The sequence below is a fragment of the Streptomyces sp. WM6372 genome (assembly GCF_001279655.1).
Classification (GTDB): Bacteria; Actinomycetota; Actinomycetes; order Streptomycetales; family Streptomycetaceae; genus Streptomyces.
Genome location: NZ_LGDB01000058.1, coordinates 1 through 55422 on the forward strand (window position 1 = coordinate 1; position 55422 = coordinate 55422).

Genomic DNA, 55422 nt, shown 5'->3' on the forward strand with positions numbered 1-55422 from the left:
CTGCAGGGGGGACCCTGTGGGAGAGTAGGACGCCGCCGAACAATCATTGTAGAAAGCCCCGTACCGGGTATCCGGTACGGGGCTTTTCTGCGTTCTGGGCCGGTGCGGCTTCCTGTAGGGTCAGGAGGCATCGTTCGTACGTTCAACAGTGGAGGCCCCCGGGTGGAGGTCCAGGAGACTCGGGTTCAGACGGACCGAATTTTCACCATTCCGAACATCCTGAGCATGGCTCGCCTCGCCGGCGTGCCCCTGTTCCTCTGGCTGATTCTGGAGAAGCACGACGGCTGGGCACTGGCCGTCCTCATGCTCAGCGGGGTCAGCGACTACCTCGACGGCAAGCTGGCGCGGCGCTGGAATCAGATCAGCAACCTCGGTCGGCTGCTGGATCCGGCCGCAGACCGGCTGTACATCCTCTCCACGCTCTTCGGTCTGACCTATCGAGACATTCTGCCGCTGTGGCTCACCGGGGCGCTGGTGGCCCGTGAGCTGATGCTGCTCGTCATGGTCTGGATCCTGCGCCGTCACGGCTATCCGCCGCCGCAGGTCAACTTCCTCGGCAAGGCCGCGACCTTCAACCTGATGTACGCCTTCCCCCTGCTGTTGCTCAGTGACGGTACGGGTTGGTTGGCCTGGATGGGGGCAGTTTTCGGATGGGCGTTCGCCGGATGGGGTACAACCCTCTACTGGTGGGCAGGAATCCTTTACGTGGTGCAAGTCCGCCGGCTCGTGAAGGCGGACGCCGCGGCCGATTGAGCTCGCTCGGCGTGGTGCTGACGCGGAGGAGTTGCGGAGTCACCGTCCGGGACGGGTGAGGTCGGCGAGAACGTCGTCTCTCTAGGAGGACTCTTCCGACATGAAGGCCGTCGTGATGGCCGGTGGCGAAGGCACTCGCCTTCGCCCCATGACCTCGAGCATGCCCAAGCCGCTCCTGCCGGTGGCCAACCGGCCGATCATGGAGCACGTGCTCAGGCTGCTCAAGCGGCATGGGCTCAGCGAGACCGTTGTTACCGTCCAGTTCTTGGCCTCACTCGTCAAGAACTACTTCGGTGACGGCGAGGAGCTCGGAATGGAGCTCACCTATGCCAACGAGGAGAAGCCACTCGGCACCGCCGGCAGTGTGAAGAACGCCGAGGAGGCCCTGAAGGACGATGCTTTCCTCGTCATTTCCGGCGATGCGCTCACCGACTTCGACCTCACCGACCTCATCCGCTTCCACAAGGAGAAGGGCGCACTCGTCACGGTGTGCCTGACCCGGGTGCCGAACCCGCTGGAATTCGGCATCACCATCGTGGACGAGGAAGGCAAGGTGGAGCGCTTCCTCGAAAAGCCGACATGGGGACAGGTGTTCTCGGACACCGTCAACACCGGTATCTACGTGATGGAGCCCGAGGTCTTCAATTACGTGGACCCGGATGTTCCGGTCGACTGGTCGGGCGATGTCTTCCCGCAGCTGATGAAGGAAGGCCGGCCGATCTTCGGCTATGTGGCCGAGGGCTACTGGGAGGACGTCGGTACGCACGAGAGCTACGTCAAGGCGCAGGCCGACGTACTCGAAGGCAAGGTCCAGGTCGACATGGACGGCTTCGAGATCTCGCCCGGCGTGTGGATCGCCGAAGGTGCCGAGGTCAGCCCGGACGCCGTGCTGCGCGGGCCGCTGTACATCGGGGACTACGCCAAGGTCGAGGCCGGCGTGGAGATCCGCGAGCACACGGTCGTCGGTTCGAACGTCGTCGTGAAGAGCGGGGCCTTCCTGCACAGGGCCGTCATCCACGACAACGTCTACATCGGGCCCCACAGCAATCTGCGCGGCTGCGTCATCGGCAAGAACACCGACATCATGCGGGCCGCCCGGATCGAGGACGGCGCCGTCATCGGCGACGAGTGCCTGGTCGGTGAGGAATCGATCATTCAGGGGAACGTGCGCGTCTACCCCTTCAAGACGATCGAGGCCGGCGCCTTCGTCAACACGTCGGTGATCTGGGAGTCGCGCGGTCAGGCGCATCTGTTCGGCGCCCGTGGAGTCACCGGCATCCTGAACGTGGAGATCACCCCCGAGCTGGTGGTCCGGCTCGCCGGGGCGTACGCGACGACCCTGAAGAAGGGCGCGACGGTCACCACGGCCCGTGACCACTCCCGCGGCGCGAGAGCGCTCAAGCGGGCGGTGATCTCGGCGCTGCAGTGCAGCGCGATCAACGTGCGCGACCTGGAGAACGTACCGCTGCCGGTGGCGCGGCAGCAGACCGCGCGGGGTACCGCGGGCGGGATCGTGGTGCGGACCTCGCCCGGAGTACCGGACTCGGTCGACATCATGTTCCTGGACGAGCGGGGAGCGGACCTCTCGCTCCAGCAGCAGCGCAAGCTGGACCGGGTGTACGCGCGGCAGGAGTACCGGCGGGCGTTCCCGGGCGAGATCGGCGACCTGCAGTTCCCGGGCAGTGTCTTCGACGCCTACACGGGGTCCCTGCTGCGCCGGGTGGACACGACCGGTGTCGCCGATTCCGGGCTCAAGGTGGTCGTGGACGCCTCCAACGGCAGTGCCGGGCTGGTTCTGCCCAGCCTGCTGGGCCGGCTCGAAGTGGACGCGCTGACGATCAACCCGGGGCTCGACGAGTCCCGGCCGACGGAGACCGCGGAGTCCCGGCGGGCCGGGCTGGTGCGGCTCGGGGAGATCGTGGCCTCGGCGCGGGCCGCCTTCGGAGTGCGCTTCGACCCGGTGGGCGAGCGGATCTCCCTGGTGGACGAGCGCGGGCGGATCATCGAGGACGACCGGGCACTGCTGGTGCTGCTCGACCTGGTGGCCGCGGAGAAGCGCAGCGGCAAGGTGGCGCTGCCGGTGACCACGACCCGGATCGCCGAGCAGGTGGCGGCGTACCACGGGACGCAGGTCGAGTGGACGACGACCTCGCCCGACGACCTGACGCGCGTGGGCCGGGCGGAGAACACGATCTTCGGCGGGGACGGCCGGGGCGGCTACATCGTTCCGGAGTTCAGCAGCGTCTTCGACGGGTCGGCGGCGTTCGTCCAGCTGATCGGGCTGGTGGCGCGGACGCAGCTCACGCTGAGCCAGATCGATGCGCGGATACCGCGAGCCCATGTACTCAAGCGGGACGTGCCGACCCCGTGGGCGGTGAAGGGGCTCGTCATGCGGCGGGTCGTGGAGGCGGCGGGGGACCGGCAGGTGGACACCACCGACGGTGTGCGGGTGGTCGAGGCCGACGGGCGGTGGGCGCTGGTCCTGCCGGACCCGGCGGAGGCGGTCACGCACCTGTGGGCCGAGGGTCCCGACGACGCGTCCGCGCAGGCGCTGCTGGACGAGTGGGCGGGCGTGGTGGACGGCGCCGGGCACTGAGCTCCCGTAGCCGACGGAAACGGCGTGGTCCGGTGGGCCGGGTGCGGCGGAAGCCGCTCCCTGTCCACCGGACGGGCGCATTCGGTGTGGGCGGCGCCGACATGCGACGATGAGCGGCATGTCGCAGCCGCCCCACAACCGGAGTTCGGCGCCGGCGCCTCCCGCGCGCCCGGACGCCTCCATGTCGCTGCTGACGCACGTGATGGACCACAGCCTCGACGAGGGCTACGCGCAAGCGTCGGCCCGGCGCGAGGCGGAGGGCACGGCGGGTCTGCCGCGCACCCTGAAGGCCAAGCTGGCGCTCGCCGCCGGGCTCGTGCTCGCCGCCATGGTCGTCACGCTGGGTGCCGCCCAGGCGCGGATAGCCGCGCCGGTGCTGGCCAAGGAACGGCAGGAGCTGATCGACCGGGTGCAGCGGGCCGACGAGCACGCGGACGGCCTGGAGCGGGACATCGAGCGGCTGCGGGAGAACGTCGCGAGCCGCCAGCGAGAGGCGCTCAAGCAGCACGGCGGGGACCAGGGGCAGCTCGTGGCGCTGCTGTCCGGTGCGACGGAAGTCCAGGGGCCCGGTCTCAAGCTGGTCGTGGACGACGCGAAGGGCTCCTCCTCGGGCGGTGGCGGCAAGCCGCGCGAGAACGCCGGGTTCTCGGACACCGGCCGGCTGCGGGACCGGGACATGCAGAAGATCGTCAACGGGCTCTGGCAGTCCGGCGCCGAGGCGGTCTCGATCAACGGGCAGCGGCTGACGGCGTTGTCGGCGATCAGGGCCGCGGGCGACGCGATACTGGTCGACAACAGGCCGCTGGTGCCGCCGTACGAGGTGCTGGCGGTGGGGGACAAGAAGCGGCTCGGGACGGCCTTCCAGGACTCCGCGGACGGCCAGTACCTGCACGCGCTGCAGGAGAACTACGGGATCCGCGCCACCTTGTCCCCGGCGGACGGGCTGCGGCTGCCCGCCGCGTCGAGCCTGACCGTACGTACAGCTACAGCAGAAGAGCCGAAGAAGGGTGCATCGTGATCGCGGTACTGGGCCTGGTGGCCGGAGTGGTGGTCGGACTTCTGGTCCGGCCCGAAGTGCCGGCCGTCGTCGAGCCTTATCTGCCGATCGCCGTGGTGGCGGCGCTGGACGCGGTGTTCGGGGGTCTGCGCGCGATGCTGGACGGCATCTTCGTCGACAAGGTCTTCGTGGTGTCGTTCCTGTCGAACGTGGTCGTCGCGGCGCTGATCGTCTTCCTCGGCGACAAGCTGGGCGTCGGCTCGCAGCTGTCCACCGGTGTGGTCGTGGTCTTCGGCATCCGCATCTTCTCCAACGCCGCGGCCATCCGCCGGCACGTGTTCCGGGCGTGAGGCCGATGGGTACGAACGACAACCCGCCCGAGGAGCCGATGGGCTCCGAGCTGCCGCCGGAAGACGGGCCGGCCCGGCCCGCCGAGCCCGCGGCGGCCGGCGAGGGAGCCCGGGGCGGCCAGGCCGGTCAGCCGGGTCAGCCCGGTGAGCCCGGCCAGGCCGCGAAGCCCGCCGAGGCCGCGCAGAGCGGCCGGCGGCGGCTGGCGGAGGCGGTGTGGCCGCCGCGCGTGAGCCGCGCCCAACTGATCGTCGCGCTGCTCCTGTTCGTCCTCGGGTTGGGCCTGGCCATCCAGGTGCGCTCGAACAGCGACTCCAGCGCGCTGCGCGGTGCCCGTCAGGAGGACCTCGTACGGATCCTCGACGAGCTCGACGGGCGGACCAAGCGCCTGGAGGACGAGAAGCAGCGGCTGGATGACCAGCGCAAGGAACTGGAGAGCAGCTCGAACCAGGCCGAGGAGGCCCGTCGCCAGACGGTCGAGAAGGAACGCCAACTCGGGATCCTGGCCGGTACGGTGGCGGCGCAGGGACCGGGCATCACCTTGAAGATCACCGATCCCAAGGGGCAGGTGCAGTCGGACCAGCTGCTGGACACCCTCCAGGAGCTGCGGGCGGCCGGGGCCGAGGCGATCCAGGTCAACGGGGTGCGCATCGTGGCGAGCTCGTTCTTCTCGGACGAAGGCGGCGGGATCGGGATCGACGGTAAGAAGATCACACAGCCTTATGAGTTCAAGGTGATCGGCAAGCCGCAGGATCTGGAGCCCGCCCTGAACATTCCCGGCGGTGTCGTGCAGACGCTGGAGAAGGAACAGGCCACCGTTGCCGTCACACGGTCGGCGAAGATCGTTGTGGATGCCTTGCGGGCTGCGAAGCAGCCTGACTACGCTCGGTCGTCAACGTCGTGACGCGGGACGGAGCGCGGACGGGCTCACGCGGGCTGATGCCTGCGGGGGGTCGGCGCACTGAAGTCGTGCCGCGTGGTGGAAACTGTCTGGTGGTTACGGACGTTGTGAGAATGTCCGGGTCGGCAGGTGTGTGCATTCGGAGTTCGTCCTGCCCCACGGGCGGGTCTGTTTCGTTCAAGGGGAATCGCCCGTGAAGTTGTTTGAGAAGTTGTTCGGCAAGAAGAACCGCGAGGAAAGCGGTGCGGCCAAGCACCGCGCGGGGCAGGGAGAGGTGGAAGGGCAGGGCGACCGGCCGCTCTTCCGTGACGAGGTCGCCGGCGCGGGGGATGTTTCGGGCGCGCCGGGCGCGTCGTCTGTTGACCCTGCCGGTTCCGGACGCATAGGTTTCGGTGAACCATCAACCTCAAGTTCGGGTGGAGGGTTTGCCCCCGACCCGTATGCCACCAATGCCTCCGCGGGGCAGCCGCGGCGCGAGGAGCCGTCCATGTCGGCCGAGCAGGTTTGCAGCAGGTGCGGACACCGCAGCGATGCGGCCAGCCGGTTCTGCTCCAACTGCGGCGCGCCGCTGCGGGCGGGCCTGACGCCGGAGCGTGCCTCGGAGACCACGTCCACCATCTCGATCTCGGGCCTCGAGGCCTACGAGGCCGAGGTGTCGGGACAACAGCACGTGTCGTCCTCGCTGTCCCCCGAGGCCCAGGCCGCGGTGGAAGCTCTGCCTCCGGGTTCCGCTCTGCTCATCGTGCGGCGCGGACCCAACTCCGGCAGCCGCTTCCTCTTGGACGGTGAGCTGACCACGGCGGGCCGGCACCCGCAGAGCGACATCTTCCTGGACGACGTCACGGTCTCCCGGCGGCATGTCGAGTTCCGCAGGAGCCAGGACGGCGGCTTCACCGTCGCCGACGTGGGCAGCCTCAACGGCACGTACGTGAACCGTGAGCCGATCGACTCGGTCGCCCTGCACAACGGCGACGAAGTACAGATCGGCAAGTACCGGATGGTCTTCTACGCGAGCCTGCGGGGCATCTGACCGCCCCCTGGGCTCCGCCTGGGGGGACACCCACCTCCGGACCCCGTCCGGGGGACACCCCCAGAGGGAAGGTCCCATGCTGCGTATCCCGGCCGGCGGTGCCCCGAAGAGCGGCGCCGCCGGCAGTGCCGGCTCGGCCGGGCGGCTGGTGAGCATCGGCACGGTGCTCACGCTGCTGCGCGACGAGTTCCCCGAAGTCACGATCTCGAAGATCCGCTTCCTGGAGGCGGAGGGGCTCGTCGAGCCCCGGCGCACACCTTCCGGATACCGCAAGTTCAGCACCGAGGACGTCGAGCGGCTGGCCCGGATCCTGCGGTTGCAGCGGGACCACTACCTGCCGTTGAAGGTCATTCGCGAGCAGTTGGACGCGCTCGCCCGCGGCGAGCAGATCCGGATCCCCGCGCCCACGGCGCACGGGGAGTCCGTCGATCCCGCGAGCCCTTCCGCCGTCTACGGCGAGGTAGGCCGGGAGCGGTCCACCGCGGCCCGGGTGGGGCGCGCCGAGCTGCTCTCCGCGGCCGAGGTGGACGAGGCGCAGCTCGCGGAGTGGGAGTCGTACGGGCTGATCGGAGAGGCCCCGGGCGGCGGATTCGACGCCGAGACGGTCACCGTGGCCCGGCTGGTGGCGGATCTGGGCCGGTTCGGGCTGGAGCCGCGGCACCTGCGGGCCATGAAGGCCGCCGCGGACCGCGAGGCGGGTCTGGTGGAGCAGGTCGTGGCACCGCTGCGGCGGCACCGCAACCCGCAGACCCGGGCGCACGCCGAGGCCACTCTGAAGGAGCTCGCGGGGCTGTCCGTACGGCTCCACGAGGCCCTGGTACAGACCGCGCTCGGGGTCCGTCTGCACTGACCTCGGTGATCCCCGAGGGGGGCCCGACTACCCAAACCTGCCGGGCAGGTCCTAGGGTTGCTGTGTGAACGAGCTCGACGTTGTGGGTGTCCGGGTGGAAATGCCCTCCAACCAACCGATCGTGCTCCTGCGTGAAGTGGGAGGCGACCGGTACCTCCCCATCTGGATCGGACCAGGGGAGGCGACCGCCATTGCCTTCGCGCAGCAGGGCATGGCCCCTGCCCGGCCGCTGACGCACGACCTGTTCAAGGACGTGCTGGAGGCGATCGGCGAGGAGCTCACCGAGGTCCGGATCACGGATCTGCGGGAGGGCGTCTTCTACGCGGAGCTTGTCTTCGCCAGCGGGGTCGAGGTGAGTGCGCGGCCTTCCGACGCCATAGCGCTGGCCCTGCGTACCGGGACGCCGATCTACGGGAGCGACGGCGTGCTGGACGACGCCGGAATCGCCATTCCGGACGAGCAGGAGGACGAGGTGGAGAAGTTCCGCGAGTTCCTCGACCAGATCTCCCCGGAGGACTTCGGTACCGGCCCGCAGTGAGCCTTCGGCCGCGCCGTCCGCGCCGCGTGTCCACGGGGTGAATCAGCCCATTCGGTTAGCTTTTCCCCGGCACAGGACACGGGAAACCACTCTCAGGGTGATTATCACTCGGCGTGCCGAGTGTGGCGATCGTTGACGCACCCCTGGTGACTGCCTACCTTCGAGGGGGCAGGTCAAGGACGGAGGGTCGGCGTGAGAGTCACGGGCGACGGTACGACCGGGGGCATCCCCGTGCGGAGTGACGGTGGGCCGTACCCGCTCCACGGCAGTGCGGCCGGTTCCGCGCGCCGCCAGCCGGACAACGCGCCGGTCGCACCGGTGGGCGCGGACGCGGCACCCGAGCAGGTGGGCTACCGGGGACCGACCGCGTGCGCCGCGGCGGGCATCACGTACCGCCAGCTCGACTACTGGGCGCGGACCGGGCTGGTGGAGCCCACGGTGCGCCCCGCGTACGGCTCGGGGACCCAGCGTCTCTACAGCTTCCGGGACGTCGTCGTCCTGAAGATCGTCAAGCGCTTCCTGGACACCGGGGTGGCGCTGCAGAACATCCGGACCGCCGTCCAGCACCTGCGCGACCGCGGGTTCTCGGACCTGGAGCGCATGACGCTGATGAGCGACGGCGCCACCGTGTACGAGTGCACCTCGCCGGACCAGGTCGTGAGCCTGCTCCAGGGCGGGCAGGGCATCTTCGGCATCGCCGTGGGCGTGGTCTGGCGCGACGTGGAGAACGCGCTGTCGCAGCTGCACGGCGAGCGGGTCGACACCGGCGAGACGGTGGTCGGCCACAACGCGACGGACGAGCTGGCGGCGCGGCGCAACCGGGCCGGCTGAGACCCCTTCCCGGCGCGGTCGGAAGACGCCGGGCCCGGCCCCGGCCGAATGTCAGTGGCATGAGGCAGCATCGGGGCTGTGAGAGCCGCGCCGACCATCCTGCACCTGGACATGGACGCCTTCTACGCCTCCGTGGAGCAGGCGTCGAAGCCGAGCCTGCGCGGGAAGGCCGTGATCGTCGGCGGGCTCGGACCGCGCGGGGTGGTCGCCACCGCGTCCTACGAGGCCCGGCGCTTCGGGGTGCATTCGGCGATGCCGATGGGCCAGGCGCGCCGGCTCTGCCCGAACGGCGCGTACCTGATCCCCCGCTTCCGGCTGTACCAGGCGGTCAGCGAGGTGGTCATGGGACTGCTGCGGGAGCTGTCCCCGCTCGTGGAGCCCCTGAGCCTGGACGAGGCCTTCGTGGACCTGGAGGCGGGCGGGACCGCCTTCGACTCGAAGAGCGCCCGGGAGACGGGGGAGCGGCTGCGGGCGGACATCCGGGCCGCGACCGGACTGAGCGGCTCCGTCGGGCTGGCGGGCTCCAAGATGCTGGCCAAGGTGGCGTCCGAGGAGGCCAAGCCGGCCGGGCTGCTGCTGATCGAGCCGGGGACCGAACGGGAGCTGCTCGCCCCGATGACGGTACGGACCCTGCCCGGGGTGGGGCCGGTCACCGGGGAGCACCTGCGGCGGGCCGGCATCAGCACGGTCGGGGAGCTGGCCGAAGCCGGGGAGGACGAGCTGGTCCGGCTGGTGGGGCGCTCGCACGGGGTCGGGCTGTACCGGATGGCGCTGGGGCTGGACGACCGGCCGGTGGTCGCCGAGCGCGACGCGAAGTCCGTGTCGGTGGAGGACACCTTCGACGTGGACCTGCACGACGCGGTGCGGATCCGGACCGAGGTGCAGCGTCTCGCCGACCGGTGCGTGCAGCGGCTGCGGGGCTCGGGGCACTCGGGGCGCACGATCGTGCTGAAGGTGCGGCGCTACGACTTCTCGACCCTGACGCGCTCCGAGACGCTGCGGGGGCCCACCGACGACCCCGCGGTGGTGCGGGAGGCCGCGGCGCGGCTGCTGGAGGCGGTGGACACCATGGGCGGGGTCCGGCTGCTGGGGGTGGGCGTGACGGGCCTCGCGGACTACACGCAGGAGGACCTGTTCGCGCAGTCCAAGGCGGCGGAGGCGGAGGCCGCCGCGGAGGCAGCCGCGGAAGCAGCGGCGGAGGCAGCGGCGCAGGCGGCTGCCGAGGCGGCCGTGGAGGGCGCGGCCGCCGAGCCGGCAGGTGCCCGGGAGGCCGGGGTGCCAGGAGCGCCTGGAGGGCCCGGAGAGGCCCCGCAGGGTGCGCAGACGGCAGCGCCGGCCGGGGAACCGGAGCCCGCCCCGGAGCGGCGCTGGGCGGCCGGGAGTGACGTACTGCACGCCGTGTACGGGCCCGGGTGGGTGCAGGGCAGCGGGGTCGGGAGGGTGACCGTGCGGTTCGAGCAGCCCGGATCGCCGCCGGGCCGGGTGCGGACCTTCCGGGTGGACGACCCCGAGCTGGAACCCTCCGATCCGCTGCCCCTCGTGGGGCAGGCCGGGACGGACGGGATCTAGGGGGTGTCCTCGCCGTTCGCCAGGCGGCCGAAGTCGCGCTGGATGTCCGACGGGAGGGAGACGTCCAGTCCGTAGTGGTGGTAGAGCTGGAGTTCCTGTTCGGGGGAGAGGTGGCGGCCGACGCCGAAGTCGGGGGCGTCCTTGATGAGGGAGCGCTCGAAGGGGACCCGCAGGGTGTCGTCGACGACCTCGCTCGGCTCCAGCGGGACGAACGCGTCCCGGCTGAACAGGCCCGTCCGGACGGCGGCCCATTCGGGCACGCCCGTGGCATCGTCGAGGTAGACCTCGTCAACGGTGCCGATCTTGGTTCCGTTGCGGTCGAACGCCTTGCGGCCGATCAGGCTGCGCGGATCGATGTCGGTCTGCACGGTCCCTCCATATGGTCGCAACTCCTCCGTAATGACTACAGAAGGGCATTTCCGGAGTACGGGCCACTCGAGGCAGGTCCCAGAACCTCGCTGGTAGGCTGGGTGATGGCTGTTGACCCTGTGCGGGAGAGTCCTCCGAGTGAGTACGACGGAGGCGCCGAAGGAGCAAATCCTCCCCGGAATCTCTCAGGCATACGTACCGCACGTGACGAGGCCACTCTGGAAAGCAGGGGCGGGTACCGGGCGCGCAGTGCCGGTTCCCCTCCTCACCGACGGTGAAAGCCGGAATCCGCGGGTCACCCCCGCGACTCCGGTGAAGCTCTCAGGTTGAGATGACAGAGGGGGAGGCCGTCCGGGTGCCCGCGCCGTGGTGCCCCTCGCAGGTCGTACGACCCAGGAGGCCTCCGTACATGACCGCCAACCGCATTCCGCTCTCCCAGCTGGAGCGAGGCATCCCCTTCGAGCAGCGCCACATCGGCCCGGATGCCGAGGCGCAGGCGAAGATGCTCGCCCACGTGGGCTACGGCTCGCTGGACGAACTGACCGCCGCCGCGGTGCCGGATGTGATCAAGAGCGCCGAGGCGCTGAACCTGCCCGAGGCGCGGACCGAGGCCGAGGTGCTGGCCGAGCTCCGCTCCCTCGCCGACCGCAACCAGGTCCTCACCCCGATGATCGGTCTCGGCTACTACGGGACCTTCACGCCGCCGGTGATCCTGCGCAACGTGATGGAGAACCCGGCCTGGTACACGGCGTACACGCCCTACCAGCCCGAGATCTCGCAGGGCCGCCTGGAGGCGCTCCTCAACTTCCAGACCGTCGTCGCCGACCTCACCGGTCTGCCGACCTCCGGCGCCTCCCTGCTCGACGAGGGCACCGCGGCCGCCGAGGCCATGACGCTGGCCCGCCGCGTCGGCAAGTCCAAGGGCAACATCTTCCTCGTCGACGCCGACGCGCTGCCGCAGACGATCGCCGTGATCGAGACCCGCGCCGAGCCGATCGGCATCGAGATCGTCGTCGCCGACCTCTCCGAGGGCATCCCGGCCGAGGTCGCCGAGCGCGGCGTCTACGGTGTGCTCCTGCAGTACCCGGGCGCCTCCGGCGCCGTACGGGACATCAAGCCGGTCATCGACCAGGCGCACGGCCTCGGCGCGATCGTCGCCGTCTCCGCCGACCTGCTCGCGCTGACCCTGCTGACCTCCCCGGGCGCGCTCGGCGCGGACATCGCCGTCGGCACCACCCAGCGCTTCGGCGTCCCGATGGGCTTCGGCGGCCCGCACGCCGGCTACATGGCCGTCCAGGACAAGCACGCCCGCTCGCTGCCGGGCCGCCTCGTCGGCGTCTCCGTGGACGCGGACGGCAACAAGGCGTACCGCCTGGCCCTGCAGACCCGCGAGCAGCACATCCGCCGCGAGAAGGCCACCAGCAACATCTGCACCGCGCAGGTGCTGCTCGCCGTCATGGCCGGCATGTACGCCGTCTACCACGGTCCGGACGGCCTGCGGACGATCGCCCGCCGTACGCACCGCTACGCGGCCCTGCTCGCGGCCGGTCTGACGGCCGGCGGCGTCGAGCTGGTGCACGGCTCGTACTTCGACACCCTCACCGCCCGGGTGCCCGGCAAGGCCGCCGAGGTCGTCGCCGCCGCCCGCGAGGGCGGGGTCAACCTGTTCCAGGTCGACGCCGACCACGTCTCCGTCTCCTGCGACGAGACGACGCTGCGCGCCGGCGTCGAGGCCGTCTGGGCCGCCTTCGGCGTGAGCGCGGACATCGAGGCGCTGGACGAGACCACCGCCGACGCGCTGCCCGAGGCCCTGCTGCGCTCGGACGACTACCTGGCGCACCCGGTCTTCCACCAGCACCGCAGCGAGACCGCGATGCTGCGCTACCTGCGCAAGCTGGCGGACAAGGACTACGCGCTGGACCGCGGCATGATCCCGCTGGGCTCCTGCACCATGAAGCTCAACGCGACCACCGAGATGGAGCCGGTCACCTGGCCCGAATTCGGCCAGCTGCACCCGTTCGCCCCGGTCGAGCAGGCCGAGGGGTACCTCACGCTCATCACCGAGCTGGAGGAACGTCTCTGCGAGGTCACCGGCTACGACAAGGTCTCCATCCAGCCGAACGCCGGCTCCCAGGGTGAGCTCGCCGGTCTGCTGGCCGTCCGCGCCTACCACCGGGCGAACGGTGACGAGCAGCGCACCGTCTGCCTCATCCCGTCCTCCGCGCACGGCACCAACGCCGCCAGCGCCGTGATGGCCGGCATGAAGGTCGTCGTCGTCAAGACCGCCGACGACGGCGAGGTGGACGCGGCCGACCTGCGCGCCAAGATCGAGCAGTACCGCGACGAGCTCGCCGTACTGATGATCACCTACCCCTCGACGCACGGTGTGTTCGAGGAGCACGTCGCCGACATCTGCGCCCAGGTGCACGAGGCCGGCGGCCAGGTCTACGTGGACGGCGCCAACCTCAACGCCCTGGTGGGCCTGGCCAAGCCGGGTCACTTCGGCGGCGACGTCTCGCACCTGAACCTGCACAAGACCTTCTGCATCCCGCACGGCGGCGGCGGCCCGGGCGTCGGCCCGGTCGGCGTCCGGGCGCACCTGGCCCCGTACCTGCCGAACCACCCGCTCCAGCCGACCGCGGGCCCGGAGACGGGCGTCGGCCCGATCTCGGCGGCGCCGTGGGGCTCGGCCGGCATCCTGCCGATCTCCTGGTCGTACGTGCGCCTCATGGGCGGCGAGGGCCTCAAGCGCGCCACCCAGGTGGCCGTACTCGGCGCGAACTACATCGCCAAGCGCCTGGAGCCGCACTACCCGGTGCTCTACACCGGCCCGGGCAACCTGGTCGCGCACGAGTGCATCATCGACATGCGCCCGCTGTCCAAGGCGACGGGCGTCAGCATCGACGACATCGCCAAGCGCCTGATCGACTACGGCTTCCACGCGCCCACCATGTCGTTCCCCGTGGCCGGCACGCTGATGATCGAGCCGACGGAGTCCGAGGACCTCGCCGAGATCGACCGCTTCTGCGACGCGATGATCGCCATCCGCGGCGAGATCGACCGGGTCGCGGGCGGCGAGTGGCCGGTGGACGACAACCCGCTGGCGAACTCCCCGCACACGGCGGCGGCGCTGGGCGGCGAGTGGAACCACCCGTACAGCCGCGACGAGGCCGTCTTCCCCGGTGGGGTCACGGCCGCGGAGAAGTACTGGCCGCCGGTGCGCCGCATCGACGGTGCCTTCGGCGACCGCAACCTGGTCTGCTCCTGCCCGCCGCTGGACGAGTACGACAACTGACACATTCGTATGACGTGACGGCATGACGAAGGGGCCGGTCCGGGAGAATCATTCCGGGCCGGCCCCTCGTCGTTCGTCCCTGCTCCGTTCCCGTTCAGTGCTGTCGCCGACTAGGCCGCCTTCATCACGTGCGCCGCCGCGAGCGGGCGGTGCGGGGCGATGATCTGGCCGTCCGGCAGCAGCTCACCGGTGTCCTCGAAGAGCAGGACGCCGTTGCACAGCAGGCTCCAGCCCTGTTCCGGGTGGTTGGCCAACGGCTTGGCGGCCTCCCGGTCGGCGGAGTCGGCTGACGGGCACGCTGGCTGGTGCTGGCACATGGATGCGTTCTTTCGCTGCGATGTGGTCTGTGTGCTGCGGCTCGAAGCTTTGTTCATGGCCGCCCCCCGTATCAACGTCTTGGTTTGGTCAGGGTCCCAGTGTTGCCCTCCGGAGTTGCGTCCGCAGGGATTTCCCGGCAGCTGTCCTCATAGATTGATGACGCATCACTCGTGCGGGCGGTTCAGGTCAACTCCCCTGTCATTTCGGATGGTTCGGGGATGGCCCGGCCGGGCTAGGCCGAATGGGTCGTACGGACCACCGGCATGGAACGCACCTGCTCAGACCCGCTGCACCGCGGCCCCGGACCCGCTCAGGCGGCCGGCGCGGCCAGCGACGGCGGGACCGGCGGGCTCGGCGGAGTGAGCCGGTGCGTCATCACGGGCAGCAGTTCGGACACCGGATGCGGCCGGTACGGGGCGATACCGGGCGGGGCCGGAGCCAGCGGCACCAGCAGATCCGCGGCGGCGGGCAGCCCGGCGGAGGCGTCGGCGCCGACCGCCCCGTGCAGCCACAGCGTCAGCATGTACAGCTCCGGTACGGAGAGCAACCGCGGCTGGTAGCTCTTGGCGAGCGATTCCGCCTGGCGCAGGGCGCGTTCGGTGGCCGCGACATAGGGGCCCTCGAAGAAATGGGAGAAGACCCAGCCGTCCGGCGTCAGCCGGGTGTCCGCGGCCGCGACGTAGCGGTCGCCGCTGCGGATCAGGAACCGCCAGGCGGTCAGCCGGGTGCGGGGCGGGCGGCCCCCCGCTGCCAGCTGGGAGATGTTCAGCCGGTCCAGGACGTGGACCGGCAGCGGCAGTTCGGCGGTCATCGGGCCCTGCAGCGCGCGCAGGGCCGGAGTGTGCGCCTCGTGGACGGCGGTGGGGGAACCGAGTGCCGCGAGGACGCTGCGCAGGGCGGGCGCGGGAGCCGGAGGGACATGCAGCGGCATGGTGGGTCGCCTCTCACTTGGGAGACCTGTGGAACAGGGCAGGTGCGGACGGCGCTGTCGCATTCTGGGGCCAGAGGGGGGCTGAGGGGCAATGGCCGCGCGCCAACTCTCTGCCTCGTTTGCGGAGTTTATACGACATGTGTTCACGCAGTGTTTCGGCTAGCTGTCCCGCCTATTGACGACAAGGCGCTTACCGGTCCCGCTGACATGGCTTTCATGCCGGTTGCACGCGAACAATACGCGCTGACCTCGGAGGTTACCGGACGGGGGCTCGGCTGGAAAGCGTCCATTATCCGGAACCGGCAAAACCCATGCTGAATTTGCATAAGACGCCTTGCCAAGTGAATGTGCCATAGCGCCCTTCGGCCAAACCGGCGCGCGCTCCCCGCCACGCACGCCCCCCGTGCGTTATGGATCTCGCCTCCGGGGCATCATCGACCGTACACGCGCGCCTGGGTGGCATGGGCCAGGCGCAATCGAGGAGGGACGCTCCGATGGGGGAGAAGGTCGTGGCGGGCGGATTCGACCTGTCCGATCGGCAGAAGTATCGGAGGAAGCTCCACGAGTGCCTGGAGGGGCTGGAGCGGCTTCTGGCGGAGAAGAGGTTCGATCGTCCCAAGAACATGATGGGGCTGGAGATCGAGCTGAATCTGGCGGGTTCCGACGGGTTGCCGAGAATGGTGAATGCGCAGGTTCTGGAGCGGATAGCGAGCCAGGATTTCCAGACCGAACTCGGAATGTTCAATCTGGAGGTGAACGTACTTCCGCACCGCCTCGGCGGCCGGGTATTCGACCAGCTCGCCGAGGAACTGAGCGCGGGGCTCGGCTACGCCCACCGGCAGGCCGCGGAGATCGACGCCGGGGTGGTGATGATCGGCATCCTGCCGACGATCACCCGCTCCGACCTGGTCACCGCCAACCTCTCCGCGGTGGACCGCTACTCGCTGCTGAACGAGCAGATCCTGATGATGCGCGGGGAGGACTTCCTGCTCGACATCGACGGGGTCGAGCGGCTCACCTGGAGCACCGGGTCGATCGTCCCGGAGGCCGCCTGTACCTCGGTGCAGCTGCACCTCCAGGTGACGCCGGGCCGGTTCGCCGACGTGTGGAACGCGGCGCAGGCGGTGACCGCCGTACAGATAGCCGTCGGCGCCAACTCGCCGTTCCTGTTCGGGCGCGAGCTGTGGCGGGAGTCGCGGCCGCCGCTCTTCACCCAGGCCACCGACACCCGGCCGCCCGAGCTGCAGGCCCAGGGGGTGCGGCCGCGGACCTGGTTCGGGGAGCGCTGGGTGGAGTCGGCGTACGAGCTCTTCGCCGAGAACGTCCGGTACTTCCCGGCGCTGCTGCCCATCTGCGACGAGGAGGAGCCGCTGCGCGTGCTCGCCGAGGGCGGGGTGCCGAGCCTCCAGGAGCTGGTCCTGCACAACGGCACGGTCTACCGGTGGAACCGGCCCGTGTACGGGGTCGCCGACGGGATGCCGCACCTGCGGGTGGAGAACCGGGTGCTGCCGGCCGGGCCGACGGTCGCCGACGTGGTGGCGAACGCCGCCTTCTACTACGGGCTCGTGCGGACGCTCGCCGACGAGCAGCGGCCGGTGTGGACGCGGCTGCCGTTCGCCGAGGCGGAGGCCAACTTCGACGCGGCCTGCCGGTACGGCATCGACGCGCGGCTGCGCTGGCCGCGCCGGGGCCGCGGCGGCGGCCTGGCCAGCGTGTCCGCCGTCCGACTGGTCCTGGACGAGCTGCTGCCGATGGCGGCGGCCGGGCTGGACGCGTGGGGCATCGAGCCCGCCGACCGCGACCTGTACCTCGGCATCATCGAGGAGCGCTGCCAGCGGCGGGTCAACGGGGCGACCTGGCAGGTGGACACCTACCACCGGGCGCTCGCGTCCGGGATGGGACGGGACGAGGCCCTGGCCGCCATCACCCGGCGCTACAGCGAGCTGATGCACAAGGGCGACCCCGTGCACACGTGGCCGGTCGGGCTGGCGGACGAGGAGGTGAGCGCCGCGGTGCCGGCGCGGCGCTGATCCGGTGCGGCGCTGATCCGGTGCGGCGCTGAACCGGTGCGGCCGCCGGCCCGCCGAGCCGGCGCCGCCGCCCGCGTTCCGGGTCCGGTGATCCCCTTCCCCCGCCGAAGGGGCAGTATGGGGTGGACGAAGCGGAACGGCGGGACGGGAGTCGGACGTGCGGGCGGATCCGGAGCCGGTGGTCAAGGCGTTGCACGAGGACGGGCAGGGGGTCCTGCGCACCGAGACGCTGCTCGTGCTGGCGCTGTCGCTGGGGGCGAGCGCCTGCTCCTCGCTGATCAGCTTCATCGGCTCGTTGACCAAGCCGGGCGGCCTCAAGGACCAGGCCGCCACGCTCAACGGCTCGTACGCCCCCGGCCGGCCGTGGCTGGACCTGGCCTGGCAGCTGTTCGGCATCGGCACCGCGCTGGTGCCGGTGCTGCTGGTCGCCCACCTGCTGACCCGGGAGGGCGTGCCGGGGCTGCGGGTGCTGGGCTTCGACCGCACCCGGCCCGGCTGGGACCTGGGGCGCGGAGCCCTGGTCGCGGCCGGGATCGGGAGCGCGGGGCTGGCCTTCTACCTGGCGGCGCGGGCGAGCGGGTTCAACCTCACGGTGGTGCCGGAGGCGCTGCCCGACGTGTGGTGGAAGTTCCCCGTGCTGATCCTCTCCGCCCTGCAGAACGCCGTGGTGGAAGAGATCATCGTGCTGGCCTACCTGCTGCGCCGGCTCGACCAGCTGGGCTGGTCGCCCATGGCCGCACTGCTGGCCAGCTCGGTGCTGCGCGGCTCGTACCACCTCTACCAGGGCATCGGCGGCTTCCTCGGCAACATGGTGATGGGCGTCGTCTTCGTGCTGGCCTACCGCCGCTGGGGCCGGGTGGGGCCGCTGGTCGTCGCGCACGCGCTGCTCGACATCGTGGCCTTCGGCGGGTACGCGCTGCTCGCGGGCAAGGTGGGCTGGCTGCCGACGCCGTAGGCGGCCACGGCGCCGGCGCTCGCTCTCGTCCGTCAGGGGCGGGCGAGCAGTTCGCCGTCGATGACGGTGACCGCGTTGCCGGTCAGGAGTGTACGGTCGCCGGCCAGCCGGACCGCGACGCGACCGGTGCGCGCCCCGCCCTGGAGGCCGACGAGCGAGGTACGGCCCAGCCGGGCGGCCCAGAACGGGGCGAGCGCGGTGTGGGCGCTGCCGGTGACCGGGTCCTCGTCGATCCCGAGGGCCGGGAAGAAACCGCGGGAGACGAAGTCGTACCCGCGGGAGGGGTCCTCGGCGGCCGCGGTGACGATGACCCCGCGGCGGGAGTGGCCGCGCAGGGCGGCGAGGTCGGGGGTGAGCTCCCGTACGGCCCGCTCGTCCGCCAGCTCGACGAGCAGGTCGCCGATGTGCTCGGACGTGTCGTGGACGGACACGATCTCCGCGCCGAGGGCGCTCCGTACGCCGGGGTCCGCTTCCACCGGTGTCAGTGAGGACGTCGGGAAGTCCATGGTGATCGTGCCGTCGGCCGTGGTCTCGGAGGTCTCGGCGTTCGTGGCGTTCGCGGTGGTCACGGCCGTGAGGATGCCGCACCGCGCGGAGAACCGGATCAGCCCCGTGGCCAGGCCGCTCGTCGCGATCACGTGCGCCGTGGCGAGCGTGGCGTGGCCGCACATGTCGACCTCGGCGGTCGGGGTGAACCAGCGCAGGGCCCAGTCGGCGTCCCCGCCGGGCGGCAGCGGGCGGGCGAACGCGGTCTCGGAGAGGTTGACCTCGGCGGCGACCTGCTGGAGCCAGGCGTCCGGGGGGAACTCGCCGTCGAGGAGGAGGACTCCGGCGGGGTTGCCGCGGAAGGGGCGGTCGGTGAAGGCGTCGACGATTCGGAGGCGCATGCACCGACGGTAGGGCGGTTCCTTGAACGTCGACAAAGGCCAATCGCGGATGACTGGCCTGGTCAGGCACGTGTTCGGTACGAGTTTCCGATATATCGTTGACGCATCGCGATGGGTCAACGATAGTAGAGACATCGCAAGAGCGATGACAGGAAACCGCAAGACGAAAGGAGCGCAGTCATGCGTTCACACGGACAGCACGAACACGAGCACGGCCGGGGCCACGGCCACTGCGGGCCCGATCGTCGGGAGGAGTTCAAGGGGCGGCGCGCCGCCTTCGGCCCGTTCGGACCGCCCTTCGGCGGCGGCCCCTGGGGCGGGCGCGGTGGGCGCGGCGGACCGCGCGGCCGGGCCCGGCGCGGAGACGTGCGCGCCTCGATCCTGGCGCTGCTGAAGGACCGGCCGATGCACGGCTACGAGATGATCCAGGAGATCGGCGAGCGCAGTGGCGGGGCCTGGAAGCCCAGCCCGGGATCGGTCTACCCGACCCTCCAGCTGCTCGAGGACGAGGGGCTCATCTCCAGCGAGAGCGAGGGTGGCAAGAAGCTGTTCACGCTCACCGACGCCGGCCGCACCGAGGCCGAGTCCGGCTCCGAGGCCCCCTGGGCCGACGCCGGGCGCGGGGTCGACTTCGAGGCGATGCACGAGGTCCGGCAGGCCGGCATCGGCCTGTTCGAGGCCTTCGGCCAGGTCTTCAAGACCGGCTCGGCCGAGCAGCGCGAGAAGGCCCTCGCGGTCATCAACGACGCCCGCAAGAAGCTCTACCTGATCCTGGCCGACGAGCACTGAGCCGGCCGGTCACGTGAAGAACGGCGCGCCCCGCGAGTCCTCTCGCGGGGCGCGCCGCCGTATCCGGGTACCCGCCGGGGGAGCGGTCAGGAGACCAGGCCGGCGAGCTTGCGGAGCGACTCGTTCAGCGCGGCGGTGGCCGAGTCCTTGAGCTTGCCCGCCATGAGGGAGACGGCGGCGCCGTTGAACTCCCCGTCGATGCGGACCGTGGTGGCCGCGCCGTCGGGGACGAGGGTGTACCGGGTGAGGATGGCCACGCCCATCGGGCCCTTGCCCGTGATGGCGAAGACGCGCTCGTCCTCCAGCTCCGAGACGGTCCAGGCGACCTCGGCCGGGAATCCCATCATCTTCATGTTCTCCACGAAGGTCGCCCCGACCGAGAGGGTCTCGGGGCCGCCCTTGGGGAAATTGGTGTGGGTCATGCTCCACTCGCCGTACGCCGCCCAGTCCGTCAGCTGGGCCCAGACCTTCGCGGCGGACGCCTCGATGCGTGATTCCGCGGTCACTTCGGCCATGCGGCCACCCCTTCTCGTCGGGTACGTGCGGCGGAAGGTAGCCCCGGCGGGCGGAACATTCAATACTGACGACCTGTCAGAAACGATCGGTCCGGTCACGCCCGGTCTCGGAACCGTCTCAACAGGTGTCATGGCCGTGACGGTCCTGACCGGTCCTGCCATGATGGCTCGATGCAAGCGTCAGGGAGAAACGCCGGACTGGGCCTCGCGCTCGTCTCGGCGGTTGCGTTCGGTGGTTCCGGCGTGGCGGCGAAGCCGCTGATCGAGGCGGGTCTGGACCCGCTCCACACGGTCTGGCTCAGGGTGGCCGGGGCGGCGCTGGTGCTGTCCCCGCTGGCCTGGCGCCACCGCCGCCTCCTGCTGCGCAAACCCCTGCTGCTCGCCGGGTTCGGGATCGTCGCCGTCGCGGGCGTGCAGGCCTTCTACTTCGCCTCCCTCTCGCGGATCCCGGTCGGCGTGGCCCTGCTGCTGGAGTACCTCGGCCCGGCGCTGCTGCTCGGCTGGATCCGCTTCGTGCAGCGCAAGCCGGTGACGCGGGCCGCCGCGGCCGGCGCCGCCGTCGCCGTCGTGGGACTGGCCTGCGTGGTGGAGATCTGGTCCGGGCTGAGCCTGGATCCGCTCGGTGTGCTGCTCGGCCTGGCCGCCGCCTGCTGCCAGGCCTTCTACTTCGTGTTCGCGGACCACGGCGCCGACGGCGGAGCCGAGGACGACGTGCCCGACCCGATCGGCGTGATCGCGCACGGCATGCTCATCGGCGCGCTGGTGATGACGGTGATCGCGCGGCCGTGGCAGATGGACTGGCAGGTCCTGGGCGGGCAGGCCGCGATGGGGGACCTGAGGGTGCCCGCGTGGGTCCTGCTCGGCTGGGTGGTGCTGATCGCGACGGTCTTCGCGTACCTGACCGGTGTGGTCTCGGTGCGCAAGCTCTCGCCGCAGGTCGCCGGGGTCGTCGCCTGCCTGGAGGCGGTCGTGGCCACCGTGTTCGCGTGGATCCTGCTGGGCGAGTACCTCTCGACCCCGCAGATCGTCGGCGGCGCGCTGGTGCTGGGCGGGGCCTTCATCGCGCAGTCCGCGCGGCCCACGCCGCCGGGGGCGGCCGATCCGGAATCGGTCGTTCTGGACCGTGAGACGGCGAGGGCCTAAGGTGGCGATCATGCATTCGACCGTGCTTCCGCCTCCCGCCGCGTAGCCGCGGGCAGCCGCCCTTCCGACGAGGATCCGCCCGGGGAGTTCCGGGCCGGTCCGCGCTGCCCGCGAAGCGATGACCTTCCCTTTCATCCTTCACGCATGCGCGGAGCACACTCGTGTCGAACCTTTCGCCCGCTTCAGGGCGCAGTCTGCTGTACCTGGTCGTCGCCGGAGCCGCCTGGGGCACCGCCGGGGCGGCCGCCTCCCTCCTCTTCCTCGCCAGTGACCTCGGCCCGCTCGCCCTGTCGTTCTGGCGGTGCGCCGGCGGACTGGTGGTGCTGCTGGGGGTGCTCGCGGTACGCCGGCCCCGGGGCGCGGCGGCTGCCGCCCGGGCCGCGGCGCGGCCGTCGGTGGCCTCGCTCGTCGGGACCGGGCTGATGTTCACGCTCTTCCAGTCCGCGTACTTCGGCGCCGTGCGCGAGACCGGCCTGGCGGTCGGCACGGTCGTCACCCTCGGCGCCGGACCGGTGCTGATCGCGGTCGGGGCGCGGTACTGGATGGGCGAGCGGCTCGGCCGGGGCGGGGTGGCCGCCGTCGTCGGGGCGCTCGCCGGGCTCGCCGTGCTGGTCCTGGGCGGCGGGGACGGCGAGGTGCGGCCGCTCGGCGTCGGCTGGGCCCTGCTGTCGGCCGCCGGGTACGCCGGCATGACCTTGCGGGCCCGCTGGCTGGGCCGGCGCGGGGCGGGCGGGGACCCGCTCGTCACCACCGCCTGGTCGGTCGCGGTGGGCACGGTGTGCCTGCTGCCGCTCGCCGCGGCGGAGGGGCTGGTGCCGCACACCGCCGAGCTCGGGCGGGTGCTGTGGCTGCTGGTGTACGTGGCCACGGTGCCGACGGCGCTGGCGTACGCGCTGTACTTCACCGGGGCGGCCGCGGTGCGGGCCGCGACGGTGTCCGTGATCATGCTGATCGAGCCGGTCAGCGCGGCCGTGATCGCCGTACTGGTGCTCGGGGAGGGGCTGACCGGCGCCGTGGTGCTGGGCACCGTACTGCTGCTGACGGCGGTGGGTGCGCTGATCGTGGCGGAGGCGGGCAGGCCCGCGGACGGTCCTGCGGGCGGGCCTGCGGACGGTCTTGCGGGTGAGCCTGCGGGCGGGCCGGAGGTCCGGCCCGCCCGTGCGCCGCGTGGGCGGCCCGAGGCGGGTGGGTCGCGTGAGCCGGGTGAGCCGGGGCAGCCCTGCGGGGCTCAGAGCGCGGCGAGGTAGTCCGGGGTGGCGATGCCGGGGGTCAGGTCATCGGCCGGGATCGGGGTGCCGTGCACCGGAGCGACCGGGACCACGCCCGACCAGTAGGGCAGGCCCATGTCCTCGGGCTCGTCGTTGGGGCCGCCGGTACGGATCTTCGCCGACACCTCGTTCAGGTCCAGGCGGATCACCGCGGTCGCGGCGAGCTCCTTGGCGTTGGCGGGGCGGGAGTCGGCTGAGCGGCCGGGAACCACGTGGTCGACGAGGGCGTCGAGGGCCATCCGGCGTTCGGCCTCGTCGGTCACCTGGTGGGCGGTGCCGTGCACGATCACCGAGCGGTAGTTGATCGAGTGGTGGAAGGCGGACCGCGCCAGCACCAGGCCGTCCACGTGCGTCACGGTCAGGCAGACGGGCAGTCCCGGGTCGGTCTGGCCGGCGGCGAGCAGCGGGCGCGAGCCGGTCGAGCCGTGGACGTAGAGGGTCTCGCCGACCCGGCCGTACAGGGTCGGCAGGACCACCGGGGCGCCGTCGCGGACGAAGCCGAGGTGGCAGACGTAGGCCTGGTCGAGTATCGAGTGGACCGTCTCGCGGTCGTAGCGCGCCCGCTCGCGGGAGCGGCTCGGGACGGTGCGGTCGGTGGGCTCGTAGCCGCCGCCGGTCGCCCCGGTCGCCCCGGTCGCGCCCGGCGTCCCGGTCGTCTCGGGCATCTCTTGCGTGTCGGTGGTGGCGGTCATGGTGCGCGCTCCGTTGTACTAGTGCATACTTGACTTTGTGCTAGGAGAGTATCGGATCACAGGGCGCCGCGCATCGGATATCGCGGCGAGCGTCGAGGCGGGCATCGGATCGGGCGCGCTGGCGCCCGGAGCGCTGCTGCCTCCGATGCGGGAACTCGCGGGTGCGCTGGGGGTGAACCCGAACACCGTGGCCGCCGCCTACCGGACGCTGCGCGAGCGCGGGGTCATCGAGACCGACGGGCGGCGCGGCAGCCGGGTCAGGGGCAGGCCGGCGAGCGCTCCGCGCGACGAGCTGCGGGTGGCGGTGCCGCCGGGGGCGCGGGACGTCGCGTCCGGGAACCCGGACGTACGGCTGCTGCCCGCGCTGGAGGACGCCCTGGCCGGGGCCGCGCGGCGGTACGCGCAGGCGCCGACGCTGTACGGGGACGACCCGGTGGTGCCGGAGCTGGAGCGGCTGGCCCGGGCCGACTTCGACGCCGACGGTGTTCCCGCCGGACCGGTGGGGGTGACCTCGGGCGCGCTGGACGGGATCGAGCGGGTGCTGGCCGCGCACCTTCGGCCGGGGGACGCGGTCGCGATCGAGGACCCGGGCTGGGGGAGCGTGCTGGACCTGGCGGCGGCGCTGGGGCTGCGGGTGGTCCCGGTGGCGGTGGACGACGACGGGCCGGTCGTCTCCGCGGTGGAGCGGGTGCTAGCGGAGGGTGCGCGGGCGCTGCTGGTGACGGCGCGGGCGCAGAACCCGACCGGGGCGGCCGTCAGCGCCGAGCGGGCGGCGGAGCTGCGCGGCGTGCTGGCCCGGTATCCGCAGGTGCTGGTGGTCGACGACGACCACGGGCACGCCATCGTGGACCTGCCACTGCACTCGCTGGGCGGGGTGACCCGGCACTGGGCACTGGTCCGGTCGACGGCGAAGGCGTACGGGCCGGACCTGCGGCTGGCGGTGCTGACCGGCGACGCCGTGACCCTGGACCGGGTGCGGGGGCGGCAGCGGCTGGGCCCGGGGTGGGTGAGCCGGCTGCTCCAGTACGCGGTGGTCGAGCTGTGGACCTCGGACGCGGTGGACCGGGCGGCGGTCGCGCGCTCCTACGCGGAGCGGCGGGACGCGCTGGTCGCGGCGCTGCGGGAGCGGGGCGTGGCGGCGCACGGGCGCAGTGGGATGAACGTCTGGGTGCCGGTCGCCGATGAGACCGGGGCGGTGACGCGGCTGCTGGCCGCGGGCTGGGCGGTGGCCCCGGGAAGCCGGTTCCGGGTGGAGTCGGGACCGGGCGTACGGATCACGGTGTCGGCCGTGCGGCCGGGCGAGGTGCCGGGGCTGGCGGCGGCGGTGGCCGCGTCGGTCCGGCGCACGACGGGCGGCCGCTTCGACTGACGCACCCGGCCGCGCAGGACCCTCCCCGGGCCGCCGCCTTCTTCACCAGCCCCGAAGGCTCGCCGTGTTGCTGACGGAAACGCACGTATGAGCGAAGTTAGGCTGTTCGGGAACAATTCAGGGGGGACTGCGTGGACATAGACATCAAGACGTACTACGTGCGGCAAAGCGCGGGAGGTGCCGACTCGGCCGCCGAGAAGGCGCTGGAGAACCTCCGCACGTCCCTCGATTCGAGCGGCACGGCAGCCGACGGGCACCACGGCTGGGCCTCCGCGGCGGCGTTGAAGCGGTGTGCGACCGCGTGGGAGGACCACATGGTCGACCTGGGGAAGCAGATGAACACCATGGCCGACAACCTCCACACCACGGCCAACGCCTACGACACCACCGACGCCCAGGCGGAGGACGCGTTCAGCAGGCTCCGGCACGGCCTCGTGGTCGCCTATCACGACCTGTACGACTGCCGCGTGGACCAGTGGCAGAAGGCCGCGGACGACTGGGTCGACCTCGCCCGGCGCTCCTCTTCCGCCTGCGAGGACATCCGCGCGCAGGGCAAGAAGCCGCTCGATGACCACTGGGCGGACGCCACCGGCAAGCAGGCCGGCAAGCGCCTGGAGGACCTCGCCGACCGTCTGGAGTCCGGCGGCGACATCATGAAGGGTGTCGCCATGGTCCTCGACGCCCTGGCCCATTCCATGGGCTTCGCGCAACGCACCCTCTTCCACGCGGCCGAGCTGGCGAGGGAGCACGGGCTGAGCATCCAGGACGGTCGCGCGGTGGGCGCGTACACGGGCGCCGCACCCGTCGGCCCGAACGTCCCGCAGAACGTGCGCGACGCCTACACCAAGGAGCAGGGGCACATAGGCACGGTCAACGGGCTGATAGACGAAGCCCTGCGCGAGGCCTCGCAGGCGGACGCGAAGGCCTCCGCCGAGCTGGACAAGCTGGCGACGACCATCAACGTCGCCGACACCTCCCAGGCGCACAACGAGATCCTTGTCGAGGCGTCCCACGTCGAATTCGACATGCTCAGGGCGGACATCCCGGTGGGGAAGGACCCGCACCTCCAGCGCGCCTGGTGGGACGGCCTGACCCCGCAGCAGCAGAAGGACCTCATGCGGGCCGACCCCGTGACCCTGGCCGACCTCAAGGGGCTGCCGCCCGAGGTCGGGCGCGAGCTCCGCGGGCCCGACGGCAAGATCGACCGCGTCGAGATGGTGCGGTACGCACTCGACCACTGGGACAAGAAGGACGACCTCGATTTCAAGAACAACTGCGCCAATTTCACATCGTCGGCCCTGGAGGCCGGCGGGATGCACAAGAAGTTCGACTTCTGGCTTGGGCCGGGCGGGGACAACACCTGGGGGCGGGAGAGCGGCGTGGGGGTGGACAGGATCGACCGCCGGGTCTACCACTCGCGCTCGTGGGGCCTGGCCAAAGACCTGCACGGCTTTCTCCTGCACAACGGCGGTGAGGAGGTCACGCGATCGGAAGCACGTCCCGGCGACGTGATCTTCTACGAGCAGATCGCCCCCGACCCGGACGAACCACCGGGGGAGATCTACCACGCTGCCGTGGTGACCTCGGTGACCCCTGACGGCGACGTCAAGTTGAGCCAGCACACCAGCTCGTTCCAGAACGTGAGTCTGGACAGCCGCGAGCACGTTGCCACCCGGAACCACGGCGAGCAGCGCATCCACATCGTCCGACCGCACCCGAATTGGTACTGATGGACATTTCTCCCGCCGCCGCCTCGCCCGCTGTCCCGCGGGGCCGCCCGGTCACGCTCGGCATGGTGATCACGGCATTGCTCGTGCCGGTCATGGCCGTGCTCGGCGTGCTCTCCTCATTGCATGTCGAGGACATCGACATGGCATGGGTGCACCGGCAGCAGGCGGCCTGCCGGCACATGCCCTTCCCGAAGGTGGAGTACGTCTTCGCGTGGGCGGGTCCGGTCCTCGGGCTGTCGGCCATGGTCGTCTGCCTGCTGCTCGCCCGGTGGATCCGGCGGCGTTGCGGGGTCCGGATCTGGGACACCTGGCCGGGGCTCCTGGCCTTCGTCGTCGCGATGCTCAACGTCGTGGCGATCCTGCTGGAGCTGTTCATGCTGTGGACCACGAACACGCCCGACGGTTCCGGGCCGATCCTCGGCGACTGCGGGTAGGCGGCCCCGCCGCGCCGGCTACCGGCGGCGGGTCTGGGTGAGGGCCGCTCCCGCCAGGACGATCGCCGCGCCCACCGGGGTGTTCCAGTGGAGCTGTTCGCCCAGGAGCAGGACGCCCGCCGTGGTGGCGATGACCGGGATGAAGTACGTGACCATCTGGGCCGTGGTCGGGCCGACCTCCGTCACCAGCCCGTACTGCATCTGCAGGGCCATTCCCGTACCCAGGGCGCCCAGAGCGATCACCGACAGCGTCGGCCAGAGCGGGAACGAGGTGGGAGCCGAGGTGAACACGGCGCTGACCACCAGCAGTTGGAGCGTGGACAGCATCAGCTGCGCGCCGGTCAGCGCCACCGGCGAGCCCGGGACCGAGGCCAGTGTGCGCCGGACGTAGATCCAGCCGATCGGGTAGCAGAGCGAGGCGAGCAGGGCGAGCGCGGTGCCCTTGGCGTCGATGCCCGAGAAGCCCTGCCAGGCTCCGAGGACCGTCAGGACGCCGAGGAAGCCCAGGCCCAGGCCGGCGAAGCGGCGGCGCGTCGGGCGGTCCTCGGACAGGGCCACCAGCGACAGCGCCATGCCCCACAGCGGCGAGGTGGCGTTGCAGATCCCGGCCAGGCTCGACGGGATGCTCAGCTCGGCGTACGAGAACAGCGAGAAGGGGGCGGTGTTGAGCAGGAGCGCCGCCACGAACAGGTGGCCCCAGGTGCGGCGGCCGCGGGGGAGCGGCTCGCGGCGTACCAAGAGCACGGTCAGCAGCGCGACCGCTCCGAAGAACACCCGGCCGAGGGCCACCTGGAAGGGGGCGTAGGCCTCCGTGCCCACCTTGATCAGCAGGAAGCTGAAGCCCCAGACCACCGAGAGGATCGCGAAACGGAGCCGCCAGTCCACCCGGGCGGTGCGGGTGACGGAGGTGACGGGGGCGACCGGCGGGGAGAGGGTGGGGCGAGGGGTGGCGGGTGCGCTCATGAGGAGAACTCTGCTCCCGCTCAACTACGTAGGACAAGCGAGAATTCTGCGCAGTGACGGCGTAGCATTGCTTACATGTTGAACCTGGAGCGCCTGCGCACCCTCGATGCCCTCGCCCGCCACGGCTCGGTCAGCGGAGCGGCCGACGGGCTCCACGTCACCACCTCCGCCGTCTCCCAGCAGATGGCCAAGCTGGAGCGGGAGGTGGGCCAGCCGCTGCTGGCCAAGAACGGCCGCGGGGTCCGGCTCACGGACGCCGGGCGGCTGCTCGCCGATCACGCGGCCCGGATCATCTCCCAGGTCGAGCTCGCCCAGGCCGACGTGGAGGCCCAGCGGGGCTGCGCCGTCGGCGAGCTGCGGATCGGCGCCTTCCCGACGGCCATGCGCGGGCTGCTGCCCCAGGCGCTGACCGCGCTGCGCGCCGGACATCCCGAACTGCGGGTCCTGGTGCGGGAGCAGGAGCCCGAGGACAGCATGGCGGCGGTCGTGCGCGGGGACCTCGACCTGGCGCTGGCCATCGACTGGCACAACAAGCGGATGCCGGTCCCCGCCGAGCTCACGAGGGCGCACCTGCTCGACGACTCCTGTGACATCGCCGTGCCGGCCGGCCACCGGCTGGCGGCCCGCGACCGGATCTCGCTGGCCGAGTTCGCCGACGACGACTGGATCTCCTGGAACGAGGGGCAGTTCTGCCACGAATGGCTCGTGTACACGCTGCGCGGAACCGGCATCGAGCCGCGCATCGCGCACATCGCCGAGGAGCACCACACCCAGCTGGCCTTCGTCGAGGCCGGGCTCGGGGTGTGCGTGGCGCCCCGGCTCGGGCGCGGTCCGGTGCCGGCCGGGGTCCGGCTGCTGCCCGTGAGCGACGCGGTCCGGCGCCACGTGTACGTCGTCTGGCGGGCGGACGCGGACCGGCGGCCCTCGATCCGGGCCGCCGTGGAGGCACTGGGGCAGGCCGCCGCCGCGGTGGAGCGGGTGGAACGGGGGGAGCAGGCGGAGCAGGGGGAGTAGCGCGTCAGAGCTTGCGGAAGTCCCAGGAGACGACCGACTCCGGGGTGAGGCGGATCCAGGCGTGGCGGCCGTCGTGCGGCATCTCCTCGATGCCGAAATTCTTGGCCGGAAAGAGTCGTTCCGCCTCGGCGAGCTCCGGGCAGGGCTCGCCCGTGCGCGGGGCCTCGCCCACGAAGACGGCGCTGCCGGAGAGTTCGACCCCGCGCAGTTCGTCGTACGCCTCGCCCGCGTCCACGACCACGGAGATCCGCGGGTCCCTCCGCAGGTCCGACCAGCGGCGGCTGCGCGTGATCGAGTACAGCCACAGCGAGCTGCCGTCCCAGGCGAACCACAGGGCGCCCACGTGCGGGCGGCCGTCCGCGGAGACGGTCGCCACCCGGCAGGTGCGCTGCTCGCGCAGGAAGACGTCCACTTCCGCGTCGGTCATCATGATGCGGCGTCCCCGCCGCTGTGATCCGTCCATCCGTCCCGCACCCCTTCACATCTGACTGAGTGTCAGGAATCATGCGGGATCGACCGCCGTCACGCCAGGGGGAGCCATGCCGGAACTCGATCCCGCCACCACCGCGCTGCTCACCGTCGAGTGCCAGAGCGGCGTGGTGGGCGAGGAGAGCGCCCTGCCCGAGCTCGCCAAGGAAGCCCGGGACTCGGGGATGCTGGGGCGGGTGGCCGCGCTGGTCGACGCCGCGCACGCGGCCGGCGTGCAGGTGCTGCACGCGATCGCCGAGCGGCGGCCGGACGGACTGGCGGCCAACGACAACGCGCGGCTGTTCCGGGCCGCCGGGAAGCTGCCCGTCCGGCAGCTGTCCGGGAGCCGGGCGGTGGAGGTGGCGGCCCCCATCGAGGTGGCCGAAAACGACCTGGTGGTCCGCCGGCTGCACGGCCTCTCGCCGATCGCCGGCACCGACGTGGACCCCCTGCTGCGCAACCTCGGCATCCGCACCCTCGTCGTCGCCGGGGTCTCCTCGAACATCGCGATCCCGAACACCGTCTTCGACGCCGTCAACCTCGGCTACCGGGTCGTGGTGCCCTCCGACGCCATCGCGGGGGTACCCGCCGCGTACACGGCCGAGGTGATCCGCAACTGTCTGGCGCTCGTCGCGACGATCACCACGGCCGACGCCCTGCTGGAGCAGTGGGCCTCCGCCTGATCGGTGGGATCCCGCGCGCCGTCCCCCGTAACCTGGGCGGATGCTGTCCGAAGTGATCGCGACCCGTTACGTCACGCCCTTGCGTGAGGGCGGCTCGCTCCCGGGGATCGTCGAAGCCGACGACCTCGGTACCTACGTCATGAAATTCACCGGAGCCGGCCAGGGGCGCAAGACCCTGGTCGCCGAAGTCGTCTGCGGGCGCCTGGCCCAGCTCCTCGGCCTGCGGGTCCCGCGGCTGGTGCAGATGCAGCTCGACCCCGTGATCGGGCTCGGCGAGCCCGACCAGGAGGTCCAGGAGCTGCTGAAGGCCAGCGGCGGACTCAACCTCGGGATGGACTACCTGCCCGGGTCGATCGGCTTCGACCCGCTCGCGTACGAGGTGGACCCGGCCGAGGCGGGGCGCGTGGTCTGGTTCGACGCGCTGATCAACAACGTCGACCGCTCCTGGCGCAACCCGAACATGCTGGTCTGGCACGGGGACCCGTGGCTCATCGACCACGGCGCCACCATGATCTGGCACCACAACTGGCCCACCGCCGAAAGCGCCGCGGCCAAGCCGTACAACGCCTCCGACCACGTCCTGGCCCCCTTCGGCCCGGACATCGCGGCCGCCGCGGCCGCGCTCGCGCCCCGGGTGACGCGGGAACTGCTCGAAGAGGTCGTCGCCGACGTGCCCGACGAGTGGCTGGTCGACGAGCCCGGCTTCGACTCCACCGACGCGCTGCGCCGCGCCTACGTGGACGTGCTGCTGCCGCGCGCGGCCACGATCCACGAGAGGATCTCGATGGAGGCCGAGGTGAAGCCCCGGTCGGGTCCCCCCGGCTGGCTCGCCGACCGCCTCGACCCCCGCCCCCGGAAGAACAAGAGCGACAACGAGTGACCAAGCGGGACGTGTTCGAGTACGCGCTGGTGCGCGTGGTGCCCCGGATGGAGCGCGGCGAGTGCTTCAACGCCGGCGTGATCGTCTACTGCCGGGCCCGCTCGTACGTGGCCGCGCGCACCCACCTGGACGAGGCCAAGCTCCTCGCCCTGGACCCGAAGGCCGACGTGGCGGGCGTACGGGCGGCCCTGCGTGCCGTGGAGGGCGTGTGCAGCGGCGGTGAGCGGGCCGGCCAGGCGGCGGGCGACGACGCGGGCCGCCGGTTCCGCTGGCTGATCGCCCCGCGCAGCACGGTGGTGCAGCCCGGGCCGGTGCACACCGGTCTGACGGCCGACCCGGAGGCCGAAGTGGAACGGCTGCTCGACCTGCTGGTCCGCTGATCGTACGGCCGTCCGCGGGGAGATCCGTACGCCGGCCGACACGACCTGGGGAGCCCTGGCGCCGGTGGCCGTTGACACCGGGTGCCAGGGCTCCTAGCGTCTCCTCAGCTGAAGCTACTAAGCGGTTGCTCACCCATGGGCGGTCGCTGATGAGGATTCCGAGGGCGAGGAGATCCACCATGTCCACCACCGAGCAGCGCGTCGCGATCGTGACCGGGGCGGCCCGGGGCATCGGCGCGGCCACCGCCGTGCGCCTGGCCGCCGAGGGCCGGGCCGTCGCCGTACTCGATCTCGACGAGGCGGCCTGCAAGGACACCGTCGAGGCGATCACGGCGGCCGGCGGGAAGGCCCTGGCGGTCGGCTGCGACGTCAGCGACGCGGCGCAGGTGGAGGCGGCCGTCGAGCGCGTCGCGAGCGTCCTGGGCGCGCCGACCATCCTGGTCAACAACGCGGGCGTGCTGCGCGACAACCTGCTCTTCAAGATGAGCGAGAACGACTGGGACACCGTCATGAACGTCCACCTGCGCGGTGCGTTCCTGATGTCGAAGGCCTGTCAGAAGTACATGGTGGAGGCCAAGTTCGGCCGCATCGTCAACCTCTCCAGCAGCTCGGCGCTGGGCAACCGCGGCCAGGTCAACTACTCCGCCGCCAAGGCCGGTCTGCAGGGCTTCACCAAGACCCTGGCCATCGAGCTCGGCAAGTTCGGCGTCACCGCCAACGCCGTCGCGCCCGGCTTCATCGTCACGGAGATGACCGCCCAGACGGCCGCGCGCGTGGGCATGGGCTTCGAGGACTTCCAGGCCGCCGCGGCCACCCAGATCCCCGTCCAGCGCGTCGGCCGCCCGGACGACATCGCCAACGCGATCGCGTTCTTCACGGGCGAGGCCGCCGGCTTCGTCTCCGGCCAGGTCATGTACGTGGCCGGCGGCCCGCTCAACTGACGAGAGGCAGGCGCAGGTCATGGCGGACAACAGCACGGAGCGGGCAGCGGACAGCGGCAAGGTCGCGCTGATCACCGGAGGAAGCCGGGGCATCGGCTACGGCATCGCCGAGGCGCTCGTCGCCCGCGGCGACCGGGTGTGCATCACCGGACGCAACGAGGACGCCCTCAAGGAGGCCGTCGAGGCGCTCGGCGCGGACCGGGTGATGGGGGTGGCCGGCAAGGCGCACGACGAGGCCCACCAGGCCGTCGCGGTCGAGCGGACGATGGAGGCCTTCGGGCGCGTCGACTTCCTGATCAACAACGCCGGCACCAACCCGGTCTTCGGTCCGATGGCGGACCTGGACCTCGGTGTCGCGCGCAAGGTCTTCGAGACGAACGTGATCTCGGCGCTCGGGTTCGCCCAGCGGACCTGGCACGCCTGGCAGAAGGAGAACGGCGGCGCGATCGTGAACATCGCTTCCATCGCCGGCGTCTCCGCCTCGCCCTTCATCGGCGCGTACGGGATGAGCAAGGCCGCCATGGTCAACCTCACCCTCCAGCTCGCCCACGAGATGGCGCCCGGGGTCCGGGTCAACGCGATCGCCCCCGCGGTGGTCAAGACGAAGTTCGCGCAGGCGCTCTACGAGGGCCGCGAGCAGGAGGCCGCGGCGGCCTATCCGCTGGGCCGGCTCGGGCTGCCGGAGGACATCGGCGGGGCAGCGGCTTTTCTTACATCTGCACAAGCGGAATGGATCACGGGCCAAACTCTGGTCGTTGACGGAGGAATGTTCCTCAATGCCGGAGTGCACTGATCGATAATCGGACGCATTTGCCTCCCAGAGGGAGGCAAATGCGTACCTAATATGCACGAAATCGGTCAAGTGTCACATGAAACCTGCCCATTGGATTTGTGAGGCACTGCGGTAGGGTCTGCCGCACCCCTGGCTGATCGAGGAGCGTGCACGTGTTCATCCGGACCAGATGCCTGCAGATCACTGCAGCCCTTGCGTCCATATCCCTGCTCGCCGGATGCGGTCTGCTTTCGGACGACAGCAGCGACACCGCGAAGAGAATCGTCGTCGGCACGACGAGCGCCCCGAGCACCCTCGATCCCGCCGCGGCCTGGGACGGCTCCTGGGAGCTGTACCGGAACGTCTACCAGACGCTGCTGGCATTCCCGACGGGCTCCACCAAGCCCCAGCCCGATGCCGCCCAGACCTGCGAGTTCACGGATTCCGGGAACGAGTCGTACCGCTGCACCCTGAAGAAGGGCCTGAAGTTCTCCGACGGGGAGCCGCTCGACGCCAAGGCGGTCAAGCACTCGCTCGACCGGATCCGGACGATCAACTCCCAGACCGGTCCGAAGGACCTCTTCGGCAGCCTGGACAAGATCGAGACCCCGGACGCGCTGACGGTCGTCTTCCACCTGAAGACCCCGGACGCCACCTTCCCGTTCGTCCTCGGCTCGCCGGCCGCCTCGCTGGTCGCGCCCAAGGACTACCCGGCCGACAAGGTGCGCGAGGACGACAAGATCACCGGCTCCGGCCCCTTCGTGCTCGACTCGTACAAGGAGGGCAGCGAGGCGGTCCTCGGCAAGAACGCGTCCTACAGCGGCTTCGCGAACCGGCGCAACGACGGCGTGACGATCCGCTACTTCGCGGACTCCACCAAGATGGTCGCCGCGCTCAAGGCCAAGGAGATCGACGCCACCTACCGCGGTCTGTCGGCCCCCGAGATCAAGGACCTGCAGACCCCCGCCTCGCACGCGCAGGGCGTCCAGGTCGTCGAGAACGTCGGCGCCGAGATCCGCTACCTGGTCTTCAACCCCAAGGACCCGCAGGTCGCCAAGTTGCCGGTGCGCCAGGCCATCGCCCAGGTCGTCGACCGCGGCGCGATCGTCTCCAAGGTCTACCAGGGCACCGCCGAACCGCTGTACTCGATGGTCCCCAAGGGCGTCGTGGGCCACAAGACGCCCTTCTACGACAAGTACGGCCAGGCGGACGTCAAGAAGGCGCAGAAGCTCCTCAAGGACGCCGGCATCCCCACGCCCGTGGACCTGACCTTCTGGTACACCACCGACCGCTACGGCGCCTCCACCGCCGACGAGTTCACCGAGCTCAAGCGCCAGCTGGACGAGAGCGGCCTCTTCCGGGTCACGCTGCGCGGCCAGCCCTGGAAGGTGTTCCAGGTCGGCTACAAGAACGGCGAGTACCCGGTCTTCGGCCGCGGCTGGTTCCCCGACTTCCCGGACCCGGACAACTTCATCGCGCCGTTCGTCGGCAAGGAGAACGCGGTCGGCACCCCGTACGAGCCCAACGAGATCCTCACCGACCTGCTGCCCAAGTCCCGCCGCGAGAGCGACCGCTCGGCCGGCGTCCACGAGTTCGAGCAGGCCCAGCAGATCTTCGCCGAGGACGTCCGGCTGCTGCCGCTGTGGCAGGGCAAGCTGTACGTCGCCGCCGGCGAGGACATCGCCGGCGCCGAGCGGGCGCTCGACCCGCAGACCGCCATGCAGATGTGGGAGCTGTACCGCAAGACCAGCTGGTAGCCGCGGGCCGGCCGCCGTCCACGCCGCATCCGCGGGAGCCTCCGGGCGCCCGCGGATGCGGCGTTGTCAGTGGTCCCCGGTAGGTTCTGGACTGTTGCACACGCAGTTGCGCGAACTTGTACCGGAGGTTGTAGACGTGACCCAGATGCTGCCCGAGTCCTGGCTCCCCGTCCTCGGCGACGAGCTGGAGAAGCCCTACTTCAACGAGCTCACCGAGTTCGTCGAGAAGGAGCGGGCGAACGGGCCGGTCTACCCGCCCCACGAGCAGGTCTTCGCCGCCCTGGAAGCCACCCCCTTCGACCGGGTGAAGGTCCTGGTCCTCGGCCAGGACCCGTACCACGGCGCCGGCCAGGGCCACGGCCTGTGCTTCTCCGTGCGGCCCGGGGTCAAGACCCCGCCCTCCCTGCGCAACATCTACAAGGAGATGCACGCGGAGCTGGGCACCCCCATCCCGGACAACGGGTACCTGATGCCGTGGGCCGAGCAGGGCGTCCTGCTGCTCAACGCGGTCCTCACCGTCCGCGAGGCCGAGCCCAACTCGCACAAGGGCAAGGGCTGGGAGAAGTTCACCGACGCGGTGATCCGGGCCGTGGCCGACCGTCCCGACCCGGCCGTCTTCGTCCTGTGGGGCGCCTACGCGCAGAAGAAGCTCCCGCTCATCGACGAGGAGCGGCACGCGGTCGTCAAGGGCGCCCACCCCTCCCCGCTGTCGGCCAAGAAGTTCTTCGGCTCCCGGCCCTTCACGCAGATCAACGAGGCCGTCGCGGCCCAGGGCCATGAGCCGATCGACTGGACGATCCCGGACCTGGGCTGACGCCCCACCGCGCCTCGGTGCCATAACCGGTGCCTCCGGTTAGCGTCGTGACGATCAGACCGGAGCAGGTCTGGCAGAGCGAGCCGGAGGCCGCCGTGACGGAGCAGCAGGAGGCGTCGGAGGACGCCGTCATGACCAGGATCGGCCAGGCCGTCATCCTGCTGCACGCCGGTGACCGCGAGGAGGCCCGCAACCGCCTCGGCGAGATCTGGACCGAGATCGGCGAGGACGGCGACTCCGTCCACCGCTGCACGCTCGCGCACTACATGGCCGACGCCCAGGACGATCCCGCCGACGAACTGGCCTGGGACCTGCGGGCGCTGACCGCCGCCGACGGGCTGGGACCGGGGCCGCGGGACGGGCTGCCCGCGCAGCACGAGCCCCATCCGGCCGTCCGCGTGTTCTACCCGTCGCTGCACCTCAACCTGGCCGCCGACTACGTGAAACTCCAGCGGCCCGAGGCGGCGCGGCTGCATCTGGCCCGGGCCCGGGCCGCCACCGGGGCCCTGTCCGACGACGGGTACGGGAACGGCGTACGGGCGGCCATCGCCCGGCTGGAGCGGCGCCTGGCCGCGGAACCGGGCAGGGGGCCCCGGCCGTTCCCCGAGCAGCACCCGTAGCGGCCGGGCGGACCGGCGGCCCGGCGGATCAGCGGCCCAGCGCCGGTTCAGCCCTCGTGGACGCCCGCGCAGATGCGGGCCTCCGGGCTGTCCGGGTGCCAGCGCCCGTGCCGGCGGCCCAGCGCGCACACGTCCGCGGGCCGGACCGGCAGCTGCTTCACCACCTCGCGCGGAACCTCCGCGTCCGGCCCCGGCCGGTCCGTACGGCCGCCCTTGCCCCCTGAGGGGCGCCGGGCGCCCCGGCGCGGCTCCGGGATGTCCGGCACCGGCGGGACGGCCTGTGAGGCCTCCTCGGCGGCCGCTGCCGGCGGGCCCGCCGCGCCTGCCGGAGCCGCTGCCCCGCGCGGCGCGGCCGGCCCGCCCCCACGGGGGGCCGTCGGCCGCGCGGACTGCCCCGGTACCGCCTTCAGGGCCTCCAGGGCGGGCGCCTGGACCTGCACCGGCACGGCTCCCGGTCCGCCGCGCGGCTCGTGCCGCGGCGGCGGAGCCGCGCTACCCGGGGCGGCCGCCGGCTGCATCGGGGCGGGCGTCACATTCACGCAGCCGGAGACGGCCGAGACGGCACAGGCGACTCCGAGCAGCAGCTTTGTCGTGGTTCGCGTTGGATGCACTCGCGCAACTCTGCTGTGCGAGGACCCCGTTGCGAAAACCCGGAGCCGAAAATGACCCCACACGGGTGACGGACATCCGCCGGACACCCGCCCGTCACCCGCGCGCGGTGGCCGGCGGCCGGTGCGCGGCCCGCGTCAGTCGCCCGTCGCGCCGTCGATCTGCTCGCGCAGCAGGTCCGCGTGCCCGTTGTGACGCGCGTACTCCTCGATCATGTGCGTGTAGACCCAGCGCAGGCTGAACGTCTCCCCGCGGTGGTGGCTCTCGGGATCCGACAGCAGGTCCAGCGAACGGCCCGCCGTGGCCTGCCGCGCCAGCTCGATCTCGGTCTGCCAGGTCTGCTCGGCCTCGGTCCAGGTGACCCCGGGGCCGAAGTGGAAGTCCCCGTCGGGGTCCTCCTGCGTGCAGTACAGCTCGGGGAGCTCCTCGCCCAGCATGATCTCCCGGAACCAGTACCGCTCCACCTCCGCCATGTGCCGTACGAGGCCCAGCAGGCTCAGTTCGGACGGGGCGAGCGGGGCGCGGCCCAGCTGCTCGGTGCCGAGGCCCTCGCACTTCCAGGCGAGGGTGGCGCGGTGGTAGTCGAGCCAGCCGTCCAGCATCTCCCGCTCGTTCGCGGTGGGGGAGGGTTCGGTGCGGTGGGATCCGGTGGTCGTGTTCATGTCGTCATCCTCGGCGAACGCGGCCCCCGCCACCAGGGATTAAGCTGCGGAAGTCCCAGAAGGATCTACCTGGAGGTTCCCGGTGAAGGTCGGCGTCATCGGACTCGGCGACATCGCCCAGAAGGCGTACCTGCCCGTCCTCACCGCCCGCCCGGGCGTGGAACTGCACCTGCAGACCCGGACCCCGGCCACGCTGGAGCGGATCGGGGAGATCCACCACGTCCCGGCGGCCCGCCGCCACACCACGCTCGACGCCCTCCTGGCCGAGGGCCTCGACGCGGCATTCGTGCACGCCCCGACGGCCGTTCACCCCGAGATCGTGGCGCGGCTGCTCGAAGCGGGCGTGCCGACGTACGTGGACAAGCCGCTCGCCTACGAGCTGGAGGACTCGCGGCGGCTCGTGGAACTCGCCGAGGAGCGCGGGGTCTCGCTCGCCGTCGGCTTCAACCGCCGCCACGCGCCCGGCTACGCGCAGTGCGCCGAGCACCCGCGGGACCTGATCGTCCTGCAGAAGAACCGGATCGGGCTGCCCGAGGACCCGCGGACCTTGGTCCTCGACGACTTCATTCACGTCGTCGACACCCTGCGCTTCCTGCTCCCCGGCGAAGCCGACCACATCGACGTCCGGGCCCAGGTGCGCGACGGGCTGATGCACCAGGTCGTCCTCCAGATGTCGGGCCCCGGCTTCACCGCGCTCGGGATCATGAACCGGCTGTCCGGTTCCACCGAGGAGGTCCTCGAAGTGTCAGGGCAGGACACCAAGCGGCAGGTCGTCAACCTCGCCGAGATCATCGACCACCGCGGCCAGCCCACCGTGCGGCGCCGCGGGGACTGGGTTCCGGTCGCCCGGCAGCGCGGCATCGAGCAGGTCGTGGACGCCTTCCTGGAGTCCGTCGCGGCCGGCAAGACGCTCAGCGCCCGCGACGCGCTGCTCACCCACGAGCTGTGCGAGCGGGTGGTGTCGTCGGCTCTGGAGCAGGCTTCCTGAGCCCGAGCGACCTGACGCCCTCGAACGCGCAGTACGCCGCCAGCAGCGCGAGGCAGGCGCCCACCGGCCAGTCCCCGAAGCGGACGTAGAGCGTCGACCCGCGGGAGAGCGGAACCTCGTACACCTGCGCGGCGCGCGCGGAGGTGGGCAGCGCCGGGCCGATCCGCTCGCCGGACGGGCCGTGCACCGCGCTGATCCCGGTGAGGGTCGCGTGCACCATCGGGCGGCCGTCCTCGGCGGCGCGCAGGGCGGCGAGCGAGGCGTGCTGGCCCGGGGCCCAGCTGTGCTGGAAGCTGGAGGTGGCCGTCTGGGCGACCAGCAGGGCGGCCCCGTCGCGGGTGAGGCGGCGGCTCATGTCGGGGAAGGCCGACTCGAAGCAGACCAGCGGGCCGATCCGGACACCGGGCCGCCCCGGCAGGTTCATCAGGACCGGCTCCGTGCCGCGCCGGCGGTCCTCGCCGGCGGCCTTGCCGACCGAGGTGGCCCAGCCGAGCAGCGACCGGGCCGGTACGTACTCGCCGAAGGGGACCAGGCGCATCTTGTCGTACCGGTCGCCGGTCGGCCCGCCGGGGCCGACGAGAACGGAGCTCTTGTAGATGCCGCCCCCGGACGGCGCGGCGGCAGCGGCGACCGGACCCGCCACCGGACCCGCGACCGGACCCACGGGCCGCCGGGCGTCGACGTTGACCAGCAGCGGGGCCCCGACGTCGGCGGACAGCGCGGCCAGCCGCCGGGCGAGGTCCGGGCGCGCCGCCAGGTCCGCCCCGACACTGCTCTCGCCCCACACCACCAGGTCCACCGGCTGCCCGGCCAGCGCCCGCGTCAGCCGCTCCCCGGCGGCGAACCGCTGCTCCGCGCTGGCCGGGCCGTCCGCCACCAGGCCCGGCTGTACGACGGCCACGCGGAGCGTGCCCGACACCTCGGGCCGCGGCACCCACAGCCACACCGCCCCCGTCAGCACCACGCACCCCGTCACCCCGGCCACCGCCGGAACCCGGGCCCCCGGTACGGATATCAGCAGCACCAGCGCGCAGTTCACCGCCACCACCAGCAGGCTCACCAGCCACACCCCGCCCACCGAGGCGAGCCGCAGCGCGGGCGGCACCTGCCACTGGCTGGCCCCCAGCAGCCCCCACGGCCCGCCCAGCCCCTGCCAGGACCGGGCCAGCTCGGACAGCAGCCAGCCCGCCGGTACGAGGAGCAGTGCGGCCGCGGCCCGGCCCGGATCCGGGGCCCCGCCGAGGAACTCCCGCACCAGCAGGGCCCAGGGGATCCAGAGCAGCCCCACCAGGGCCGCCACCGGCAGCAGGAACACGTGCAGGCTGGGCAGCAGCCAGTGGTGGACGGCGACGATGAAGGCGGCGCCGCCGAGCCAGCCCTCCAGGGCCGCGCGCCGCCCGGTCGGAGCCGACCTCAGCAGCAGCATCCAGGGCACGAGGGCGACGTACGCGAACCACCAGAGCGCGGGGGCGGGGAAGGCGAGGCACGGCAGCGCCCCGGCGGCGACCGCGGCCGCCGCACGCCGGTACCGGATCCGCTTCGCGACCATGGCGTGCCTCCGCTTCCAGTGTGGAACAGGGCCGTCCGGACGGCCGCCCGAGCAGGGTCGACGGTTAAGCGGTCATGTGCCGCCACTTCTCGTGGACGGTGACGCGGGTGAGCAGCCAGCCGCCGTCGGACGTGCGGGCGAGGGCGAACGTGTAGCGGCCGGCGGCCACGAAGTTCGGCGCGGTCACCGTCCCGTCGAACTCGGGTCCGGCCAGCCGCATCGGATTGAGGAAGTCCGCTCGTACCTCGGCCCGGTCGCCGGGCCAGCCGCCCCGGTCCTCCAGCCGGATCAGCCGGTTGACGATGAGGTGCTGGCGCACCGGGAAGAGCTTCATGGTCTCCGCGAGCCAGTCCGCGACGTCGGCGGCCGGGCCCTCGATCCCGCCCGCCGAGCCGTAGTCGGCCCGCCCGGCGGGAGTGAACAGCGCGCGGTACGCCGCCCAGTCGCCGTCGTCCACGGCCACCGCGTACCCCGTGACCACCTCGTCGATCGCCATCCGGTCCATGACCGTGGCGAGATCCACACGCTGCGTCATCGGGTCAGTGTGGGGGCGCGGGGCGGCGAGGCCAAGGGGCGTGCGCGCTCCGGATCCGCGCGCGGTGGATCAGTGACCGGAATGCGCCTCCCGCTGCCGGACCACGACGAGGAACGCGTCGGTGGCCAGGTCCATCACCACCTCGGCGGGCACGCCCTCGCGCATCCGCTCCGCCGCGTACTCCTCGGCGGGCCAGCTTCCCCTCGGACTTCCGGCCGGAAACCGCTCCAGCACCACTCGACCCACGGGACACCCCCTGCTATTGCCTTCCGGTCTGTTCAGGTCTCTTCAGGCACAACGACGCGGAGGCCGCCCGGGAACGTTCCCGAGCGGCCTCCGGTTCACGCGAAGCGGTGAGCGGCGGCGGGTCAGCCGGCCGACTCGGCGGCGAAGGGGCTGAGCACGCCCAGGCCGATCAGCACGAACAGCGCGATGCCCAGGGCGATCCGGTAGATCACGAAGGGCATGAAGCTCTTGCTGGAGATGAACTTCATGAACCACGCGATGACGGCGTAGCCCACGAAGAAGGCGATGACCGTGGCGAAGATCGTCGGCCCCCAGGTGATGTGACCCGGGCTCTCGACCACGTCCTTGATCTCGAACGCCCCCGAGGCCAGTACGGCCGGAATGGCGAGCAGGAACGAGTAGCGGGCGGCCGCCTCACGCGTGAAGCCCAGCAGCAGACCGCCGGAGATCGTCGCACCGGAGCGGGAGACACCCGGGATCAGCGCCATCGCCTGGCAGAGACCGAAGATCAGGCCGTCCTTGACGCCCAGTTCCTTGAGCGTCTTGCGCTCGCGGATGGCGCGGTGCCGGCCCCCCTCCTCGTCGCGGGCGGCCAGCCGGTCCGCGATGCCGAGTACGACGCCCATCACGATCAGGGTGGTGGCGGTCAGGCGCAGGTCACGGGCCGGGCCCGTGATCTGGTCCTTGAACGCGACGCCGAGGACACCGATCGGGATCGATCCGACGATCACCAGCCAGCCCATCTTGGCGTCCTGCTCCGAGCGCAGTGACGCGTTGAACAGCGAGCGGAACCAGGTGGAGATGATCCGCGCGATGTCCTTGCGGAAATAGATCAGCACGGCGGCCTCGGTGCCGATCTGCGTGATCGCGGTGAAGGCCGCGCCCGGGTCCTGCCAGCCGGCGAATGCCGCGGTCAGCCGGAGATGGGCGCTGGAGGAGATCGGGAGGAACTCCGTAAGCCCCTGGACGAGACCGAGGATTAGGGATTCGAACCAGCTCATGTCGGGGTGTGCTCGTCCTTGTGATCGTCGGACAGTTCGGGTCCGATGCTAGGGCCCGTGGGGAGCGGCGCTGACCACAGGGGGGTGTACGGGCGCCGGATCGTGCTTTTCGCACGCCGGTACGGGCGCCAGCCGGTGCCGCCCGCGCCATCCGACGACCGCGGCCGCCACCGCGGAGACCGCGATGAAGCCGAAGGAGGCGAGGAAGGCGGGGGAGTCCGGGGAGGAGGCGCTCGCGCCCGCGACCACGTACGCGGCGGTGTTCGGGACGACACCGATCGCCGTTGCGAGGAGGAACGGCAGCCAGCCGCAACGGGACACCGCGGCGCAGTAGTTGGCGACCGCGAAGGGCAGGCCCGGGAAGATCCGGACCGCCAGCATCGAGCGGAAGCCGTGCCGGGCCAGCTGGTCGTCGGCCGCCCGGAGCCAGCGGCCGCGCAGCAGCGGGCGCACGGCGTCCCGGCCCATCATCCGGCCCAGCCCGAAGGAGATCCCGGCGCCGATGACCGATCCGCCGACCGCCGCGGCCAGGCCGAAGGGGATCCCGAAGACGGCTCCCGCCGCGAGGTTGAGCAGCGGGCGCGGCACCAGGGCCGCCGTGCCCACCCCGTACGCGGCCGCGAACAGCAGCACCGCCGCACCGACCGGCAGCCCCGGGGGCCGGCCCTCCGACAGGATGCGCTGGGGCTCGTACAGCACGACGCACACGCCGGCCGCCAGCAGCAGCACGACGAGCAGCGACAGCCGGGTCCACGGCGCGAGGAGGAGGGACATCCGGGGAGACTAACCGACGAATACGGCGTCGCGCCGTAATCTGGGCCTCATGCGGCCGAACGACCAGCGACCCCCGAAGGTCCCCCGCAGCGCCCTCGCGGACACCCTCATGGACCGCCTCACGACGACGTACGCGGCGGCCGCCGACCCGGAACGGGCCCGGGCCATGGCCGCGTACATGAAGGACGTCGCGCCCTTCCTCGGCATCCGCACCCCGCTGCGGCGCGCACTGTCGAAAGCCGTGACCGAGCGGAGCGCCCAGCCGGCGGAGGCGGACGTCGCGGCGCTCGTGCTGCGGTGCTGGGAGCTCCCCGAGCGCGAGTACCACTACTTCGCGGTGGACTACCTGCGCCGCCACGTCCGGGTCTGCTCCTCCGGCTTCCTGCCGGTGGTGCGCCGGCTGATCGTCACCGTCCCGTGGTGGGACACCGTCGACCTCCTCGCGGCGCACGCGGCCGGCCCGCTGGTGGCCGCCGACCCCGAGCTCTCAGCCGTGATGGACGAGTGGATCGGGGACGAGGACCTCTGGCTCGCCCGCACCGCCCTCCTCCACCAGCTGCGCTACAAGTCCGCGACGGACACCGGTCGCCTCTTCGCGTACTGCCGCCGCCAGTGCGGCCACCCGGACTTCTTCGTCCGCAAGGCCATCGGCTGGGCGCTGCGCGAGTACGCGAAGACGGACCCGGAGGCGGTCCGCGCCTTCGTCGAGGCGGAACGGGACTCGCTCTCCCCGCTGTCGGTGCGCGAGGCGCTCAAGAACCTCTGACGGCGCGGTAATTCGTTCGACGCGGCGGGGGCGCTCCGGCAGGATCTGGGGCATGTCCCGGTACGCCTTCCCCGCAGCGCCGTCCGCAGTCGCGGACGCGCCGAAGGCTGCCGCTTTCCCCTTCGAGGCATTCGAGACCTTCGAGACCTTCGAGACCTTCGAGGCAACCGCCTTCGCCGCATTCGACGGCGCACGAAGCTGACCCTTCCCGGATCGTCCGGCGGACCCCACAGGGGGAGGGTCGGTTAGCTCCAGGGGTCCCGTCTCCAGCTTCGGAAGCAATCGGGAAGACATCATGGCCAAGACGGCCTTCGTGCGTACCAAGCCGCACCTGAACATCGGCACCATGGGTCACGTCGACCACGGCAAGACCACCCTCACCGCCGCCATCACCAAGGTCCTCGCCGAGCGCGGCGGCGCCTCCTTCGTGCCGTTCGACCGCATCGACCGGGCCCCCGAGGAGGCCCGCCGCGGCATCACCATCAACCTCACGCACGTCGAGTACGAGACCGACACCCGGCACTACGCCCACGTGGACATGCCCGGGCACGCCGACTACGTCAAGAACATGGTCACCGGCGCCGCCCAGCTCGACGGGGCGATCCTCGTCGTCTCCGCGCTCGACGGGGTCATGCCGCAAACCGCCGAGCACGTGCTCCTCGCCCGGCAGGTCGGCGTCGACCACATCGTCGTCGCGCTCAACAAGGCCGACGCCGGGGACCCCGAGCTCACCGACCTGGTCGAGCTGGAGGTCCGCGAGCTGCTCACCGCCAACGGCTACGGCGGGGACGGCGCTCCGGTCGTACGGGTCTCCGGACTCGGCGCGCTGGAGGGCGACCCGCGCTGGACCGCGGCGATCGAGGCACTGCTCGACGCCGTGGACACGTACGTGCCGATGCCGGTGCGGTACACGGACGCGCCGTTCCTGCTGCCGGTGGAGAACGTGCTGACCATCACCGGGCGCGGGACGGTCGTGACCGGTGCCGTCGAGCGCGGCGGCGTCCGGATGGGCGACCGCGTGAGCATCCTCGGCGGCGACGGAGAGCCCGTCGAGACCGTGGTGACCGGCCTGGAGACCTTCGGGAAGCCGATGGAGTCCGCCGAGGCCGGGGACAACGTCGCGCTGCTGCTGCGCGGGGTGCCGCGGGACGGCGTACGCCGCGGGCAGGTGGTCGCCGCGCCCGGGAGCGTCGTACCGAGGCGCCGCTTCACCGCGCAGGTGTACGTGCTCTCCGCGCGGGAGGGCGGGCGGAGCACCCCGGTGGCGTCCGGGTACCGGCCGCAGTTCTACATCCGCACCGCCGACGTGGTGGGGGACGTGGACCTGGGCGCGGCCGGGATGGCCCGGCCGGGGGAGACGGTCGCGATGACCGTCGAGCTCGGCCGGGACGTACCGCTGGAGTCGGGGCTCGGCTTCGCGATCCGCGAGGGCGGGCGGACCGTCGGCGCGGGGACGGTCACGGCCGTGCTCGACTGAGGCGCCGCCCTTGGCGCCGGCCCCACCGTGGTGGCGGCGGTCCGGTTGCGCCAGACTGCCGTCACCACGGGCGTACGGAGAGGGGCGGGCCGGGATGAGCGGCGATACGGCACTGGTGCTGGGCGGCGGGGGACTCACCGGCATCGGCTGGGAGGCGGGGATCCTGTACGGGCTCGCGCAGGCGGGCGTGGACCTGACCGCCGCCGACCTCGTCGTCGGCACCTCGGCCGGCTCGGTGGTGGGCGCCCAGCTCACCTCCGGGCTGCTCACCCCGCGGGAGCTGTACGAGCGCCAGCTCGGCGACCCGGGCGGCGAGGTCGTCGCCCGGCTCGGTACGGGGCTCATCGCCCGGTACGCCGTCGCGATGGTGCGCTCGCGGGATCCGGAGAGCTACCGCAGGCGGGTCGGCGCCCTCGCGCTCGCCGCCGAAACCGGCGAGGAGGCGGAGCGGCGCAAGGTGCTGGCCGCCCGGCTCGTCTCGCACGCGTGGCCCGAGCGCAGGCTCGTCGTCACCGCCGTCGACGCGCTCACCGGCGAACTCGCCGCCTTCGACCGCGAGAGCGGGGCCGGGCTGGTCGACGCGGTCTCGGCGAGCTGCGCGGTGCCCGGGGTGTGGCCGCCGGCCACGGTAGGCGGGCGCCGGTTCATCGACGGCGGGATCCGGTCGGCGACCAACGCCGACCTCGCCTCGGGCTGCGCGCGGGTGGTGATCCTCGCGCCGATGGCGCTCGGATCCGGGCTGGTCCCCTCGCCGGCCGCCCAGGCGGCGCTGCTGCGCGAGGCGGGGGCGCAGGTGCTGCTGATCACCCCGTCCGCGCAGGCCCGCAGGGCCTTCGGGCGCAACGTCCTGGATCCGGCGCGGCGGGACCCGGCGGCGCGGGCCGGGCTCGCGCAGGCCGCGGAGCACGCCGCCGAGGCGGCCGCCGTCTGGGCGGGCTGACCTGCCGCCTGCCGCCTGCCGCCTGCCGCCTGCCGCCTGCCGGACAATGGTGCGGTGAGCGACGAACAGATCCCGGTCATCCGGGACGTGGGCCAGGGCACCGCCAAACTGATGCCGGACGTGGACCGGGAGCGGGCCTGGCTGCTGACCGTCGACGGCGCGCCGCAGTCGTACGTGGACCTCGACGATCCCGGGCACCTGGAGTTCGAGTACGTACGGCGGCTCGCGCACGTCCTGGACTGCGTCGCGGAGCCCGGGGCCGCGCTGGACCTGCTGCATCTCGGCGGCGGCGCGCTGACGCTGCCCCGCTACGCGGCGGCGACCCGGCCGGGCTCCCGGCAGGAGGTCGTGGAGTTCGACGCCGCACTGGTGGAGCTGGTCGCCGAGCACCTGCCGCTGCCGGCCGGGTCGGGGGTCACGGTGCACGCCGCCGATGCGCGGGCCTGGCTGGAGGGCGCGGCGGCGGACAGCGCGGACGTACTCGTCGCCGACGTGTTCGGCGGCTCGCGCGTACCGGCGCAGCTGACCTCCGTGGAGTACGCGCGGGAGGCGGCGCGGGTGCTGCGGCCGGGCGGGGTGTACGCGGCGAATCTGGCCGACGGGGCGCCGTTCGAGTTCCTGCGGGCCCAGCTCGCCAATTTCGGCGCGGTGTTCGCGGAGCTCGCGCTCGTAGCGGAGCCGGGGGTGCTGCGCGGGCGGCGGTTCGGGAACGCCGTACTGCTCGCCTCGGACGCGGAGCTGCCGGTGGCCGCGCTGTCCCGGCGGTGCGCCGCGGACGCGTTCGCGGCGCGGGTCGAGGAGGGGGCGGCCCTGGCCCGGTTCATGAAGGGGGCGGTGCCGGTGGCCGACGCGGACGCGGTCGCTTCGCCGGAGCCGCCGGAGGGCGCGTTCAGCCTGGGCTGACGCCGGTGGGCGCGTCCGCCGGGTCGGGAGCGCCGGCGGCCCGAGACGCGGGGGCCGGGACCGCTGCGGCCTTCGGGGGAGCGGGCTTGCGGGTCAGGCGGCGTACGTCCGGGACGAAGAGGACCGCGGCGGTGCCCAGCACGACCAGCGCGGCGCAGCCCCACAGGGCGGAGGTGCGGCCGAAGGCCGACTCGACCGGGCCGGCCACGGCGGTCGCCAGCGGGAGCATCGAGACCGAGCCGAACCAGTCGTACGCCGAGACGCGGGAGAACTTCTCCTCCGGGATCTCCTGGTGCATGGTCGTCATCCAGTTCACGCCGAACACCTCGATGGCGGTCCCGCTGACGAACATCACCGTGCACAGGCCCCAGACGGGCAGCGGGATCGCCAGGCCTGCCGAGGGCAGAGCCAGGGGGAAGACGCACAGGGTGCCGACCAGCAGCAGCCGGCGCGGTTTCCACACCATCATCAGGACGGCCCCGGCGATGGTGCCGATGCCGAAGAAGGCCAGAGCCAGGCCCCACGGGGCCGGCCCGCCCAGCTGGTCCCGGGCGACCAGCGGCCCGTACACCGCCTCCGCGGCGCCGACGACGGCGACGACCACGGAGAACTGGAGCACGATGCTCCACAGCCAGGGCCGGGTCCGGAACTCCACCCAGCCCTCCCGCAGGTCCGCCAGCAGCCCGCCGCCGGGAGCCCGGCCGGAGACACGGCTGACGTCGAGGAAGGCGCGCAGGGCACCGGCGATCGCGAACGCGGCGGCGTCCACGGCCAGGACCCAGCCGGGGCCGATCGCGGCGATCATGGCTCCGCCGAGGGCGGCCCCGCCGATGCCGGCGCCGTTCATCGCCATCCGGAAGAGGGCGAAGGCGCGGTTGGCGTGCTCGCCGGAGACGCTGGAGAGCAGCATGCCCTCGGCGGCCGGGTTGAAGAAGGCCTGGCCCGTGCCGCAGAGCGCGGTGAGCAGCATCATCTGCCACAGCTGCGGGTGGCCGGTCAGGACGAGGACGGCGAAGGCCGCCTGCGAGACGCAGTTGAGGGCGTTGGCCGCGACCATCACGTGGTGGCGCGGCAGCCGGTCGGCGAGCGCGCCGCCTATGAGCAGGAAGAGGACGAGGGGGAGCGTACGGGCCGCCGCCACCAGGCCGACGTCGCCGCCGGAGCCGCCGGCCTCCAGGACGGCGAAGGCAGAGGCGATGAGCGCTCCGTGGCTGCCCAGGTTCGTCACGACCGCGGCGCCCGTGAGAAGGGTGTAGTTGCGGCCCGCCCAGGGGGGCCGGCGGCGGTGTGCGGTCGTACGGGACGGGGCGGTGGGGGGAGAGCTCACCCCCGGACTATCCACGCCCCGGGCCGAGAATCCAAACGGATTAGGGCCCGGGGCGCGGGGTGGGACGAATGGTGCCGAAGGGGTCGGCGGGTGGGTCAGCCGCCGGTGCTGTTGAGGCGCACCGAGCTGAGGATCTTGTCCATCGTCTCCTGGGGGACCTCGCCCGGGACGCCGGTGGCGCTGTAGAGGACCCAGCTGGCGAAGTCACCCTTGTCGTTCTTGAAGCTGAACGAGATGCTCTTGCCGTCGGAGTCGCACTTGGTCGCCTTGGGCAGACCGCTCACGGTCGCCGTGGCCACGTGACCCTTGAGACCCGAAAGGGTGGTGTACTCCTTGGCCTCGGAGATCTTGGCGACTTCCGTGGGCTGCGGCTGTCCGTACGCGGCGTACACCCAGCTGCCGGCCGCGTTGCGCGAGAGCTGCGCGGTGTCCTTGGCGCCCTGGCCGCCCTTGGTGCCGGTACCGGCGAGCGCCTTGGTCTCCTCGCGGCCGTCCTTGTTGGAGTCGACCTTGCACCAGTCCTCTTTGAAGTAGGCCGGTGCGGACATCATGACGAAGGGGGAGCCGTCCTTCTTCGTCTCGTCCTCGAAGCCCACGGACATGCCGGCGCTGAGCACGTTCCATTCGGGCGGAACGTCGAAGGCGGTGCCGTGGGTCGGGTTGACGACGACCTTCCAGCCCGCGATCACCGGCTTGATGTCGCCGCCCGCGCGCGGGTTGGCGCCGGGCGAGGCGGGCGCGGCGGAGGAGGGCGCCGAGGAGGAGGCGGCGGGCTTGTTGTCGGCCACGTCGTTCTTCTTGTCGTCCCGGGTCAGGACGAACGCGCCGGTGGCGGCGGCCACCACGACGACCGCGGCCGCCGCGACGATGGCCACCGTCTTCGTCGCGAAGGGGCTCCCGCCGCCCTGCGGAGGCTGCACGGCCTGTGCCTGCGCCTGCGTCGGCTGGCCCCACGGCTGCACCGGCGGCGGGGTCTGGTAGCCGGCCTGCGGGTATCCGTAGCCGGGCTGCTGCTGCTGGTAGGGGTTCGGCTGCTGTCCCTGCTGCCCCTGCTGCTGGTACGGGTTCTGATGCGCGTCCTGAGGGTTCTGCTGTCCCCCGGGCGGCTGCTGCTGTCCTGGCCACATGGCCGGTAACGATAGTGGGAGTGGGTGTGGGCAGGCACGCCCGCCCCGTGTGAAGGTCTGGCCAGGGTGTCTACTCACGGGTAACATCGCGTTCCATGAGCGCAGATCAGATGAACGTGGGCGAACTGCTCGCCGCGACGGTGCCGATGGCCCGGACCCTGAACCTCCAGTTCCTGGAGACCACCCCCGAGCGTGCGGTCGTCCGGCTGCCGGACCAGCCCGACTACCACAACCACGTGGGCGGCCCGCACGCCGGCGCCATGTTCACCCTCGCCGAGTCCGCGAGCGGCGCGATCGTCCTGGCCGCCTTCGGCGACCAGCTCTCGCGCGCCGTGCCCCTCGCCGTCAAGGCCGAGATCGGCTACAAGAAGCTCGCCAAGGGCGTCGTGACGGCCACCGCCACCCTCGGCCGCCCGGCCGCCGAGGTCATCGCCGAACTCGACGCGGGCGGCCGCCCCGAGTTCCCCGTCACCATCGCCATCCAGCGCGAGGACGAGGCCGTAACCGGTGAGATGACCGTCGTCTGGACCCTGCGCCCGAACGCGTAACCGGCCGCCGTACGCCGGCCGCCGTACGCGGCTGCCCGCGGCGCAGCCGCCGGTCGGGGACCCGCCCGAGGACGAGGGGAAACCGCGTCCCGGGCGGGTTCCGTGTTTTCCGGCGCGCGGGCCCGGGGAAGGCACGGGGGCTGGAGTCCGCGGGCGGTGAACCGGAGGTGGCCGTGGCCAAGGTCGACATCACTCTCGACGCCGAGCTCGTGGTGGAGGTGATGGTCCTCGCCGGGATCGGTTCGCCCCAGGACGCGGTGGAGGCCGTCGTACGGGACTACATCGCGCGCGGGCACCGCACCGAGGCGCGCGTGCAGGCGCAGGACGGGCCGCGCCGCGACGCCGACGCCCTGGAGCCGCCGCCGCAGGGCTGAAACTCGGGCCGGCGGTGGCGCGTCCGGCGGGCCCGGGCGGGGCGGCGGCGCACAGTGGTCGGCGGGAGCGGTCCGGCGCGGGCCGCTCCCGCCGACCCGAGCCGCAGCCGCAGGGAGCGCCGATGAGCGAGGCCGTGTCCAGACGCCGCGCGATCGGGCTGCTCGGGGCGGTGGGCGCCGCCCTGGGAGCGGGCGGCTGCGTGGCCGCGGTGCCGCCCGGCGGCGCGGGCCCCCGCAAGGCCTCGGCATCCGCCGCGGCGACCGGAGCCGCCGCCCGGCCCGGCAGCGCCGCCCGCATCGACGCCCTGCTGGAGCGGCTCACCCTGGAGGAGAAGACCGCCCTGCTGCACGGTGGACCGGACCCCGCCCCGCTCGGCCAGGCCGGGTACGTCCCCGGCGTACCGCGCCTGGGCATCCCGGCGCTGCGGCTCGCCGACGGGCCGGCCGGGGTACGGGTCGCGAGGCCCGCCACCGCACTGCCCGCCCCCGTCATGCTGGCCTCCGCCTTCGACCCGGCGCTGGCCCGCGAGTACGGCAGGGTCATCGGCCGCGAGGGCCGGGCGCTCGGCCAGGACGTGCTCCTCTCCCCGATGGCCAACCTGATCCGCACCCCCTACGCCGGGCGGAACTTCGAGACCTTCGCCGAGGACCCCCGGCTGACCGCGGACCTCGTCGCGCAGGTGGTCCGCGGCATCCAGGACGAGGGGCTCATCGCCACCGTCAAGCACTTCGCCCTGAGCAACCAGGAGCAGGGCCGCGACACCGTCGACGCCGTAGCCGCCGAACAGACCCTGCACGAGACGGAGCTACGCGGCTTCGAGGCCGCCGTCGCCGCCGGGGCCGGCGCCGTGATGGGCGCGTACAACAAGGTCAACGGCACGTACGCCTGCGAGAACAAGCCCCTGCTCGACGAACTGCTGCGCGGGCGGTGGGGGTTCGGCGGCTGGGTGATGTCCGACTGGAACGCTGCCCACAGCACCGTCGCCGCCATCGGCGCCGGCCTCGACATGGAGATGCCCGGCGGCACCCACTACGGCGCCCCGCTCCGGCAGGCGGTGCGCGGCGGCTCCGTCCACGAGGACACCGTGGACCTCGCCGTACGCCGGATCCTGGCCACCATGGACCGGTTCGGCCTGCTCGCGGCGCGCCCCCCGGCCCGGCCCGCCCGCGACGCCGCCGCCGGGGCCCGCGTCGCCCGCCGGGTCGCCGCCGCGGGTGCGGTGCTGCTGCGCAACGAGCACGCCACCCTGCCGCTGACCGGCGCCGCGGCCCGCTCGATCGCCGTGATCGGACCCACCGGGCAGCTGCCCTTCGTCAGCGGCGGGGGCGGCGCACACGTGGTCCCCGACCAGGCGCCCGCCCCGCTCGACGCCATCAGGCGGCGCGCCGGCAACGGCAGCACGGTGCGCTACGCGCTCGGCGAGGACCTGTACGGGCGCCCGCTCCCGGCGAAGCTGCTGAATCCGGCCGCCGACCTGGCCGACCGGCGCGTGGAGGCCGGGCGGAGCTGGAGCCACGAGGGCGAGTTCACGCTCGCCGCGGACGACGAGTGGACGCTGCTCGTCCACTACACCGGGAAGCGTCCCGGCGTGCGCCTCGACGGCGAGGAGCTCTTCCCCGGCCGGCAGGGGGTGGCCGAGCAGTTCGCCGGGGGGCTCCTGGGCGCGGCGCCCGACGGGCTCGCCGTCCGCCGCCGCACCCTCGCCCTCACGGCGGGCACCCACCGGCTCTCCGTCTTCGCCGAGGGCGGGGACGAGGGCCAGCGGTTCCGGCTGCGGCACACCACGAACGCGACCCGCGCCGCCGACCTCGCCGAGGCCGTGAAGGCCGCCGAGCAGGCGCACAGCGTCGTGCTGTTCGCCTACGAGGACGCCACCGAGGGCACCGACCGCACCTCACTGGGGCTGCCCGGCGGGCAGCCGCGGCTGATCGAGTCGGTCGCCGCCGTGAACCCCCGCACCACGGTCGTGCTCAACACCTCCTCCAGTACGACCATGCCGTGGCTCCCCCGTACCGGAGCGGTCCTCCAGATGTACTACCCGGGCCAGGAGGGCGCCGGAGCCACCGCCGATGTCCTCTTCGGAGACGTGGACCCGGGCGGCCGGCTCACCCAGACCTTCCCGGCCGACGAGCAGGCGACCCCGGTCGGCGGGGACCCGGTGCGCTACCCGGGGGTGGGCGGGCGGCAGGAGTACGGCGAGGGCGTCCACGTCGGCCACCGCTGGTACGACGCGCAGCGGGTGGCCCCGCTGTTCCCGTTCGGGCACGGGCTCTCGTACACGACCTGGGAGTACGAGAACCTGACCGTGCGGCCCGAGCGCGGCGGGCTGCGGGTGGAGTTCACCGTCCGCAACACCGGGCACCGCAAGGGCACCGAGGTGGCCCAGGTGTACGTCGGCCCCTCCGCCGAGCTGAAACTCGACCAGCCGGTGCGCGCACTGGCCGGCTACCGGCGGCTCGCGCTGGCACCCGGCGAGGCGCAGCAGGTGGTCCTCGACATCGATGCCCGCACCCTGTCCTCCTGGGACCCCGAAGCGCATGCCTGGGTGCTCGGTTCAGGCCGTCGTGAAGTGTTCGCGGGCCGTTCCTCCCGCGAACTCCACCTGCGGGCAAAGGCTGTGGTCAAGAGCAGATAGGCTGCCCGTTCGGCGTGTCACAGGGGACGCGCCCCCGCGATTCGGGAGGACGTACCGGTGCACATCCAGGAATGGCTGGAGACGATTCCGGCGGTCAGCATCTATCTCCTGGTGGGTCTGGTCATCGGGCTGGAGAGCCTCGGCATCCCGCTGCCGGGAGAGATCATCCTGGTCAGCTCGGCGCTGCTGGCCTCGCAGCACGGCGAGATCGACCCCGTGGTCCTGGGGATCTGCGCGTCCACCGGGGCGATCGTCGGCGACTCGATCGGCTACGCGATCGGGCGCAGGGGCGGCAAGCCGCTGCTGGAGCGCCTCGGCCGGCGCTTCCCCAAGCACTTCGGTCCCGAGCACGTGGCCCAGGCGGAGCGCGCCTTCGAGAAGTGGGGCATGTGGGCCGTCTTCTTCGGGCGGTTCGTGGCCCTGCTGCGGATCTTCGCCGGCCCGCTGGCGGGTGTCCTACACATGCCGTACTGGCGGTTCCTCGTCGCGAACATCCTCGGCGGAATCCTGTGGGCGGGTGGCACCACGGCCGTCATCTACACCATCGGCATCGTCGCGGAGCCGTGGCTCAAGGGCTTTTCCTGGGTGGCGCTGGTGCTGGCCCTGGTGATCGGCCTCACGGTGACGCTGGTGCTGCGCAGCCGGATGAAGAAGGCGGCCGCGGCCGAGGCGGCGACGGAGACGGCGGCCGCCGCGGCCGAGTAGCCGGCCGCGGGGCGCGCGTACGTGCGCAGGGCTACTGCGGGGGCTGGACGGCGGCCCGGTGCTGCTTGGCCAGGTCCGCGTACATCAGGGCGTTGACCTTGATGCCCTCGCGCTCCTCGTCGGTCAGCTCGCGCCGCACCTTGGCCGGCACGCCCGCGACCAGCGAACCGGGCGGGACCACCATGCCCTGCGGGACCAGCGCCTGCGCGGCGACCAGCGAGCCGGCACCGATCACCGCGCCGTTGAGGACGGTGGCGCCCATGCCGATGAGGCAGTCGTCCTCGACGGTGCACCCGTGCACCACCGCGTTGTGGCCGATGGAGACGCGCTCGCCGATCGAGACCGGGAACCCGGGGTCGACGTGCAGCGTGCAGTTGTCCTGCACGTTGCTGTCCGCGCCGAGCGAGATCGGGCCGCAGTCGGCCCGCAGCACCGCCGAGTACCAGATGCTCGAATTCGGGGCCATCGTGACGTCGCCGACCACGACCGAGGTCGGCGCGGCGAAGGCCGTGGGGTCGATCCGCGGGCTCTTGCCGCCCACGCCCGCGACGAGTGCCTGGCCCCGGTCCGCGTGATACGTCATGTTCTCTTCCTCAGTCCTGTGTGCTGGAGTGCCCTGCTGTCGCGCTACCGGCACGGTAGGGCACGGGCCCGGTCCGACCGGCGATGGGGTGAAGATCACGGCGCGCACCCGGCGCTCGGCGCGTTACGGTGACCCGGTGCCGAAGAACCAGAACACGTTCTCATCGCTGACGGCCCTGACCGCGCTGAACGCCCTGCGCCGCAGGCTCGCCAACCGCGCGGTCCACGCCGGCTGGCGCTGGATGCAGCAGGCCGGTGCGGTCACCGCGCAGACGCCCGGACGGCTGCGCTTCGGCGCGATCGGGCACGGCACCCGCCTCGCCTTCCCCCAGGGCACCGTCTTCGGAGAGCCGTGGATCCGCCTGGGCGAACACTGCATCATCGGGGAGCAGGTCACGCTGACCGCCGGGATGATGCCGGGGCTCGACCTCGGGACCGAGCCGGTGCTGGTCCTCGGCAACGGCGTGGTGCTCGGCCGGGACACCCACGTCATAGCCGACACCCGGATCACCATCGGCGACGACACCTTCTGCGGCCCCGGGGTGTACATCACCTCCACCAACCACAGTTACGACGATCCGCACGAGCCCGTCGGCAAGCAGTGGCCGCGCAGCGCCCCGGTGGAGGTGGGCCCGGGCTGCTGGCTCGGCACGGGCGCCGTGATCCTGCCGGGGGCGCGACTGGGCCGCAACGTGGTGGTGGCCGCGGGGGCCGTCGTACGGGGCGAGGTGCCGGACCACGCGGTGGTGGCCGGGGCGCCCGCGCGGATCGTCCGTCGGTGGCAGCCGGAGACGGGCTGGCAGCCGCCGCTGCGGACCCCGGCGCCGGTGCCGATCCCGGAAGGGGTGACGCCGGAGCAGCTGCGCGCGGTGGCCCTGCTGACGGAGGCCGAGCAGCCCTCGGCGGACCCGCGCTAGGGGGTCCTGACGCCCCTGGCCCGCTAGCCGGCGGCGAGCAGAACCGTTCCGGCGAGGGCCAGCCCGGCGCCGGCCGCCTGGACCGTCCGCAGCCGCTCCTTGAGGACGACGAAGGCGGCGAGCGCGGTGATCACCGGGTAGAGCGAGGACAGTACGGCGGCCACGGTCACCGGTCCGTGCTGGGCGGCCACGGAGTACGTGCCGTTCGCCGCGACGTCGGCCAGGCCGACGAAGGCCAGCGCGGGCAGCAGCCCCCACAGCATCCGCGGGCCCGTCCCCGCGGGCAGGGCCGGCGCGCCCCGCCGGGTCCGGACCCACAGGGCCGC

At 72.2% G+C, this 55422-nt stretch carries 58 protein-coding genes and 1 riboswitch (1 of these 59 only partly in view); of the genes, 39 read left to right on the top strand and 19 right to left on the bottom strand.

Annotation, left to right across the window (positions count from 1 at the left end):
• The first annotated feature begins 162 nt into the window (after window positions 1-162).
• From ADK52_RS06645 to ADK52_RS06690, 10 genes are all read left to right on the top strand, one after another.
• Entirely contained in the window at window positions 163-753 is a 591-nt protein-coding gene (locus ADK52_RS06645) for a CDP-alcohol phosphatidyltransferase family protein (RefSeq protein WP_053688838.1), read from the top strand.
• Between the two features lie 100 nt (window positions 754-853).
• On the top strand, window positions 854-3349 hold the full coding sequence (locus ADK52_RS06650) for a mannose-1-phosphate guanyltransferase (RefSeq protein ID WP_053688839.1): 2496 nt from the start codon (window positions 854-856) through the stop codon (window positions 3347-3349).
• A gap of 109 nt (window positions 3350-3458) precedes the next feature.
• Window positions 3459-4367, top strand: coding sequence for a DUF881 domain-containing protein (locus tag ADK52_RS06655; RefSeq protein WP_182508702.1), 909 nt, complete (start codon window positions 3459-3461; stop codon window positions 4365-4367).
• A complete protein-coding gene (locus tag ADK52_RS06660) occupies window positions 4364-4696 on the top strand; it encodes a small basic family protein (RefSeq protein ID WP_053688841.1) in 333 nt (110 codons plus the stop codon). The genes ADK52_RS06655 and ADK52_RS06660 overlap by 4 nt, the downstream gene beginning before the upstream one ends.
• 38 nt (window positions 4697-4734) lie before the next feature.
• Complete coding sequence (locus ADK52_RS06665; protein ID WP_078988049.1) at window positions 4735-5598, top strand: DUF881 domain-containing protein; 864 nt, start codon at window positions 4735-4737, stop codon at window positions 5596-5598.
• 130 nt (window positions 5599-5728) lie between these two features.
• Entirely contained in the window at window positions 5729-6625 is an 897-nt protein-coding gene (locus tag ADK52_RS39665) for an FHA domain-containing protein (protein WP_078622164.1), read from the top strand.
• A gap of 76 nt (window positions 6626-6701) precedes the next feature.
• Window positions 6702-7475 carry a MerR family transcriptional regulator gene (locus ADK52_RS06675; RefSeq protein ID WP_182508703.1) on the top strand — a complete coding sequence of 258 codons (774 nt, stop codon included), beginning with the start codon at window positions 6702-6704 and terminating at the stop codon, window positions 7473-7475.
• A 64-nt stretch (window positions 7476-7539) separates the two neighbouring features.
• Complete coding sequence (locus ADK52_RS06680; protein WP_030009777.1) at window positions 7540-8013, top strand: bifunctional nuclease family protein; 474 nt, start codon at window positions 7540-7542, stop codon at window positions 8011-8013.
• Between the two features lie 192 nt (window positions 8014-8205).
• Window positions 8206-8844 (top strand): MerR family transcriptional regulator, encoded by a 639-nt coding sequence (locus ADK52_RS06685; RefSeq protein ID WP_053688843.1) that lies wholly within the window; start codon window positions 8206-8208, stop codon window positions 8842-8844.
• A 78-nt stretch (window positions 8845-8922) separates the two neighbouring features.
• Window positions 8923-10413, top strand: coding sequence for a DNA polymerase IV (locus ADK52_RS06690; protein WP_053688844.1), 1491 nt, complete (start codon window positions 8923-8925; stop codon window positions 10411-10413).
• Here the strand turns inward: ADK52_RS06690 and ADK52_RS06695 are convergent.
• Window positions 10410-10781: a PRC-barrel domain-containing protein gene (locus ADK52_RS06695; RefSeq protein ID WP_030158407.1), complete on the bottom strand. Its 372-nt coding sequence runs from the start codon at window positions 10779-10781 to the stop codon at window positions 10410-10412. The genes ADK52_RS06690 and ADK52_RS06695 overlap by 4 nt on opposite strands.
• A 113-nt stretch (window positions 10782-10894) precedes the next feature.
• A riboswitch (glycine riboswitch) is annotated at window positions 10895-10993 on the top strand.
• A 198-nt stretch (window positions 10994-11191) separates the two neighbouring features.
• On the opposite strand from ADK52_RS06695, the gene gcvP reads away from it, so the two are divergent.
• Window positions 11192-14077 (top strand): aminomethyl-transferring glycine dehydrogenase, encoded by a 2886-nt coding sequence (gene gcvP, locus ADK52_RS06700; protein ID WP_053688845.1) that lies wholly within the window; start codon window positions 11192-11194, stop codon window positions 14075-14077.
• Between the two features lie 110 nt (window positions 14078-14187).
• On the opposite strand, the gene ADK52_RS06705 is transcribed toward gcvP, so the two are convergent.
• Together ADK52_RS06705 and ADK52_RS06710 are read right to left on the bottom strand one after the other, a co-directional pair.
• Window positions 14188-14394, bottom strand: a complete 207-nt coding sequence (locus ADK52_RS06705) for a DUF5999 family protein (RefSeq protein ID WP_030158404.1) — start codon at window positions 14392-14394, stop codon at window positions 14188-14190.
• A gap of 311 nt (window positions 14395-14705) precedes the next feature.
• On the bottom strand, window positions 14706-15326 hold the full coding sequence (locus tag ADK52_RS06710; protein ID WP_053688846.1) for a hypothetical protein: 621 nt from the start codon (window positions 15324-15326) through the stop codon (window positions 14706-14708).
• Between the two features lie 494 nt (window positions 15327-15820).
• Here ADK52_RS06710 and ADK52_RS06715 point away from each other — a divergent pair, with 494 nt between their 5' ends.
• Together ADK52_RS06715 and ADK52_RS06720 are read left to right on the top strand one after the other, a co-directional pair.
• The gene (locus ADK52_RS06715) at window positions 15821-17356 is read left to right on the top strand and encodes a glutamate-cysteine ligase family protein (RefSeq protein WP_053688847.1); all 1536 of its coding nucleotides are present in this window, start codon (window positions 15821-15823) and stop codon (window positions 17354-17356) included.
• A gap of 157 nt (window positions 17357-17513) precedes the next feature.
• Window positions 17514-18311: a CPBP family intramembrane glutamic endopeptidase gene (locus ADK52_RS06720; RefSeq protein ID WP_053688848.1), complete on the top strand. Its 798-nt coding sequence runs from the start codon at window positions 17514-17516 to the stop codon at window positions 18309-18311.
• A 32-nt stretch (window positions 18312-18343) separates the two neighbouring features.
• Here the strand turns inward: ADK52_RS06720 and ADK52_RS06725 are convergent, their stop codons facing one another.
• Entirely contained in the window at window positions 18344-19198 is an 855-nt protein-coding gene (locus ADK52_RS06725; protein ID WP_053688849.1) for a PhzF family phenazine biosynthesis protein, read from the bottom strand.
• A gap of 180 nt (window positions 19199-19378) precedes the next feature.
• Here ADK52_RS06725 and ADK52_RS06730 point away from each other — a divergent pair, with 180 nt between their 5' ends.
• Window positions 19379-19987, top strand: coding sequence for a PadR family transcriptional regulator (locus ADK52_RS06730; RefSeq protein ID WP_053688850.1), 609 nt, complete (start codon window positions 19379-19381; stop codon window positions 19985-19987).
• Between the two features lie 86 nt (window positions 19988-20073).
• On the opposite strand, the gene ADK52_RS06735 is transcribed toward ADK52_RS06730, so the two are convergent.
• A complete protein-coding gene (locus tag ADK52_RS06735) occupies window positions 20074-20502 on the bottom strand; it encodes an SRPBCC family protein (RefSeq protein WP_053688851.1) in 429 nt (142 codons plus the stop codon).
• Window positions 20503-20673: 171 nt separating this feature from the next.
• Between ADK52_RS06735 and ADK52_RS06740 the strand changes: the two genes are divergently transcribed.
• Together ADK52_RS06740 and ADK52_RS06745 are read left to right on the top strand one after the other, a co-directional pair.
• Window positions 20674-21645, top strand: coding sequence for an EamA family transporter (locus ADK52_RS06740; RefSeq protein WP_053688852.1), 972 nt, complete (start codon window positions 20674-20676; stop codon window positions 21643-21645).
• Between the two features lie 161 nt (window positions 21646-21806).
• The gene (locus tag ADK52_RS06745; RefSeq protein ID WP_078988035.1) at window positions 21807-22892 is read left to right on the top strand and encodes a DMT family transporter; all 1086 of its coding nucleotides are present in this window, start codon (window positions 21807-21809) and stop codon (window positions 22890-22892) included.
• On the opposite strand, the gene ADK52_RS06750 is transcribed toward ADK52_RS06745, so the two are convergent.
• Window positions 22874-23578, bottom strand: coding sequence for a pyridoxamine 5'-phosphate oxidase family protein (locus ADK52_RS06750; protein ID WP_053688943.1), 705 nt, complete (start codon window positions 23576-23578; stop codon window positions 22874-22876). The two genes, ADK52_RS06745 and ADK52_RS06750, sit on opposite strands and share 19 nt — an antisense overlap.
• A gap of 64 nt (window positions 23579-23642) precedes the next feature.
• Here ADK52_RS06750 and ADK52_RS06755 point away from each other — a divergent pair, with 64 nt between their 5' ends.
• The 3 genes from ADK52_RS06755 (at window position 23643) to ADK52_RS06765 (ending at window position 27138) form a co-directional block, all read left to right on the top strand.
• Window positions 23643-24974, top strand: a complete 1332-nt coding sequence (locus ADK52_RS06755; RefSeq protein ID WP_078988037.1) for an aminotransferase class I/II-fold pyridoxal phosphate-dependent enzyme — start codon at window positions 23643-23645, stop codon at window positions 24972-24974.
• A 131-nt stretch (window positions 24975-25105) separates the two neighbouring features.
• Entirely contained in the window at window positions 25106-26704 is a 1599-nt protein-coding gene (locus ADK52_RS06760; protein ID WP_053688854.1) for an amidase domain-containing protein, read from the top strand.
• Window positions 26704-27138, top strand: coding sequence for a hypothetical protein (locus ADK52_RS06765; protein ID WP_053688855.1), 435 nt, complete (start codon window positions 26704-26706; stop codon window positions 27136-27138). The genes ADK52_RS06760 and ADK52_RS06765 overlap by 1 nt, the downstream gene beginning before the upstream one ends.
• A gap of 18 nt (window positions 27139-27156) precedes the next feature.
• On the opposite strand, the gene ADK52_RS06770 is transcribed toward ADK52_RS06765, so the two are convergent.
• The gene (locus tag ADK52_RS06770) at window positions 27157-28101 is read right to left on the bottom strand and encodes a DMT family transporter (RefSeq protein ID WP_053688856.1); all 945 of its coding nucleotides are present in this window, start codon (window positions 28099-28101) and stop codon (window positions 27157-27159) included.
• A 75-nt stretch (window positions 28102-28176) separates the two neighbouring features.
• Here ADK52_RS06770 and ADK52_RS06775 point away from each other — a divergent pair, with 75 nt between their 5' ends.
• A complete protein-coding gene (locus ADK52_RS06775) occupies window positions 28177-29115 on the top strand; it encodes a LysR family transcriptional regulator (RefSeq protein ID WP_053688857.1) in 939 nt (312 codons plus the stop codon).
• A 4-nt stretch (window positions 29116-29119) separates the two neighbouring features.
• Here the strand turns inward: ADK52_RS06775 and ADK52_RS06780 are convergent, their stop codons facing one another.
• Entirely contained in the window at window positions 29120-29578 is a 459-nt protein-coding gene (locus ADK52_RS06780) for a pyridoxamine 5'-phosphate oxidase family protein (RefSeq protein WP_053688858.1), read from the bottom strand.
• 76 nt (window positions 29579-29654) lie between these two features.
• Here ADK52_RS06780 and ADK52_RS06785 point away from each other — a divergent pair, with 76 nt between their 5' ends.
• From ADK52_RS06785 to ADK52_RS06820, 8 genes are all read left to right on the top strand, one after another.
• Complete coding sequence (locus ADK52_RS06785) at window positions 29655-30266, top strand: isochorismatase family protein (RefSeq protein ID WP_053688859.1); 612 nt, start codon at window positions 29655-29657, stop codon at window positions 30264-30266.
• A 40-nt stretch (window positions 30267-30306) separates the two neighbouring features.
• Window positions 30307-31146 (top strand): HipA family kinase, encoded by an 840-nt coding sequence (locus tag ADK52_RS06790; RefSeq protein ID WP_053688860.1) that lies wholly within the window; start codon window positions 30307-30309, stop codon window positions 31144-31146.
• Window positions 31143-31526: a DUF3037 domain-containing protein gene (locus tag ADK52_RS06795; protein ID WP_030158369.1), complete on the top strand. Its 384-nt coding sequence runs from the start codon at window positions 31143-31145 to the stop codon at window positions 31524-31526. The genes ADK52_RS06790 and ADK52_RS06795 overlap by 4 nt, the downstream gene beginning before the upstream one ends.
• A 179-nt stretch (window positions 31527-31705) precedes the next feature.
• Complete coding sequence (gene fabG / locus ADK52_RS06800) at window positions 31706-32467, top strand: 3-oxoacyl-ACP reductase FabG (protein WP_053688861.1); 762 nt, start codon at window positions 31706-31708, stop codon at window positions 32465-32467.
• Window positions 32468-32486: 19 nt separating this feature from the next.
• A complete protein-coding gene (locus ADK52_RS06805; RefSeq protein WP_053688862.1) occupies window positions 32487-33260 on the top strand; it encodes an SDR family oxidoreductase in 774 nt (257 codons plus the stop codon).
• Between the two features lie 152 nt (window positions 33261-33412).
• Window positions 33413-34996 (top strand): ABC transporter substrate-binding protein, encoded by a 1584-nt coding sequence (locus tag ADK52_RS06810; protein WP_053688863.1) that lies wholly within the window; start codon window positions 33413-33415, stop codon window positions 34994-34996.
• 145 nt (window positions 34997-35141) lie between these two features.
• Window positions 35142-35810, top strand: a complete 669-nt coding sequence (locus tag ADK52_RS06815; RefSeq protein ID WP_030158363.1) for a uracil-DNA glycosylase — start codon at window positions 35142-35144, stop codon at window positions 35808-35810.
• A gap of 95 nt (window positions 35811-35905) precedes the next feature.
• Window positions 35906-36430 (top strand): hypothetical protein, encoded by a 525-nt coding sequence (locus ADK52_RS06820; protein WP_053688944.1) that lies wholly within the window; start codon window positions 35906-35908, stop codon window positions 36428-36430.
• Between the two features lie 47 nt (window positions 36431-36477).
• On the opposite strand, the gene ADK52_RS06825 is transcribed toward ADK52_RS06820, so the two are convergent.
• On the bottom strand, window positions 36478-37041 hold the full coding sequence (locus ADK52_RS06825; protein ID WP_063783785.1) for a hypothetical protein: 564 nt from the start codon (window positions 37039-37041) through the stop codon (window positions 36478-36480).
• 135 nt (window positions 37042-37176) lie between these two features.
• On the bottom strand, window positions 37177-37701 hold the full coding sequence (locus ADK52_RS06830; RefSeq protein WP_053688945.1) for a DinB family protein: 525 nt from the start codon (window positions 37699-37701) through the stop codon (window positions 37177-37179).
• 82 nt (window positions 37702-37783) lie between these two features.
• On the opposite strand from ADK52_RS06830, the gene ADK52_RS06835 reads away from it, so the two are divergent.
• Entirely contained in the window at window positions 37784-38689 is a 906-nt protein-coding gene (locus ADK52_RS06835) for a Gfo/Idh/MocA family protein (protein WP_053688865.1), read from the top strand.
• Here ADK52_RS06835 and lnt read toward each other — a convergent pair.
• From lnt to ADK52_RS06855, 5 genes are all read right to left on the bottom strand, one after another.
• Window positions 38634-40238, bottom strand: coding sequence for an apolipoprotein N-acyltransferase (lnt, locus tag ADK52_RS06840; RefSeq protein WP_053688866.1), 1605 nt, complete (start codon window positions 40236-40238; stop codon window positions 38634-38636). The two genes, ADK52_RS06835 and lnt, sit on opposite strands and share 56 nt — an antisense overlap.
• A gap of 64 nt (window positions 40239-40302) precedes the next feature.
• Entirely contained in the window at window positions 40303-40773 is a 471-nt protein-coding gene (locus ADK52_RS06845; protein WP_078988039.1) for a nuclear transport factor 2 family protein, read from the bottom strand.
• 69 nt (window positions 40774-40842) lie between these two features.
• On the bottom strand, window positions 40843-41019 hold the full coding sequence (locus tag ADK52_RS41190; RefSeq protein WP_099893904.1) for a hypothetical protein: 177 nt from the start codon (window positions 41017-41019) through the stop codon (window positions 40843-40845).
• 122 nt (window positions 41020-41141) lie between these two features.
• Entirely contained in the window at window positions 41142-42020 is an 879-nt protein-coding gene (locus ADK52_RS06850) for an undecaprenyl-diphosphate phosphatase (protein ID WP_053688868.1), read from the bottom strand.
• A gap of 48 nt (window positions 42021-42068) precedes the next feature.
• The gene (locus tag ADK52_RS06855) at window positions 42069-42794 is read right to left on the bottom strand and encodes a TVP38/TMEM64 family protein (RefSeq protein ID WP_053688869.1); all 726 of its coding nucleotides are present in this window, start codon (window positions 42792-42794) and stop codon (window positions 42069-42071) included.
• Between the two features lie 49 nt (window positions 42795-42843).
• On the opposite strand from ADK52_RS06855, the gene ADK52_RS06860 reads away from it, so the two are divergent.
• The 5 genes from ADK52_RS06860 (at window position 42844) to ADK52_RS06875 (ending at window position 46880) form a co-directional block, all read left to right on the top strand.
• A complete protein-coding gene (locus ADK52_RS06860; protein WP_053688870.1) occupies window positions 42844-43560 on the top strand; it encodes a DNA alkylation repair protein in 717 nt (238 codons plus the stop codon).
• Between the two features lie 52 nt (window positions 43561-43612).
• Entirely contained in the window at window positions 43613-43762 is a 150-nt protein-coding gene (locus ADK52_RS42875; protein ID WP_199828460.1) for a hypothetical protein, read from the top strand.
• Window positions 43763-43855: 93 nt separating this feature from the next.
• Window positions 43856-45037, top strand: coding sequence for an elongation factor Tu (gene tuf / locus ADK52_RS06865; RefSeq protein ID WP_053688871.1), 1182 nt, complete (start codon window positions 43856-43858; stop codon window positions 45035-45037).
• A 94-nt stretch (window positions 45038-45131) separates the two neighbouring features.
• A complete protein-coding gene (locus ADK52_RS06870) occupies window positions 45132-45977 on the top strand; it encodes a patatin-like phospholipase family protein (RefSeq protein ID WP_053688872.1) in 846 nt (281 codons plus the stop codon).
• Window positions 45978-46088: 111 nt separating this feature from the next.
• Window positions 46089-46880: a spermidine synthase gene (locus ADK52_RS06875; protein ID WP_053688946.1), complete on the top strand. Its 792-nt coding sequence runs from the start codon at window positions 46089-46091 to the stop codon at window positions 46878-46880.
• Here the strand turns inward: ADK52_RS06875 and ADK52_RS06880 are convergent.
• Together ADK52_RS06880 and ADK52_RS06885 are read right to left on the bottom strand one after the other, a co-directional pair.
• Window positions 46867-48207, bottom strand: a complete 1341-nt coding sequence (locus ADK52_RS06880) for an MFS transporter (RefSeq protein WP_053688873.1) — start codon at window positions 48205-48207, stop codon at window positions 46867-46869. The two genes, ADK52_RS06875 and ADK52_RS06880, sit on opposite strands and share 14 nt — an antisense overlap.
• Before the next feature lie 95 nt (window positions 48208-48302).
• Window positions 48303-49334, bottom strand: a complete 1032-nt coding sequence (locus tag ADK52_RS06885; RefSeq protein ID WP_053688874.1) for a hypothetical protein — start codon at window positions 49332-49334, stop codon at window positions 48303-48305.
• 95 nt (window positions 49335-49429) lie between these two features.
• Between ADK52_RS06885 and ADK52_RS06890 the strand changes: the two genes are divergently transcribed.
• From ADK52_RS06890 to ADK52_RS06905, 4 genes are all read left to right on the top strand, one after another.
• A complete protein-coding gene (locus tag ADK52_RS06890) occupies window positions 49430-49882 on the top strand; it encodes a DUF4442 domain-containing protein (RefSeq protein ID WP_181382609.1) in 453 nt (150 codons plus the stop codon).
• Between the two features lie 173 nt (window positions 49883-50055).
• Window positions 50056-50256 (top strand): type II toxin-antitoxin system VapB family antitoxin, encoded by a 201-nt coding sequence (locus ADK52_RS06895; RefSeq protein WP_053688947.1) that lies wholly within the window; start codon window positions 50056-50058, stop codon window positions 50254-50256.
• A 122-nt stretch (window positions 50257-50378) separates the two neighbouring features.
• Window positions 50379-52892, top strand: coding sequence for a glycoside hydrolase family 3 protein (locus ADK52_RS06900; protein WP_053688875.1), 2514 nt, complete (start codon window positions 50379-50381; stop codon window positions 52890-52892).
• A gap of 57 nt (window positions 52893-52949) precedes the next feature.
• A complete protein-coding gene (locus ADK52_RS06905) occupies window positions 52950-53597 on the top strand; it encodes a DedA family protein (RefSeq protein WP_053688876.1) in 648 nt (215 codons plus the stop codon).
• 31 nt (window positions 53598-53628) lie between these two features.
• Here the strand turns inward: ADK52_RS06905 and ADK52_RS06910 are convergent, their stop codons facing one another.
• On the bottom strand, window positions 53629-54180 hold the full coding sequence (locus ADK52_RS06910; protein WP_053688877.1) for a gamma carbonic anhydrase family protein: 552 nt from the start codon (window positions 54178-54180) through the stop codon (window positions 53629-53631).
• 136 nt (window positions 54181-54316) lie between these two features.
• Between ADK52_RS06910 and ADK52_RS06915 the strand changes: the two genes are divergently transcribed.
• Window positions 54317-55096 carry an acyltransferase gene (locus tag ADK52_RS06915; protein WP_053688948.1) on the top strand — a complete coding sequence of 260 codons (780 nt, stop codon included), beginning with the start codon at window positions 54317-54319 and terminating at the stop codon, window positions 55094-55096.
• Window positions 55097-55119: 23 nt separating this feature from the next.
• Here ADK52_RS06915 and ADK52_RS06920 read toward each other — a convergent pair whose 3' ends face one another.
• Window positions 55120-55422, bottom strand: the 3' portion of a protein-coding gene (locus tag ADK52_RS06920; RefSeq protein WP_053688878.1) for a DMT family transporter. Its footprint extends 564 nt past the window's final position; the window shows 303 of its 867 coding nt (coding positions 565-867); its start codon lies beyond the right edge, outside the window; its stop codon occupies window positions 55120-55122.

Bases quoted from the DNA above. Each gene is read 5' to 3' on its own strand.
- ADK52_RS06650 (WP_053688839.1), top strand. From the start codon at position 854: ATGAAGGCCGTCGTGATGGCCGGTGGCGAAGGCACTCGCCTTCGCCCC.
- ADK52_RS06655 (WP_182508702.1), top strand. From the start codon at position 3,459: ATGAGCGGCATGTCGCAGCCGCCCCACAACCGGAGTTCGGCGCCGGCG.
- ADK52_RS06665 (WP_078988049.1), top strand. From the start codon at position 4,735: ATGGGCTCCGAGCTGCCGCCGGAAGACGGGCCGGCCCGGCCCGCCGAG.
- ADK52_RS06675 (WP_182508703.1), top strand. From the start codon at position 6,702: ATGCTGCGTATCCCGGCCGGCGGTGCCCCGAAGAGCGGCGCCGCCGGC.
- gcvP (WP_053688845.1), top strand. From the start codon at position 11,192: ATGACCGCCAACCGCATTCCGCTCTCCCAGCTGGAGCGAGGCATCCCC.
- ADK52_RS06705 (WP_030158404.1), bottom strand. From the start codon at position 14,394: ATGTGCCAGCACCAGCCAGCGTGCCCGTCAGCCGACTCCGCCGACCGG.
- ADK52_RS06710 (WP_053688846.1), bottom strand. From the start codon at position 15,326: ATGCCGCTGCATGTCCCTCCGGCTCCCGCGCCCGCCCTGCGCAGCGTC.
- ADK52_RS06715 (WP_053688847.1), top strand. From the start codon at position 15,821: ATGGGGGAGAAGGTCGTGGCGGGCGGATTCGACCTGTCCGATCGGCAG.
- ADK52_RS06725 (WP_053688849.1), bottom strand. From the start codon at position 19,198: ATGCGCCTCCGAATCGTCGACGCCTTCACCGACCGCCCCTTCCGCGGC.
- ADK52_RS06730 (WP_053688850.1), top strand. From the start codon at position 19,379: ATGCGTTCACACGGACAGCACGAACACGAGCACGGCCGGGGCCACGGC.
- ADK52_RS06735 (WP_053688851.1), bottom strand. From the start codon at position 20,502: ATGGCCGAAGTGACCGCGGAATCACGCATCGAGGCGTCCGCCGCGAAG.
- ADK52_RS06740 (WP_053688852.1), top strand. From the start codon at position 20,674: ATGCAAGCGTCAGGGAGAAACGCCGGACTGGGCCTCGCGCTCGTCTCG.
- ADK52_RS06750 (WP_053688943.1), bottom strand. From the start codon at position 23,578: ATGCCCGAGACGACCGGGACGCCGGGCGCGACCGGGGCGACCGGGGCG.
- ADK52_RS06765 (WP_053688855.1), top strand. From the start codon at position 26,704: ATGGACATTTCTCCCGCCGCCGCCTCGCCCGCTGTCCCGCGGGGCCGC.
- ADK52_RS06770 (WP_053688856.1), bottom strand. From the start codon at position 28,101: ATGAGCGCACCCGCCACCCCTCGCCCCACCCTCTCCCCGCCGGTCGCC.
- ADK52_RS06775 (WP_053688857.1), top strand. From the start codon at position 28,177: ATGTTGAACCTGGAGCGCCTGCGCACCCTCGATGCCCTCGCCCGCCAC.
- ADK52_RS06780 (WP_053688858.1), bottom strand. From the start codon at position 29,578: ATGGACGGATCACAGCGGCGGGGACGCCGCATCATGATGACCGACGCG.
- ADK52_RS06785 (WP_053688859.1), top strand. From the start codon at position 29,655: ATGCCGGAACTCGATCCCGCCACCACCGCGCTGCTCACCGTCGAGTGC.
- ADK52_RS06790 (WP_053688860.1), top strand. From the start codon at position 30,307: ATGCTGTCCGAAGTGATCGCGACCCGTTACGTCACGCCCTTGCGTGAG.
- fabG (WP_053688861.1), top strand. From the start codon at position 31,706: ATGTCCACCACCGAGCAGCGCGTCGCGATCGTGACCGGGGCGGCCCGG.
- ADK52_RS06805 (WP_053688862.1), top strand. From the start codon at position 32,487: ATGGCGGACAACAGCACGGAGCGGGCAGCGGACAGCGGCAAGGTCGCG.
- ADK52_RS06815 (WP_030158363.1), top strand. From the start codon at position 35,142: ATGCTGCCCGAGTCCTGGCTCCCCGTCCTCGGCGACGAGCTGGAGAAG.
- ADK52_RS06830 (WP_053688945.1), bottom strand. From the start codon at position 37,701: ATGAACACGACCACCGGATCCCACCGCACCGAACCCTCCCCCACCGCG.
- lnt (WP_053688866.1), bottom strand. From the start codon at position 40,238: ATGGTCGCGAAGCGGATCCGGTACCGGCGTGCGGCGGCCGCGGTCGCC.
- ADK52_RS06845 (WP_078988039.1), bottom strand. From the start codon at position 40,773: ATGACGCAGCGTGTGGATCTCGCCACGGTCATGGACCGGATGGCGATC.
- ADK52_RS06850 (WP_053688868.1), bottom strand. From the start codon at position 42,020: ATGAGCTGGTTCGAATCCCTAATCCTCGGTCTCGTCCAGGGGCTTACG.
- ADK52_RS06855 (WP_053688869.1), bottom strand. From the start codon at position 42,794: ATGTCCCTCCTCCTCGCGCCGTGGACCCGGCTGTCGCTGCTCGTCGTG.
- ADK52_RS06860 (WP_053688870.1), top strand. From the start codon at position 42,844: ATGCGGCCGAACGACCAGCGACCCCCGAAGGTCCCCCGCAGCGCCCTC.
- ADK52_RS42875 (WP_199828460.1), top strand. From the start codon at position 43,613: ATGTCCCGGTACGCCTTCCCCGCAGCGCCGTCCGCAGTCGCGGACGCG.
- tuf (WP_053688871.1), top strand. From the start codon at position 43,856: ATGGCCAAGACGGCCTTCGTGCGTACCAAGCCGCACCTGAACATCGGC.
- ADK52_RS06870 (WP_053688872.1), top strand. From the start codon at position 45,132: ATGAGCGGCGATACGGCACTGGTGCTGGGCGGCGGGGGACTCACCGGC.
- ADK52_RS06875 (WP_053688946.1), top strand. From the start codon at position 46,089: ATGCCGGACGTGGACCGGGAGCGGGCCTGGCTGCTGACCGTCGACGGC.
- ADK52_RS06885 (WP_053688874.1), bottom strand. From the start codon at position 49,334: ATGTGGCCAGGACAGCAGCAGCCGCCCGGGGGACAGCAGAACCCTCAG.
- ADK52_RS06890 (WP_181382609.1), top strand. From the start codon at position 49,430: ATGAGCGCAGATCAGATGAACGTGGGCGAACTGCTCGCCGCGACGGTG.
- ADK52_RS06900 (WP_053688875.1), top strand. From the start codon at position 50,379: ATGAGCGAGGCCGTGTCCAGACGCCGCGCGATCGGGCTGCTCGGGGCG.
- ADK52_RS06910 (WP_053688877.1), bottom strand. From the start codon at position 54,180: ATGACGTATCACGCGGACCGGGGCCAGGCACTCGTCGCGGGCGTGGGC.